General features: G+C 34.0%; 56 protein-coding genes (2 of these 56 only partly in view). 30 read left to right on the forward strand and 26 right to left on the reverse strand.

Translation table 11 applies throughout. The features are described 5' to 3' along the window. The 3 genes in view from H6622_12805 to H6622_12815 are tightly spaced (each overlapping or abutting the next) and all read left to right on the forward strand, a layout consistent with a single transcriptional unit that may run on beyond the window. Positions 1-621: the 3' portion of a glycosyltransferase gene (locus H6622_12805; protein ID MCB9062393.1), read on the forward strand. Its footprint begins 420 nt before the window's first position; only the last 621 of its 1,041 coding nucleotides appear in the window; its start codon lies beyond the left edge, outside the window; it ends in the stop codon at positions 619-621. Then, a complete protein-coding gene (locus tag H6622_12810; GenBank protein ID MCB9062394.1) occupies positions 569-1,765 on the forward strand; it encodes a glycosyltransferase family 4 protein in 1,197 nt (398 codons plus the stop codon). Before H6622_12805 ends, H6622_12810 begins: the two co-directional genes overlap by 53 nt. Beyond that, positions 1,762-2,322 carry a sugar transferase gene (locus H6622_12815; protein ID MCB9062395.1) on the forward strand — a complete coding sequence of 187 codons (561 nt, stop codon included), beginning with the start codon at positions 1,762-1,764 and terminating at the stop codon, positions 2,320-2,322. The genes H6622_12810 and H6622_12815 overlap by 4 nt, the downstream gene beginning before the upstream one ends. Here H6622_12815 and H6622_12820 read toward each other — a convergent pair. Beyond that, on the reverse strand, positions 2,314-4,224 hold the full coding sequence (locus tag H6622_12820; protein MCB9062396.1) for a polysaccharide biosynthesis protein: 1,911 nt from the start codon (positions 4,222-4,224) through the stop codon (positions 2,314-2,316). The two genes, H6622_12815 and H6622_12820, sit on opposite strands and share 9 nt — an antisense overlap. A 125-nt stretch (positions 4,225-4,349) precedes the next feature. Between H6622_12820 and H6622_12825 the strand changes: the two genes are divergently transcribed. Next, the gene (locus tag H6622_12825; GenBank protein MCB9062397.1) at positions 4,350-5,312 is read left to right on the forward strand and encodes a GDP-mannose 4,6-dehydratase; all 963 of its coding nucleotides are present in this window, start codon (positions 4,350-4,352) and stop codon (positions 5,310-5,312) included. On the opposite strand, the gene H6622_12830 is transcribed toward H6622_12825, so the two are convergent. Further along, complete coding sequence (locus H6622_12830) at positions 5,294-6,067, reverse strand: glycosyltransferase (protein MCB9062398.1); 774 nt, start codon at positions 6,065-6,067, stop codon at positions 5,294-5,296. The two genes, H6622_12825 and H6622_12830, sit on opposite strands and share 19 nt — an antisense overlap. Positions 6,068-6,174: 107 nt before the next feature. On the opposite strand from H6622_12830, the gene H6622_12835 reads away from it, so the two are divergent. Next, the gene (locus H6622_12835; protein ID MCB9062399.1) at positions 6,175-7,362 is read left to right on the forward strand and encodes an O-antigen ligase family protein; all 1,188 of its coding nucleotides are present in this window, start codon (positions 6,175-6,177) and stop codon (positions 7,360-7,362) included. 3 nt (positions 7,363-7,365) lie between these two features. Continuing rightward, a complete protein-coding gene (locus H6622_12840) occupies positions 7,366-8,469 on the forward strand; it encodes a glycosyltransferase family 4 protein (GenBank protein ID MCB9062400.1) in 1,104 nt (367 codons plus the stop codon). Here the strand turns inward: H6622_12840 and H6622_12845 are convergent. After that, positions 8,438-9,523, reverse strand: coding sequence for an FAD-dependent oxidoreductase (locus H6622_12845; GenBank protein ID MCB9062401.1), 1,086 nt, complete (start codon positions 9,521-9,523; stop codon positions 8,438-8,440). The genes H6622_12840 and H6622_12845 overlap by 32 nt on opposite strands. Before the next feature lie 128 nt (positions 9,524-9,651). On the opposite strand from H6622_12845, the gene H6622_12850 reads away from it, so the two are divergent. From H6622_12850 to H6622_12875, 6 genes are all read left to right on the forward strand, one after another. Then, complete coding sequence (locus tag H6622_12850) at positions 9,652-10,188, forward strand: GNAT family N-acetyltransferase (GenBank protein MCB9062402.1); 537 nt, start codon at positions 9,652-9,654, stop codon at positions 10,186-10,188. After that, a complete protein-coding gene (gene pseI / locus H6622_12855) occupies positions 10,185-11,237 on the forward strand; it encodes a pseudaminic acid synthase (GenBank protein MCB9062403.1) in 1,053 nt (350 codons plus the stop codon). The genes H6622_12850 and pseI overlap by 4 nt, the downstream gene beginning before the upstream one ends. Before the next feature lie 4 nt (positions 11,238-11,241). Further along, positions 11,242-12,231, forward strand: a complete 990-nt coding sequence (locus H6622_12860) for a hypothetical protein (GenBank protein ID MCB9062404.1) — start codon at positions 11,242-11,244, stop codon at positions 12,229-12,231. Then, a complete protein-coding gene (locus H6622_12865; GenBank protein ID MCB9062405.1) occupies positions 12,228-13,277 on the forward strand; it encodes a DegT/DnrJ/EryC1/StrS family aminotransferase in 1,050 nt (349 codons plus the stop codon). The genes H6622_12860 and H6622_12865 overlap by 4 nt, the downstream gene beginning before the upstream one ends. 257 nt (positions 13,278-13,534) lie before the next feature. Next, on the forward strand, positions 13,535-14,164 hold the full coding sequence (locus H6622_12870) for a hypothetical protein (GenBank protein ID MCB9062406.1): 630 nt from the start codon (positions 13,535-13,537) through the stop codon (positions 14,162-14,164). Between the two features lie 201 nt (positions 14,165-14,365). Beyond that, the gene (locus tag H6622_12875) at positions 14,366-15,211 is read left to right on the forward strand and encodes a hypothetical protein (GenBank protein MCB9062407.1); all 846 of its coding nucleotides are present in this window, start codon (positions 14,366-14,368) and stop codon (positions 15,209-15,211) included. Here H6622_12875 and H6622_12880 read toward each other — a convergent pair. Continuing rightward, positions 15,192-16,067, reverse strand: a complete 876-nt coding sequence (locus tag H6622_12880; protein MCB9062408.1) for a hypothetical protein — start codon at positions 16,065-16,067, stop codon at positions 15,192-15,194. The two genes, H6622_12875 and H6622_12880, sit on opposite strands and share 20 nt — an antisense overlap. A 71-nt stretch (positions 16,068-16,138) precedes the next feature. Between H6622_12880 and H6622_12885 the strand changes: the two genes are divergently transcribed. Then, a complete protein-coding gene (locus H6622_12885) occupies positions 16,139-16,957 on the forward strand; it encodes a phytanoyl-CoA dioxygenase family protein (GenBank protein ID MCB9062409.1) in 819 nt (272 codons plus the stop codon). On the opposite strand, the gene H6622_12890 is transcribed toward H6622_12885, so the two are convergent. Genes H6622_12890 through pseF form a run of 3 tightly spaced genes read right to left on the reverse strand, consistent with a single transcriptional unit; the run spans position 16,954 to position 19,552 of the window. Continuing rightward, positions 16,954-17,658 (reverse strand): RraA family protein, encoded by a 705-nt coding sequence (locus H6622_12890; protein ID MCB9062410.1) that lies wholly within the window; start codon positions 17,656-17,658, stop codon positions 16,954-16,956. The genes H6622_12885 and H6622_12890 overlap by 4 nt on opposite strands. A gap of 14 nt (positions 17,659-17,672) precedes the next feature. Then, complete coding sequence (locus tag H6622_12895) at positions 17,673-18,863, reverse strand: ATP-grasp domain-containing protein (protein ID MCB9062411.1); 1,191 nt, start codon at positions 18,861-18,863, stop codon at positions 17,673-17,675. After that, complete coding sequence (gene pseF, locus H6622_12900) at positions 18,860-19,552, reverse strand: pseudaminic acid cytidylyltransferase (GenBank protein MCB9062412.1); 693 nt, start codon at positions 19,550-19,552, stop codon at positions 18,860-18,862. Before pseF ends, H6622_12895 begins: the two co-directional genes overlap by 4 nt. Before the next feature lie 111 nt (positions 19,553-19,663). On the opposite strand from pseF, the gene H6622_12905 reads away from it, so the two are divergent. From H6622_12905 to H6622_12915, 3 genes are all read left to right on the forward strand, one after another. Beyond that, the gene (locus tag H6622_12905) at positions 19,664-20,620 is read left to right on the forward strand and encodes a Gfo/Idh/MocA family oxidoreductase (GenBank protein ID MCB9062413.1); all 957 of its coding nucleotides are present in this window, start codon (positions 19,664-19,666) and stop codon (positions 20,618-20,620) included. Further along, entirely contained in the window at positions 20,613-21,920 is a 1,308-nt protein-coding gene (locus H6622_12910) for a DegT/DnrJ/EryC1/StrS family aminotransferase (protein ID MCB9062414.1), read from the forward strand. Before H6622_12905 ends, H6622_12910 begins: the two co-directional genes overlap by 8 nt. 72 nt (positions 21,921-21,992) lie before the next feature. Continuing rightward, positions 21,993-22,859 (forward strand): methyltransferase domain-containing protein, encoded by an 867-nt coding sequence (locus H6622_12915; GenBank protein ID MCB9062415.1) that lies wholly within the window; start codon positions 21,993-21,995, stop codon positions 22,857-22,859. Here the strand turns inward: H6622_12915 and H6622_12920 are convergent. The 3 genes from H6622_12920 to H6622_12930 all read right to left on the reverse strand — a co-directional run bounded on the left by H6622_12920 (position 22,856) and on the right by H6622_12930 (position 26,401). Then, positions 22,856-23,851 carry an SDR family NAD(P)-dependent oxidoreductase gene (locus H6622_12920; protein MCB9062416.1) on the reverse strand — a complete coding sequence of 332 codons (996 nt, stop codon included), beginning with the start codon at positions 23,849-23,851 and terminating at the stop codon, positions 22,856-22,858. The two genes, H6622_12915 and H6622_12920, sit on opposite strands and share 4 nt — an antisense overlap. After that, positions 23,848-25,161, reverse strand: coding sequence for a nucleotide sugar dehydrogenase (locus tag H6622_12925; protein ID MCB9062417.1), 1,314 nt, complete (start codon positions 25,159-25,161; stop codon positions 23,848-23,850). Before H6622_12925 ends, H6622_12920 begins: the two co-directional genes overlap by 4 nt. Positions 25,162-25,261: 100 nt before the next feature. Continuing rightward, a complete protein-coding gene (locus H6622_12930; GenBank protein ID MCB9062418.1) occupies positions 25,262-26,401 on the reverse strand; it encodes a radical SAM protein in 1,140 nt (379 codons plus the stop codon). 190 nt (positions 26,402-26,591) lie between these two features. On the opposite strand from H6622_12930, the gene H6622_12935 reads away from it, so the two are divergent. From H6622_12935 to rfbD, 8 genes are read left to right on the forward strand one after another with little or no spacing between them, the layout of a single operon-like run. After that, on the forward strand, positions 26,592-27,854 hold the full coding sequence (locus H6622_12935; GenBank protein MCB9062419.1) for an IS21 family transposase: 1,263 nt from the start codon (positions 26,592-26,594) through the stop codon (positions 27,852-27,854). After that, complete coding sequence (locus H6622_12940) at positions 27,851-28,606, forward strand: ATP-binding protein (protein MCB9062420.1); 756 nt, start codon at positions 27,851-27,853, stop codon at positions 28,604-28,606. The genes H6622_12935 and H6622_12940 overlap by 4 nt, the downstream gene beginning before the upstream one ends. Before the next feature lie 42 nt (positions 28,607-28,648). Next, positions 28,649-28,885: a hypothetical protein gene (locus tag H6622_12945; GenBank protein MCB9062421.1), complete on the forward strand. Its 237-nt coding sequence runs from the start codon at positions 28,649-28,651 to the stop codon at positions 28,883-28,885. Between the two features lie 51 nt (positions 28,886-28,936). Beyond that, complete coding sequence (locus tag H6622_12950; protein ID MCB9062422.1) at positions 28,937-29,584, forward strand: SIS domain-containing protein; 648 nt, start codon at positions 28,937-28,939, stop codon at positions 29,582-29,584. A gap of 15 nt (positions 29,585-29,599) precedes the next feature. Further along, positions 29,600-30,769 (forward strand): FAD-dependent oxidoreductase, encoded by a 1,170-nt coding sequence (locus tag H6622_12955; GenBank protein ID MCB9062423.1) that lies wholly within the window; start codon positions 29,600-29,602, stop codon positions 30,767-30,769. A 29-nt stretch (positions 30,770-30,798) separates the two neighbouring features. After that, positions 30,799-32,472, forward strand: a complete 1,674-nt coding sequence (locus tag H6622_12960; GenBank protein MCB9062424.1) for an ABC transporter ATP-binding protein — start codon at positions 30,799-30,801, stop codon at positions 32,470-32,472. Positions 32,473-32,474: 2 nt separating this feature from the next. After that, the gene (locus H6622_12965) at positions 32,475-34,022 is read left to right on the forward strand and encodes a hypothetical protein (GenBank protein MCB9062425.1); all 1,548 of its coding nucleotides are present in this window, start codon (positions 32,475-32,477) and stop codon (positions 34,020-34,022) included. Positions 34,023-34,032: 10 nt separating this feature from the next. Next, positions 34,033-34,875, forward strand: coding sequence for a dTDP-4-dehydrorhamnose reductase (gene rfbD / locus H6622_12970; GenBank protein MCB9062426.1), 843 nt, complete (start codon positions 34,033-34,035; stop codon positions 34,873-34,875). Here rfbD and H6622_12975 read toward each other — a convergent pair. Continuing rightward, positions 34,840-36,096, reverse strand: coding sequence for a methyltransferase domain-containing protein (locus tag H6622_12975; GenBank protein MCB9062427.1), 1,257 nt, complete (start codon positions 36,094-36,096; stop codon positions 34,840-34,842). The genes rfbD and H6622_12975 overlap by 36 nt on opposite strands. 62 nt (positions 36,097-36,158) lie before the next feature. On the opposite strand from H6622_12975, the gene H6622_12980 reads away from it, so the two are divergent. Then, on the forward strand, positions 36,159-37,091 hold the full coding sequence (locus H6622_12980) for a hypothetical protein (protein ID MCB9062428.1): 933 nt from the start codon (positions 36,159-36,161) through the stop codon (positions 37,089-37,091). On the opposite strand, the gene H6622_12985 is transcribed toward H6622_12980, so the two are convergent. Continuing rightward, the gene (locus tag H6622_12985; protein MCB9062429.1) at positions 37,088-37,840 is read right to left on the reverse strand and encodes a class I SAM-dependent methyltransferase; all 753 of its coding nucleotides are present in this window, start codon (positions 37,838-37,840) and stop codon (positions 37,088-37,090) included. The genes H6622_12980 and H6622_12985 overlap by 4 nt on opposite strands. Before the next feature lie 85 nt (positions 37,841-37,925). Between H6622_12985 and H6622_12990 the strand changes: the two genes are divergently transcribed. Further along, positions 37,926-38,918, forward strand: coding sequence for a glycosyltransferase family 2 protein (locus H6622_12990; protein ID MCB9062430.1), 993 nt, complete (start codon positions 37,926-37,928; stop codon positions 38,916-38,918). A 1-nt stretch (position 38,919) separates the two neighbouring features. Here the strand turns inward: H6622_12990 and H6622_12995 are convergent, their stop codons facing one another. From H6622_12995 to rfbB, 8 genes are all read right to left on the reverse strand, one after another. Beyond that, a complete protein-coding gene (locus H6622_12995) occupies positions 38,920-39,855 on the reverse strand; it encodes an SDR family oxidoreductase (GenBank protein MCB9062431.1) in 936 nt (311 codons plus the stop codon). Continuing rightward, positions 39,852-40,829: an NAD-dependent epimerase/dehydratase family protein gene (locus H6622_13000; protein MCB9062432.1), complete on the reverse strand. Its 978-nt coding sequence runs from the start codon at positions 40,827-40,829 to the stop codon at positions 39,852-39,854. Before H6622_13000 ends, H6622_12995 begins: the two co-directional genes overlap by 4 nt. A gap of 8 nt (positions 40,830-40,837) precedes the next feature. After that, positions 40,838-41,299: a dTDP-4-dehydrorhamnose 3,5-epimerase family protein gene (locus H6622_13005; GenBank protein ID MCB9062433.1), complete on the reverse strand. Its 462-nt coding sequence runs from the start codon at positions 41,297-41,299 to the stop codon at positions 40,838-40,840. A 14-nt stretch (positions 41,300-41,313) separates the two neighbouring features. Then, entirely contained in the window at positions 41,314-42,534 is a 1,221-nt protein-coding gene (locus tag H6622_13010; protein ID MCB9062434.1) for a methyltransferase domain-containing protein, read from the reverse strand. An 86-nt stretch (positions 42,535-42,620) separates the two neighbouring features. Beyond that, positions 42,621-43,709 (reverse strand): DegT/DnrJ/EryC1/StrS family aminotransferase, encoded by a 1,089-nt coding sequence (locus tag H6622_13015; GenBank protein MCB9062435.1) that lies wholly within the window; start codon positions 43,707-43,709, stop codon positions 42,621-42,623. Continuing rightward, positions 43,706-44,074 (reverse strand): FdtA/QdtA family cupin domain-containing protein, encoded by a 369-nt coding sequence (locus H6622_13020; protein MCB9062436.1) that lies wholly within the window; start codon positions 44,072-44,074, stop codon positions 43,706-43,708. Before H6622_13020 ends, H6622_13015 begins: the two co-directional genes overlap by 4 nt. Before the next feature lie 11 nt (positions 44,075-44,085). After that, positions 44,086-44,961 (reverse strand): glucose-1-phosphate thymidylyltransferase RfbA, encoded by an 876-nt coding sequence (rfbA, locus tag H6622_13025; GenBank protein ID MCB9062437.1) that lies wholly within the window; start codon positions 44,959-44,961, stop codon positions 44,086-44,088. A 14-nt stretch (positions 44,962-44,975) separates the two neighbouring features. Further along, positions 44,976-45,995, reverse strand: a complete 1,020-nt coding sequence (gene rfbB / locus H6622_13030) for a dTDP-glucose 4,6-dehydratase (GenBank protein MCB9062438.1) — start codon at positions 45,993-45,995, stop codon at positions 44,976-44,978. Between the two features lie 153 nt (positions 45,996-46,148). Between rfbB and H6622_13035 the strand changes: the two genes are divergently transcribed. The 3 genes from H6622_13035 to H6622_13045 all read left to right on the forward strand — a co-directional run bounded on the left by H6622_13035 (position 46,149) and on the right by H6622_13045 (position 48,633). Beyond that, entirely contained in the window at positions 46,149-46,868 is a 720-nt protein-coding gene (locus H6622_13035; protein MCB9062439.1) for an NTP transferase domain-containing protein, read from the forward strand. Positions 46,869-46,996: 128 nt separating this feature from the next. Then, positions 46,997-47,440: an IS200/IS605 family transposase gene (tnpA, locus tag H6622_13040; GenBank protein MCB9062440.1), complete on the forward strand. Its 444-nt coding sequence runs from the start codon at positions 46,997-46,999 to the stop codon at positions 47,438-47,440. A gap of 23 nt (positions 47,441-47,463) precedes the next feature. Then, positions 47,464-48,633: a transposase gene (locus tag H6622_13045; protein MCB9062441.1), complete on the forward strand. Its 1,170-nt coding sequence runs from the start codon at positions 47,464-47,466 to the stop codon at positions 48,631-48,633. Between the two features lie 3 nt (positions 48,634-48,636). Here the strand turns inward: H6622_13045 and H6622_13050 are convergent, their stop codons facing one another. From H6622_13050 to H6622_13065, 4 genes are read right to left on the reverse strand one after another with little or no spacing between them, the layout of a single operon-like run. After that, entirely contained in the window at positions 48,637-50,595 is a 1,959-nt protein-coding gene (locus H6622_13050) for a hypothetical protein (protein ID MCB9062442.1), read from the reverse strand. A gap of 5 nt (positions 50,596-50,600) precedes the next feature. Continuing rightward, positions 50,601-51,581 carry a galactokinase gene (locus H6622_13055; GenBank protein ID MCB9062443.1) on the reverse strand — a complete coding sequence of 327 codons (981 nt, stop codon included), beginning with the start codon at positions 51,579-51,581 and terminating at the stop codon, positions 50,601-50,603. Then, positions 51,565-52,560 (reverse strand): Gfo/Idh/MocA family oxidoreductase, encoded by a 996-nt coding sequence (locus H6622_13060; protein ID MCB9062444.1) that lies wholly within the window; start codon positions 52,558-52,560, stop codon positions 51,565-51,567. The genes H6622_13055 and H6622_13060 overlap by 17 nt, the downstream gene beginning before the upstream one ends. 1 nt (position 52,561) lies before the next feature. Next, the gene (locus H6622_13065) at positions 52,562-53,515 is read right to left on the reverse strand and encodes an NAD-dependent epimerase/dehydratase family protein (protein ID MCB9062445.1); all 954 of its coding nucleotides are present in this window, start codon (positions 53,513-53,515) and stop codon (positions 52,562-52,564) included. Between the two features lie 93 nt (positions 53,516-53,608). Here H6622_13065 and H6622_13070 point away from each other — a divergent pair, with 93 nt between their 5' ends. Then, the gene (locus H6622_13070) at positions 53,609-54,490 is read left to right on the forward strand and encodes an SDR family oxidoreductase (protein MCB9062446.1); all 882 of its coding nucleotides are present in this window, start codon (positions 53,609-53,611) and stop codon (positions 54,488-54,490) included. Positions 54,491-54,498: 8 nt separating this feature from the next. On the opposite strand, the gene H6622_13075 is transcribed toward H6622_13070, so the two are convergent. Together H6622_13075 and H6622_13080 are read right to left on the reverse strand one after the other, a co-directional pair. Further along, positions 54,499-56,727, reverse strand: a complete 2,229-nt coding sequence (locus tag H6622_13075; GenBank protein MCB9062447.1) for a hypothetical protein — start codon at positions 56,725-56,727, stop codon at positions 54,499-54,501. Between the two features lie 171 nt (positions 56,728-56,898). After that, positions 56,899-57,671 carry the 3' portion of a glycosyltransferase family 2 protein gene (locus H6622_13080; GenBank protein ID MCB9062448.1) on the reverse strand. It continues 169 nt past the right edge of the window, so the window shows 773 of its 942 coding nt (coding positions 170-942); its start codon lies beyond the right edge, outside the window — the gene reads right to left on this strand; the stop codon is at positions 56,899-56,901.

A 57,671-nucleotide genomic window follows, 5' to 3' on the forward strand; every position in this document is an offset into this window, starting at 1 on the left:
ATTGTATGGGAATTTCTAAAAAGATGTGCACTCTATCATCCCACAGTAATGATTAATAAAGAATTAATAGGCAGTGAATTGTCATATGATTCAAATTATCCTCATGCTGAAGACTATGAACTCTGGATGAGACTGTCGCGAAAATTTAAGCTTGCCAATATGTCACAAGATCTTCTTCGTTACCGAATTCATAAAGAAAGTATAACTGCAAAATATTCGGATGAATCATTGTCTTCAATGATGAGAGCAATTACAAAAAATGCTCCCATTTCATTAAGTGAAAGAGAATTATTTCTTTACCGAATGCCCTGGAAAGTAAATCATCAGGATGATGTAAGTATATTAATCAATAATATTGGAAAAGAATTAGATCAATACTGCAACTCGGAAAATGTACAAGAACGTGAAATAAGAATCTTAAGGAAAAGTGTTTTTTCACGCTTGTTTTTCTTGATCATCTATTTAGTCAGTATCACTAAGACACCACAGATATATAAATTTATTCAACTAAAAAAAGTCATAAAGGTATATCAGTTTGAAATATTTCAATGTTTTATGAAAATGTGTCGTGATTTTTATCATCGATTTTTTAAAAGGTTTGTATTTGAAAGGGGAAAATAAGATCCAACTATGTAGAGTGGCCACTGTTCCATTTGCTTTTAATAGCTCTTTGAAGTTAATTGAAAAAATTCATGGGCCTCAAATTCATGTAACGCTTGTATCATCGGATGAATCTGGAGGAGAAATTCTGAAGAGCGCTCATATTGGAAAGTTTGCACCAATCAACATTTCAAGAGAAATTTCTCCTTTTCAAGATTTACTCTCTTTATTTAAATTGATTGTTTTTTTCAGAAAACATAAGTTTGATATAGTTCACTCAAATACACCAAAAGCAGGACTACTTGTATCTTTGGCCAGTATTTTTTGTCCCAAGACTAAATTTCTCCACACATTTACAGGTCAAAGGTGGGAAACCTTAACAGGGTTTAAACGCAAGCTTTTACGTTTTTTTGATAAATTAATAATAAAACTCGATGATAAAGTTTATACTGATTCCATTAGTCAGGCCAAATATTTGGAAGAACAAGAAATTGCTGGATCAAATCAATTGTCTTGCATAGGTGAGGGGAGTTTTGGAGGAATTGATCTTGAAAAATTTGATATCGAAAAAAAACAAAAATACCGAGAAGAAATCCGAAAAGCACTTTCGATTTCAAATTCTGAATCTGTCATCGTTTTTATCGGAAGAATAGTAAGGGATAAAGGTATTGTCGAACTCGTTCAAACCTTTGAAAATTTAAATCAATTCGTACCAAATATAAAACTACTTCTTGTTGGGCCATTTGAAGATTCTGGCGATCCTGTTCCTGAAAAAACAAAAATATCCATCGAGCAAAATCCTAATATTTTAACCGTAGGACATCGCAGTGATGTTGAAAAATATATTTGTGCTTCGGATCTCCTCTGTCTCCCTTCTTATAGGGAAGGATTTCCTACTGTTGTACTTGAGGCCGCTGCTTTAGAAGTCCCTTCAGTAGTTGCTGACGTGATTGGATCTATTGACACCATCATTCACAATGAAACAGGTCTTCTCTACACACTTAAAGATGATGGAGAACTTTCTCAAAGTCTGTCACAACTGATAACAGATATTGATAAAAGAATTGAATTAGGAATAAATGCAAGAAAACGAGTTATTGAAAAATTTTCAGTTGAAAGCGTAAAAACTGCTTATATCGCAGAATACAAGAGGATACTAAGTTGAAAAGAATCATAGACATTTTACTTGGAATATTTGCTTTTTTGCTTCTTCTTATTCCCTTTCTTATAGTTTGGGTAATGGTTAAAATAACCAGCAAAGGTCCCGCTCTCTATTGGTCAAAAAGAATTGGGAAAAATAATGAAATATTTCTCATGCCTAAGTTTAGATCTATGAAAATTGATACTCCCCAATTGGCCACCCACCTTCTTTCAAACTCTCAAGATTATCTTACACCAGTAGGTAAGTTTATTAGAAAAACAAGCCTTGATGAAATCCCTCAACTCTACTCAATTTTAAAAGGCGACATGAGTTTTGTTGGCCCCAGGCCTGCCCTTTATAATCAAGATGATTTAATTGCACTTAGAACAGAGAAAGGAATTCATAAACTAACACCAGGCCTAACAGGTTGGGCCCAAATCAACGGACGTGATGAAATACCTATCCCTCAAAAAGTAGATCTTGACTATGAATATTTCACAAAGGCCAGTGTACTTTTTGATCTGAAAATACTTTTTCTTACAGCGTATAAAGTTGCTTTTGGAAAAGATATTTCACATTAATTTTTCATTGAAATTATTTTCAATATTTCCAACTGGTTCACTCGGACTGTATTCCTCAACAACTTCTTTAAGGGATTTCTTAACATCTTCAACGGATGTATTCGGTGGCAAGTTGAGGAGATAGTCAAGCTTCGCTTTGAAATTGTCGGATAGAACACTCGTTTTTGAAATGAGTATTTTGGGATGTTCAGTACTTTTTGTATTTTCTGAATCGTAAAACAATTCTTCAAATAACTTTTCGCCAGGTCGTATCCCCGTGATTTCAATATCAATGTCTTCACCTAATTTTAGGCCAGAAAGCAAGATCATTTGCTTGGCCAAATCATAGATTTTAACAGGATCTCCCATTTTCAAAACAAATATCTCTCCCCCCTCTCCAAGCGCTCCGGCCTGAATGACGAGTTGAGTTGCCTCGGGAATAGACATAAAATATCTTTTGATCTCTTTATGAGTAACTGTTATTGGCCCACCTTTTTCAATCTGTTTTTTAAACAAAGGAATAACACTACCACTACTGCCTAGCACATTGCCAAATCTGACAATCATAAACTTCGTTTTGAAAGAGTCATTTTGCAAATCTAAACAAACCATCTCGGCAATTCTTTTGGTTGTTCCCATTACATTTGTTGGATTGATGGCCTTATCGGTTGAAACTAAAACAAATTTCTCAATGTCATATTTTCGAGAAAGACTTGCAACTATTTTTGTTCCATAAATATTAGTTTGTATGGATTCAAGAGGATTAAATTCCATGATCGGTACGTGTTTGTAAGCTGCAGCATGAAACACAACATTTGGTGTGTAGTTTAGAAAAATGGATTCCATTTTCTCCAGATTTCTCACATCAGCTATTTTATAGATAATGTTTTGTGAAGGAAAAGCTTCTATTAACTCTTGTTCGAGTTCATAGATAAAAAGTTCAGTTTGATCTAAGGCAATTAAAAACTTAGGCGAAAGTTGGCAAACTTGACGACATAACTCTCTTCCAATTGAACCTCCCGCACCTGTTATGAGGACAATCTTTTCTGAAATCATTGATTTCAATGATTGAATGTCCAAATCAACACTTTCTCGGCCTAAAAGATCTTCTGGCCCAACTCGTCTTAATTGTGAAAATTCTACTCTCCCATGAATAATATCTTTCATTCTAGGGAGAGTTTTTATTTCAATATTAAAACCTTTAAACCTTTCAACTATATTTCGAATTTGTGAACTAGAAGCAGAAGGAATCGCTATAAAGGCCTGCTTCACTCCTTGCTTTTCTACTAAATCAGGTATGATTTCACTCGTTCCCAAAACTTTAATACCCCTAATCGTCCTGCCTTTTTTAGATAGATCGTCATCTATAAAACCAACGGGCTCAAGTAGGATATTAGGATTTTGAATCATCTCTCTAACCAGTTGTTCTCCACCACTTCCAGCTCCAATGATAATCACCTTTTCAAATTCTACACCACTGGTATGGTATTTGTTTTTCATAGTTTTTGAGTCGTGCCAAAGTCTATAAATAAATCTTCCACCACCAAGCCCCATAACAAGTAGTAAAAAATTTATAATAGAAAAAGATCTAGGTATTTGTTCTAATCGAAAAAATAAGAAGAGCAAAACCATTGACATCACTGTTCCAGATAATGCTCCTTTAATGACACGAATGAGATCTGGAGTACTAGAAAATCTCCAAATTCCCCGATATAGACCATTAAAATACAAACAGGATAGACAAGTTATGAAATGAACAATTGTATAATAAGGAAAAAATTTAAAAGTAAAAATATCTGGAACAAGTTCACCAAAACGGATTGAAAAAGATAAAAAATATGAAATGAGTACGATACCTGCATCATAGATAGAGATAACAATCTTTTTTTGCCACAATTTAAGTGTTGAGAGGTTTTTAATCATAAATAACTCCAGAGCGAAAACATATCAGATTATTTAATTGTTTCATAGTTTTTGCTCATAAATAATGCAAGGCAATTTAATCGACATCTCTTCCGAGATGATTTATCTTTAAACTAGGGGGAAAAGTGAAAACAGCTGTCATATCCGGAGTTTCTGGCCAAGATGGTAGTTATTTAGCGAAATATCTACTTGAGAAAAATTATAAAGTCGTAGGTTTAGTCAGAAATGATCATTTTGAAATTGCAGGGCATAAGTATTTAAAAATTAATAATTTAATTCAACTTGTTGAAATTGATCTACTGGATGAAATTAAACTAAACTCAGTGCTCTCTCAAATTAAACCCTCGGAAATATATCATCTTGCTGCACAAAGTTCAGTCGGTGAGTCATTTAAAAGACCAAAAGAGACTTTTAATTTTAACATTAATTCAACGCTTAATTTCTTAAATTGGATAAAAGATTATTCGCCTCAAACCAAATATTATCAGGCCTCCAGCAGTGAAATCTATGGCAAAGTAGAACAACTTCCTATTTGTGAATCTACTCCCTTACATCCACTTAGTCCTTACGCAGTTTCTAAGGCCTCTGCTCATTGGGCCACTATAAATTACCGTGAATCATTTGGATTATTTGCTTGCTGCGGAATTCTTTTTAATCATGAATCAGTTTTGCGAAGAGACAATTTTTTTGTCAAAAAAGTGATAAAAGAAGCTCTTGAAATCAAAAATGGCCAAAGATCAAAAATGGCCGTTGGAAATATCGAAGTCAAAAGAGACTTTGGTTATGGGCCCAAGTATGTAGAGGCCATGTATTTAATGCTTCAGCAACCTAGACCAGAAGATTTCATGATTTGCTCTGGACATTCAGTTTCTCTAAAAGAAATCCTTGAGTATGTCTTTGAAAAAGTTGGGATTGAAAAATCCTCATATGAGATTTCAAAAGATCTCTACCGCCCTGTGGATATTAAAGATATCTATGGAAATAATCAGAAGGCAAAAGATCAACTTGGCTGGAATTACGACCTAAATTTTTTTGAGATTCTTGATATTTTAATCCAAGAGGAAAAAGATTATTCTGCCTTCGTATGATAGATCTTTCTTTTAAGGGAATCATAAAATGGCAAAAGACCAAGTTTACCAATTAAAGCTCTGAGAGAGTTTTTGAATTTCATTTTTTTTAAATATCGATATGATTTTTTAGAGAGCAGTTCATTCTCCTTGAGGGCCCTGAAACGCTCCTCAATTCCTTTCAAACCGCTAGTGCTCGAAATTCCATTTCCAAACATTTTAACCACTCCCTGACTTGGAATATAGTGGCCCTTAAATTGATTTTTAATCATGCGACACGCAAAGTCGAAATCCATGGCAACTTTGTAATCAAGTTTAAAATTACCAATTTTTTCAAAAACACTTGATCTCACAACAAGGGAAGGATGAGGGAAAGGCATTTTCCCATCATCAAGATCATTCGGAGAAACCTTAATTTCTTCATTGTTAATCGTTACAAAGATAATGTCCGAGTACACAAAATCTACTTCTGGATGTTCTAATAAATAGTTGTTGGCCTGATTATAATAATTTTGATCAAGACAATGATCTCCACTATTTAAAAAAGCAATCGAATCTCCTTTAGAATTTTCTATACCCTTGTTAAAAGCATCTGATATGCCTTGGTCTTTTTCAGAGATTGAAAAAAAATTTTGATGACTAAGCAAGTCAATGGTCTTCTGACAAGTTCCACCATTTATAACAACTCTTTCAATATAATCACAGTCTTTGACTGACTCTAGAGTATCAACTAATTCTTCAAAATTGTTAAATGTAATAGTAACCAATGAAATCATAATATTTTATAGCACAGGTTGAAACTTTCAACAATCTTTTGAGACTCGCCAAACGGCCAAAAACATGAGAGTCTTTTTCACTGTTGTAAACTACTTGATGAGTTAAAATGCATTTTATTAGAGCTAAAGAAAATTATTCAAGATTAATTGATAGACATATAAAACCGATAATAACCAACGGAAATTTTATAGAATTTTTGCTGGCACTTTCTATTCTTAAAAGGCCAATGCAACATAATCTTTTTTTTAACGCGATCCCATTACTGTTTGGACTAGGTCATCTGTTGTTCCTTAAAAAAGTAAATAAACTTTTTTGGCCATACTTAATTATGCTTGGAATTGGAATTGCTAATGCCTTTGTTCTTGGAGAGTGTGTAAGCTTGATAAGAATTGGTCAAGTCATTTGTCTTATTTCATTTGCTCATTTTAGTTGTGAATACATTAGCAAAGATAATTTAAAAAAAATATGTGAATATATAGTCTATATCGGTGGAATTCAACTTCTCTTAGAAATAATTATTCATGGGCCAGTGGGACTACCGAAAATGTATTTTGGATTTTCGCTTCCTCGATTTGAAGGGCCAATTGGAGAATCCAACTATTCAGGACTTATTTTTGGTGTGGCCTGTATGGTACATCTTTCTTTTAAAAAGTACTATTTTGCTCTTTTTTCATTTTTGGGTGTTATCGCAAGTGTAAGTCGAACTACAACTGTTATGATTATTTTCTTTTTGGCCTTCTACTTATTACTCAAATTATCAAATGAAAATATTAGAAAGTATTGGAGTATTATAGTTGTTTGTATCCTTAGTACTACCCCAATTGTTGTTTATTTACTTTATCATCATGCTGATTATGAGGTTTTAGATTTTATAGAAAAGAAAAGCTCTGGACGTTTTTTTCTTCTAGTTCCTTATCTTAATATGGGAATTGAGAATATATTTGGTGTTGGATATTTTCGTGGAATCGAACGTTATCCTGAATATTTAGAACCGATTATTGAGTTCACTTCAAAGTTTAGAAAACCTCAAATAAATGAGCAACATAATATTTTTATGCAGGTATTCTCAGAATTTGGCCCTATTGGGTACGTACCTTTTTTAATTTTTCTTTTGCAACTCTTTTTCAGAGTTTCATATAAAAAAGAGGATCTTTGGAAAGTGGCCATCTTGATGTCTCTTTTTATTGGTTTTTCTTTTCTCAATGGACTGAATTCTTTTTCTCTTTATCTTCTTTTAGGATTTTGCTTAAAAAATAATTCAGAATACATTTTACCCAAATTTAATAATAGGTGACGTTTGAATATATTATTCGATTATCAGATTTTTCAATTTCAAAACTTTGGTGGTATTTCAAGATATATCTATGAAATCATAGCAAGATCAAAAAAAGATCCATCCCAAAACTGGAAACTTCATCTCAATCACTCATATAATGAATATCTTACAAATTACGATATTTCTTCACACTCTTCAATATTTAAAGATTTTCATTTTAGAGGGAAAGAAAGACTTCGAACATTGATAAATCAATGGGGACTTAGAAAAAAAGTAGCACAAGCCGATTTAGTACACCTTACATTTTTTGATGATTATTATCTCAATCTGTATCGAGATTTGAAAACTCCCTATTCAATAACAATTTACGATATGATCAATGAAAATTTTCCAAACTATTTTGGCCAAAATGATCCTTTGCCTGCGAAAAAGAAAAAACTTATAGAAAACGCTCATCTTGTACTTGCGATATCAGAATCAACGAAACAAGACATTTTAAAATATTGTCATATTTCAGAAGAAAAAATTCATGTGATCTATCTTGCTTATTCATTAGATAATATGCAAAAAACAAATCATTTGAATTTACCAGATGATTATTTACTCTTTATTGGAAACCGTTGGGCATATAAAAACTTTGAAAAAATGTATGAGGCCGTAAGTCCAATTTTAAAAGATCATTCACTCCATCTTCTCTGTGGGGGAGGGCCAAAATTTTCACAAGCAGAATTAAAAAAATTTGAAACAGATGGCGTACAATCTAAAATTCATCATTTACCTGTGCATGATAATGTCACTCTTGCAGAGATTTATCAAAGGGCCAGATTATTCATTTTTCCTTCACTTTATGAAGGATTTGGTATCCCTACTTTAGAAGCAATGTCACAAGGGTGTGCTGTTGCTCTTGGAGATAATTCCTCTCTTCCTGAGGTTGCCGGAAATGCTGGATTATATTTTGATGCAAATTCAACTGATTCTATCAGAGAAGTGATTAGTCAATTTTTAGAAAATGAACAAAAACAAGCAGAAATAAAACAACTTTCCCTCGAACAAGCTAAAAAGTTCTCATGGGATAAAACATATTTGGAACATGTTAAGGCCTTTGAAAAAATTGTGAAACTATAAACTCAGCAATGGCCGGTGAAGAAGTAAGACCAGGAGATTCTATTCCCAAGCACTCAATATATTTTGCAAGGGGAGATTGAATGATAAAATCTGTATAAAGCTCTCCATTTAACAATATCTTTGGTCTAATTCCACAGTAGTCTAATTCAAGTTTCTCGGTTTCAATTCCAATAAATTGTTTTTGAATAGGCCCTATAAACTCAGAAATTAAATTGCTATTCATTGAGTAATTAATTTCAGCAATTGGTTCAGTGTTTGGGCCAAAACGTAGGGTACCATCAAGATCAAAAGAAGTGTGGATCCCCAGACCTAGGAGGTTATGATGAGGTATCGGATACAGAAGAGATTCATTATAAAATTTCTGATGAGTTTTAATATAGTTTCCTTTCACAAAGAAATTTTCAATATCAAAAAGCCCTAATTTTTTTCTCAGATCAACTGCTCCGTGCCCTGCACAGTTGATGAGATACTCACACTCAAAACGATAGTCCCCACAATCAAGCTCATAAGATTCTGAATGTTGAACAATATCCAAGACAGTAATATTTTTTTGAAATATCACACCTCTATTAAAAAGAGATGTCTCAATTTTCTTGATTGCACTAGGTGCATCGATGACACTGGTAGACTCAATAAAAATACCATCTAGCAAATGAGTATAGATTCTTAACTTCTCTTGTTCAGAGTTAGATATGGAACGGAAAGGGATATTTTTCTCAAGTGCCAGTTGTTTATACTTATTTAAGTCTTCAAGCTCGTTCTGTGTTGTTGCAAAGAGATACTTCCCACAATTTTTTTTATCAATTTGAAATTCTTGACACAAATCGTTCCATAGTTCAAGGCCATGCATACAAAGGCGGTGCTTTTTGGAGTTCATTGGATAATAGATACCGGAGTGGAGTACACTACTATGACGCGCTGATGTTTCATCGCCACAAAAAGGATTTTTCTCTAAAAGAACTATTTCTTCTGGATTTACATATTTACTTAATTCTAATGCTGTTTGCAGGCCAATAATTCCACCACCGATGATGGCAACCTGTATTTTTTCCATATTAAACCTCGTTCATACTTAACACCATTATCAATTTTCAAGCTTATAAGTCCATATATATAAATTGGATTTCCTCTTTGAGTTTGATAAAATCTCTGACAGGTTTTATTGAAATTTTCGGGGGCCAAATGGAGCATATTTTTTTACAGAATGAGTCAATTTATTTACGGGTTCCAACAATGGAAGATGTTGATAAGGGATACTTAGCAGGGATTAATAATCAAGATTATGATCTGTTTACAGACCATGCCGTATTTCCCAAAGACAAAAAATCTCTAGAGAATTATATGGAGCTTCAAAGAAAGACTCAAAACTCTTTATGGCTGGGAATATTTTTAAAAAAAACACATGAGTATATTGGCAATATAGAAATTTATAAAATTAATTGGATTCACAGAAGAGGGGAGTATTCAATTCTCTTATGGTCAAATCATGGAAAAGGTTATGCGTACCAGGCCAGCCAGACCATTTTAGACCACGTCTTTAATCGAATGAACTTAAATCGAGTTGAATTGGGTGTTAGCGAGAAACATACGAATGCTATTCAGTTATATAAAAAATTAGGTTTTGTTGAAGAAGGAAGACAAAGAGAATATTTCATCAAGGATGGAGTGCCTAGCGATACGATTTTCATGAGCTTATTGAGAAGAGAGTTTAAAAAATGAGAGAAATTAAAATTGCAAATTATACAATTGGATCTCAGCATCCTCCATTTATCATCGCTGAAATGTCTGGAAATCATAACGGATCCCTCGAAAGAGCACTTGAACTTGTCGACAAAGCAGCTGAATGTGGAGCAAATGCTCTGAAACTTCAAACTTATACCGCTGATACAATAACGCTTGATTGTAATGCCAAAGATTTTGTAATTACTGAAAAAGGAAATCTTTGGGAAGGAGAGAGACTCTATAACCTCTATCAGAAAGCATATACTCCTTGGGAATGGCATCAACCAATATTTGAGCGTTGTAGAGAAAAAGGTCTTATTTACTTAAGTACTCCATTCGATGAAACGGCCGTAGATTTTTTAGAAGAACTGAATGTACCTGTATACAAAATTGCTTCTTTTGAAAACAATCATTTTCCTATGATCAAAAAGATTGCAAGAACCGGTAAACCTATGATTATTTCTACAGGAATGGCCTCATTGAGTGAACTCGCTGAAATGGTCGAGTTAATTAAAAATGAAGGAAATGATCAGATCATTTTATTAGTTTGTACAAGCTCATATCCTGCTAAAATTGAAGACGCGAATTTAAATACTATACCTCATCTTAAAAATACTTTAGATGTTCAAGTAGGTCTTTCAGATCATACTCTTGGGCCAATTGTCCCGATTGCAAGTATTGCTCTTGGTGCAACTGTCATAGAAAAACATTTTACCCTTGATAGAAATGATGGGGGAGTTGATTCAAGCTTTTCAATGGAACCAGTGGATCTCAAGAATCTAGTTGATCAGTCCTTATTGACTTGGAAGTCTCTTGGCCATGTATTTTATGGGCCAACAAAGTCTGAAGAATTCTCAGCAAAAAATAGACGTTCAATCTATATCGCCGAAGACATTTCTCAAGGTGAAGTGTTTACTGAAAAAAATATTCGTATTGTGAGACCTGGGTATGGATTACATCCAAAGTACATTCAACATTTTATTGGTAAGAAGGCGGTTAAATCCTTTAAGAAAGGAACTCCTCTAAATTGGGAACATTTGTTCTAATATGATGGCCAGTGAAGATGGTAAAAAACGAATTGCAATCGTTAGCTCTCAGGCCGGAGCGACCAATGCTTTCACAATACTCATTCCACCTCTAAGAAAAATTGGCTACATTGTAGATGTTTTTGCCACAAAACATTCGATTGATATATTTGATAAAAATAATATCAACTTTAAAAAGTTAAATATAGATAATGATCATCTCGAAAAATTTGATCTCATAATAACAAGTACAGGCGATCCTGAAGTAGAATTTCCAATTTGGAAGATGGCCAAAGAATACAATGTCAAAACTATAGGTTTTTTAGATCAATGGGCCAGTCTTTGGGAACGATTTAGTCTTAAAGAAAAATATGACAATATTCCAGATTTTGTTGCAGTTATTGATGATTACGTTCTAAACAAATGCATTGAGTATGGATGTGATTCAAACCGACTTATAAAATTGGGTCATCCAAGCTTTGATGAATGTATAAAACACTCCAAATTAGAAATCACTCCTCAAAAACGTTTCACATATATTTCAGAACCATATCGAAATGGGCATAGTGGAGCAGATTTTGATGAGTTTAATGTTTTTGAATCTCTGATTTGTCTTTTAGAAGATGAGTTTAAAGATTGGAAATGTGTAATTAAACTTCACCCTAGAGAAGAGAAAGATAAGTATGATTCGATTCTCAAAAAATACAGGGATCTAAATCAAAGAGTTTCTTACACTGAAGAGAGTAAATGGGATTCAATTCTAAATTCTTCTTGCATTATTGGCCTTGAATCAATTCTTCTTTATGAAGGGGCACTCATGCGGAGAAAAGTCATCAGTTGTACTCCTTCAAACCGCCCAGTACCTCCTTTTGTGAATACAAATTCTTATATTAAGTCATGCCAGAGTTTAGATGAAATAAAAAAATCTATAGATGAAAATATCAAAGTTGGAACAAGTTTTAATCTTCCAAATTCAGTTAATCTTTATTTAAAATTTATTAAAGAGCTTTTATGAAAGATAAAGTCAAAAATTATTTTATCAATCGTTTTCAAAATGAAAATATTATTCTTTTTTCACGTGTTAATTCATTGTTTTGGGGAATTTTAAAATCATTGCCTAAAAAAAAATATGTTGTTCTACCTTCAACTCTTTGTTTGTCTCCTTTATTTGTCATCCAACACTTAGGTTATGAACCATTATTTATTGATACTAATTTAAAAACAGGTCAAATAGATCTAGCGGATTTTAAAACTAAAATCTCGAAACATTTTTCTGAGATCTCTCTTGTTCTTTGTGCACACCTTTTGGGAATTAAATCCCCAATTGAAGAAGTTGTAAAATTTTGTTCAAACTATAAAATACCTGTAATTGAAGACAGTGCTCAGGCAATGCCCGAAGAGGGTTATAAAAGTTGTGCTGATTATTTTTTACTGAGCTTTGGGCATACAAAAATTATTGATTGTGGGCATGGGGGGATGTTAATTACTAAAGATTTGCCAACCAAACAAGAAGTCTTAAATCAGATCTCAGAAATTCGTACTGAGTTAGATGATAATCTGAGAGAGCTCTCAATTAATTATAGAAAAGAGTATTATGAATATTTCAACAATAAAGAATTTTTTAAATTGGGAGAATTTTATAAAAAATACTTTCCTCTTATTCTTGTTAATGACAGTCATGTTGATTGGAACAGAATTTATAATCAACTCCAAAATTTAGATACTTTGATAAAAAACAGAATTATAAACACTGAAATATATGATGAATCTTTTGAAAAATTACCAATTTCAGTCATTAGAAAATACGAGCAATGGCCCTTGTGGCGTTATTCATTTCTTTGTGATGAATTACATCGAGACGAACTTATCTCAGAGCTTAGATTAAAATCATTAGATGTAAGCTCTTGGTATCCAAGCTTAAATAGTTTTATTCAAAATGGTCATTTTGAAACACCCATGGCAACTGAATTTCAAAACAGAGTTGTTAATTTATGGGTTGATTATGCAGATCAAAATACGACGAGGAAAGTTGCTGATGTCGTTAGAAAATATTTCAGTTAATCTCAATGAATAAAAACAAGCGAAATTGTTTTAATTTATAGATATTTTCTAAATATTTTCATCCTATAGTTTAGTATTAATTTACTGTTCGCGTTGCAAAATTACAATGTACTTCTTCTAATGTCGAATTATCAAAGACTTAAAATCTATTTTAATTTAAAAAGTCTTTAATTTGTACACTTTGTATAGTGTTCAAAGAGATTGTTTAAAAACCTGAAATCAATTAATATGTGCGCAAAAATTGTACGGAGTAATATATGTTAAAAAAAATCTTAATTTGCTTTTTTATTTTAATTTCGAGTCAAAGTGGATACACATCGGTAATTTCTAAGATTAATGATTTCATAAAAGTGATAAACAAAAGAAATAGTTTTAGAAATGTACTTATTCCCTTAAGTGAACAAATTGAATCGGATGGACAATTACGGATTGGAGTTGCTCTATACTTAGTAAAAGATAAGTTTGATTACCCTATTCGAGGGATTAAATCTTACCGTTTGCTTGCAAATAATTCATATTTCAGTGAACCGAGAAATGCTGGAACAAACTTTCTAGCAAATTTAAGACTGTTGGTCGACCATAGTGATATTTTAGCTGAGAAATTAGGGGTTAACAAAGCGACTGCCTTAGATATGATTGAAGAAACACAGCATGAGATGGTGAGATTGTTTGGTGAAAAAGTCGAAGAATTCAAATATATATGGCTAAATGACAACATACTAGCGAGTATATTAATATCAACTAAACTTGGTGTTAAAGAGGCCGACTCGTACTTCCAGCCTAGTGTAGATCTTCTACAGAAGATTTTCACTGATAGACCAGATGTTTTAGATTCCCCAATTGTTGAAGAATGGGTAAAAAGGTTTGGTGAATTACCCATAAACTAATTAATTAGAATCGCTCCTATTCATAAATACTCTTACTCATGAGGGCCCTTTTCAATTGGGCCTTCTCTCTAAATTTAAATAGACTTGCTAAATTGGAGGTCGAACACTCTTTCCGAAAATTATGAAACCTATATCTTCATTGACCCTTATTTGGCATTCTGATAGGATTTTTCAAAACATTGAAGATACCTGGCCATATATATGAAAATAATTTTAACAATTGACCTAGACCACAACTTTTATTCAAGGCCCACTGAGGGGCAGAGCAAAATCGATTGGAGCTGTGTGCTTCCAGGGATAAAAACTTTAAAAAATGTAAGAATGAGAATTGAAGATAAATTTAATATTTCTATACCAGTCACTTGGTTTGTAAGATGTGATAATCAAGTAATAGATTCCTTTGGAGAATTGGATTATTGGTTTCATCAGCTAGAAAATATATTAACAGATAAGTTAGATGAATTCGCACTTCACCCTCATCTCGTCATAAAAGAAAATGAAAATTGGAAACTCCAAACTAATCAAAATGAAGCGAATAAGCAACTTGAACAGATTCTTGAGAAGATTAAAAATAGAAATATTCAAACGATTAGATTTGGTGATTTATACAGGCCCCAAAATTGCGATGAACTTCTGAAAAAATATAAGATAAAATTCGACTCAAGTATACTTCCAGGACGAAAAGACGAAAACAATATATGGGATTATTCAGAATTTGATAATAGGGCCTTTTCGAAAAATGATCTGACCCATTTTCCAATGTCGACTTTTTTATGTCGAACCGATTATGATCAAATTGAACGTCCTTTGAGATATTTAAATATTGCTTTTAAAGAAAAATATTTCTTTCAAATGGTAGACGATATTTTATCTATAAGACCAGACTATCCCATAGTTCTGATCTGTCACCCTCATGAACTCTTAAAATCAGAACATAAACACCAGCTGATCGCTGAAAATGGTGAAGATGCGATAGAGAAAAATTTGATTCATTTGATTGAAAGTATGCCCACAGAATTTTTCACCTTCAAAAATTGCCCAAAATAATATTGCAAATTCTCTCATCTCCCAATCCATCTAACAATGGTGGTGAAATTAACGGAAACTCATGAGATAATTTTGAGTACTGAGTTTCAAAATGATAACAGTAGTCTGAATGAACTAAATAGTTTGAAAAATTACGTTCATGTTCAGTTTGAGGAACTACAAATGGTTTATGCCCTAAATAGAGAGATTCAAGAACAGTTGTTCCCGCATTGCATATTATATGTGAAGCATTGAAAAAATTTTCATCAAGACTTTTTCCAATCATGAATGTTATACCTTTGAAATCATTTTCTAAAGTTAATATTTCACGATTGAGAGAATAAAGGGTTATGGTATCAAAAAGATCAACATTTATTTTTTGCAATGTGCTTTTTAGGAGAGAAACCGTCGAATAACCACCAATAGCAATTGAAAGTTTATGAAAACATTTTTTTTTGATGTATTCCGAGAGTTTTTTTACATTTTTATTAATTATAGCAAATTCAATTCCCTCAAATTTATGGCCTGTAAAAGATTGTCTTAACTTGGGATTATGATCGTAGAGAAATATGAGAGAGTGAAATTCATTTTGATAATTTCCACTATAATCTAATCCAATTTTGTAAGGACAAGAGTTTGAGAAAAAATGACTTAAGTCATGGTTACTGTCATGAACAATAATGTCGAAGTCGCGTTGCATATTTTGAATATAGTGATTTTCTATAGTTGCATCTTCATCCTCGAGAATGATAGAAGGACAATGACCTCTACTTGCTAAAACATTACACAACTGTGTACAGCGTGAGAGATGGCCATTTCCAATGTTCTTACCATGAGATATAAAGAAAGCAATTTTCTTTGAATTTGACGTAGACATATTATCCCTGATACTGTCACAGAGATCTATCAAATGTAAATGGAAAACAAACTTTAAAAAAAGGTTTAAGAATGAGTGCAATTGATGAAATTAAAACTGTAGGATATACAGTTGTTGAAAATGCTTTAACTTCTGATGTGTGCGATATGTATGTTAAAAAATTAGAAGAAACATTTGAAAAATGCTCTAAACACTACATTAAAAGCGTGAATCAAGAACATAAACTTAATACATATTTAGATGATAAACTCATTTATAATGTTCATAATAAGGATCCAGAGTTTTTAAACCTCACCAATATTAAAGAAGTTCTAGAAGTTGTAAGACCAGTTCTTTCTGAAGGTTCCTACTGTGATACCTATCCCATACACTTAAGACAAATCACGGCCAGATCTCCTCTGCCAGGTAGAGGGCATCAACAACTTCACAATGATTCGTATTTCCCGGCCAGTACCTATACCTTAACCGCCATTGCCGTTGTCGCCTTAGAGGATATGACAATTGCAAACGGCACAACGAGACTAATACCAGGAAGTCATCGTTTCACTGGCTACCCTGAAAATGGTAAAAAATACGATGAAGAAATTCAATTGCCTCTAAAAAAAGGATCAGTTTTAATGTATGACGCCTCTGTATGGCATGGTGGCTGTCAAAATAATACTCAAGACAGCAGATGGTCCATTCTTCTAACATATACTCGCTGGTTTGTGAAACAGGCCTTCGATTTTTATGAAAACACTCCGCTAGATATCTATGAAGCTGCCACAGAAGAACAAAGAGAACTTTTGGGATTTAGCTCTGTTCCACCAAAAGATGAATTCACTAGAATCAGTGCTAGAACTTCTTCTCCAATTAAACCTCGTGGGGACTATAGTCTACCTCTACACTAAGGATCGAGGGGCTTACTAAGCTCCTCTAGATTTTCAATCTGAACTGAAGAGAACATTTCAGGGCGTTGAAGGTATTCCTTATCACAAACAATTTGCTTTGTATCCCAACCAAGTGTGTCCAAACAGAAAAACCAAATATCTTCCTGCATTTCAATTCGTTTCAATCTTTCTAGTGTATTTTCTGTAATCAGGCGATTTTCAATAAGTACTACTCCACCTTCATCACATACAGCAATGGCCCCATCATATTTTGTTGCAATTTCTTGTCTTTTATCTTCTGGAAATGAATCGACTTTTTTATTGAAACAACCTAAAGGAGTTGTTCCATTGGACCAAACTTTAAATCCTTCACGTCTGATACCACTCAAATCACGTACTTTTCCATCTACAACGAGTGCTTTTGCTCCCTGATAAAGCAAAATATATTTTGAAACAAGATCTCCAATGATTGCTCTACCTTCACAATTATGAGTAAAGATGATGACAATTTCACCTTCTTCGATATGTCGGATTTGTTCATGCACGGCATAATTGGATTCGTTGGCAGTAAACACGCAGCGCACTTTTCCCACCTCGTGGTGCCCTGAGTTGATCGGGAAGATATCTGGTAAAACCCCATTCTTACCAAGAGCGTCAGCGACTTCAGTTGTTGATACTCGGTTTCTTCGAATGTACTTGATAATATTTTCTCTTGTTTCCATAAAAATCCTCAGATTCAATCGATTTTAAAATATATTAACTCTTGTGCCTGCGCCAGTTTAGAGTAGGCCTTTTGAATGTCAGAGTCAACGCTCAATACATATCCTAGTCTATCGCCATCCCCGTTAACGTCATTTACTTTTTCACCTACATTGACAAATGAAGCACAAAACACACCTGGCAACTCTCTGGCCTTTTCAAATCCTATGACTTCTTTAACTACGCCCTTGTGAGATGGAAAAAAACTAAGAATTCCCTGTTGCCGATTTGAAAGATCTAATATGACTTTTTCACCAATAGACTGAAGAATTGTACTCTCTACAATATCAAAACCTGAAACCTTAGGGACAAATTCTTCGAAAACTTTAAAACCTCCCCCTCGGCCAGAGAGTTCTACTATCCAAATTTCATTATTATTTATTATTATCTCACTGTGTCCTGGACCGTCGGTATATCCAAGAGATTCGAAGGCCTTAGATATAAAAGAAGAAACTTTTTCCATCAAATGATCTTCATATTGAATCGTTGCTAGTTCATAGGCCACCATTTTTCCATTTAAATCTAACTTTTTCTTTTTTGTTAAACATAGAAGTTGAGTCACTCCACCAAGAGTGAAAGTTTCAACCGTATGTTCATCTCCAGGAATAAATTCTTCGACGATAACTTCTTTGGTGTTAGAAAAATCAAAGGCCCTTTGGATGATTTCATCAAGGTCAGTTGTTAAATAGTTTACTTTGGTAACCCCTCGACTTCCACTGGAGTCAACTGGTTTAATAATAAGATCAATTGATTGTTCACAAATATATTTTTTTGCCTCATCAGGATTCTCAAAAGATTTCCACTTCAGTCGATTCAAATTAAATTTTTCAAGAGCTGCACGTTGGAGTTTTTTATTCATTAATTTTAGAGTGACTTCATAACCCGCACAAGGAAGTTGAAAGTGATCCCTTAATTTCCCTGTCAAAATCATACCTGCCTCAGAGCAAATACTCAGGGCCCCTAATACTTGAGTACCAGTCTTTTCAATTTCGGAGATAATTTCATCAGTGTTTTCAAGTGAACAAATAATCTTTTTGTTCGCTATTGAAAAACCCTCAGCAGTTGGGTTTGCATCTATGGCGATAACATACAGACCCATTTCCTTGGCCATCTCAATAGCACATTTTTGCCATTTTCCAGCAGTAATAAAAATGATACTTTTTTTCATTCGATAAAGGCCTTGTATTTAGCTTCCGCAATTTTCCAGTCAACGAGATCGTCAATATCCTGTACTTCATTGCCCTCAAGTATATAGGGAGTTGTTCTCTCTGAAAAAATTTTACCAGTCTTTTGGAAATGCTCATTTTTAAACCAGTAAAACTGGCCAGCATCATGATAAAATTTTTCTAGGTCTTGTGATCTTGTAGACATATATTCAGGCCAGGCCCAATTTAGATAGTTATTCTCTATTTTAAAAGATCTTTGAATAGGAAAAGAAAAAGAAGTTATAGGGATAACGGTATCTGTGTTTTCATTTTGTAAGAGTTCATAGGATTCGATTAGTTTTTTTGGCGTTATAAATGGTGCTGTAGGATATAGACAGCATATATGTTCATAATATTCACCCATGCCTTCAAGACCATCCAGGACCTCTTTAACAACATCTACAGTCGTTGCAAAATCATCGGAGTTTTTACTCGTTCTCATAAAAGGAATTTCAGCTCCAGCTTTTTTTGATATTTCAGCTATTTCATTATCGTCAGTGCTTACAATAACTCGAGAAAAAATTTTACTTTTGAGTGCAGCATCTATTGAGTATTCGATTAATGGACGGCCCAAAAATAAGCGAATATTTTTGCGAGGAATTCTCTTGCTTCCACCTCTGGCCGTAATGATGGCCAATACTTTTTTCTTCATAACGCAACCTTTAAAAAAATGAATTAAATATAACAAATATTAGCTTGAAGTGAAAATATAAAGCGATTAATTAAGTAATTAAACATATAATGACTCGACATTGGAGGAAATTTGAAAGGCCTAATAATTGGTAGCGGCAAAATGGGAGCTCTTAATGGGGAGAGCTTAGGGAATAGTTTTTATTCCCATGCTGCAGTTTATAAACATTTAAACGAAATTTCTGAATTTGCTATTTTTGATACCGATAGCAAGGCGCTCAAAAAGGCATGTGACCTTTGGAAAGTTGTAGGTTTTGATCAATTCCATTTGGCAATTGAAAAATTTTGTCCTGATATTGTGAGTATTTGTACACCCACAGAAAGTCATTTGGAATATATAGAAATTCTTTCAAATAAAAATATAAAAATAATTTTTTGTGAAAAGCCGCTTGTTGCGAGTCTATCTGAGTATGAAAAATTAAGGGATATCTCTACTCCCATTTCCGTAAATTATGCAAGAAACTTTGATCCTGAAATAGAAATACTTAAAAATGAAATGAGAGAAAGTAAATATGGCAAACTTCTCAATGTAAATTTCAAATATTGCAAAGGCATTCTAAATTCTGGCTGTCACAGTATCGCACTACTTTTTGAACTTTTAGGATTGCCAATTGATTATAAAATATTATCTGGAAAATTTGATTATTCTGAAAAAGATCCGACCATTGATTGTTGGCTATCATTTGAAAATTGCAGCAATGTCTATTTAATGGGAATGGATGCGAGAAGTCATTTTGTTTTTGATTATGAATTTTATTTTGAAAAAGCAAAAGTATCCTTCTGTGATCTTGGTTACCAAGTGTCAAAAAGTACTTTAAAACCTAGTGAACGATTTGCAGGATATTCAAACTTAGCGACCGAGAAAACATATTCAGGTCAATTGACTCACTCACTTTTACATTACATTTCAAGTGGATTAGAACATATTAAAAATAAGCAACAAGTAAAATGTAGTTTAGATTTGGCCTACACGGTGGAATCATTTATACATAAATTAATTCAAGAATATTTAGGTGGAAAAAATGACTAAGTTAGCAATTCATGGTGGATCAAAAGTTCGTAACAAACTTTTCCCAGGATATTTTGTTTTAGGAGAGGAAGAAGCACAGGCCGCATATAATGTTGTCAAATCTGGTATTCTTTCTAAGTACCTTGGTTGTTGGCACGAAGATTTCTTTGGAGGGCCTCAAGTTCAGGCCTTTGAAAAAGAATGGGGAGAGTTATTTGAATCTATTCACTGTGTTTCAGTTAATTCGAATACAAGTGGAATTATTTGTGCACTTGGAGCGATAGGTTTGGGCCCAGGAGATGAAGTTATAGTCACAGGTTATTCGATGTCTATATCTGCATCTGCTCCTCTTTTTTATGGGGCCACACCAGTCTTTGCTGATGTAGAAGATGATTGTTTTTGTATAAGTCCTAAAAGTATTGAGAGCAAAATTACACCAAATACGAAAGCTATTATTGCTGTTGATATATTTGGCCAGCCCAGCGATTTTGATGAACTCAATCGCATTAAAAAACAATATAATTTAATGATAATTGAGGATACGGCGCAAGCTCCCTATGCAAAATTTAGAAATAAATTTGCAGGAAATTTAGGAGACATTGGAATTTTTTCTTTGAATTATCATAAGCATATTCACACAGGTGAAGGTGGAATGATCGTTACAGATAATGATGACTTGGCCATGAGGTGTAGACTTATCAGGAATCATGCTGAAGCCGTTGTTGACGGCATGAAATATGATGGTGACCTCACAAATATGATCGGGATGAATTTAAGAATGCCTGAAATTGAGGCCGCTATTGGAAGAAGCCTTCTTAAAAAACTTCCAAGTCTAATCAATATGCGCCTTGAAAATGTTCAATACATGGAAGAAAAATTGAAAAAAATAGATTTTTTAACAATGCCTAAGGTACGAGAACATGCAACACATGTTTATTATGCTCATCCAATGAAATTTGATTCAGCAAAAGCTAATAACAAAACAAGATCTCAATTTGTTCAGGCCGTAAGAGCAGAGCTGATGCCTTGTGAAAAGAGAGAGACCGAAGGAGTTTTAATTGGTGAAGGATACGTTAAACCTCTTTATTTACAGAGTGTGTATCAGAAAAAAATTGCTTTTGGAAAGGCAAACTATCCCTTTGAATCACCTCTTAACAAAAATCCTATGAACTATGAACGTGGAATTTGTCCTATTACTGAAGATTTGCATTTCAATAAACTTATTTCTCATGAACTAATGAGACCAGGTATGTCTAAAGAAGATTTAGACGACGTATGTAATGCTTTTATTAAAGTTGCCGAAAACTTGGAACAATTGTAGTTTAGATTTTAATTAACAAAGGGCCTGATTGTGGCGTTTACACGATGTTGTATTAATTTATTAATTGAAGACATGAAATCGTACAATGGAAAATTTGATTCCATTCTGACACTGGGAAGACAATTTGCATATTTTAATGATCATGAATTAAAAAATATTCTCAATCGTCACGGGATTCAAAACAATGTGAGCATTGAACCAAAACTTTCACATATTTCACAACTATCAAATCAGGGATTTTTAGACGACGAGTATGTTCTTAAAAAGATTGGTTTTAAAAATGTGGAGTCAGTCGATTATTCAGATTTTGAAAAATGCACTTGGACCCATGACCTTAATAATCCTGTTCCTGAACAGTATCATAATAAATATGATTACATTGTTGATGATGGAACTATGGAACATGTGTTTGATCAAATTCAAGTATTAAAAAATATTCATCTTATGTTAAAAGAAGGCGGGAGAATAATCCACATTAACCCTTCTTCAAATAATTTTGACCATAGTTTTTATATGTATTCTCCTACATTTTTTTTAGACTATTATTGCGCAAATAAATATCAGATAAATGACACAAAATTAATTTTCTTCGATGGAACTAAATCACCTCAGAAAGTAGTTAAAAAAGTTTATTCATATAGAGCAGGAGCAATGGGATTAAGAAGGACATTTAAATGTAATAAGACCGTGGCCATTTTTTTTAGTGGAACCAAAAAGACAGAAAGTGTGATGGGACAAATCCCACAACAAAGTGGTTATGTTTCACAATGGGAAGATGAATATTCCCATCAAACTTCTCAAGTTGGTAAGAGATCTAAATCTCTTAAATCCATTTTGAGAAATAATCTCTTCACAAAAAAGATTTACCAACTTTTACAAGCTGTCTATAGGTACTATCTCAATAATTTTGGGACACTCAAATATCTTGGGAAATATTAGTTATTTTTAATATTTGTCCACCATGGATTTTTCTTGGCCCATTGGATGATTTCATCAATCCCTTGATCTAATGTTGTCGTCGCTTCCCAATTCAAAAGTTCTTTTGCTTTTTCCACACTTGGAACTCTTCTTTGAATATCTTCATAAGTTTCACCAAGCCTTTTATCCGTTTGAAAATCTTCCATACTTAATGATTCATTTCCAACTTTTTTCAAAATGAGCTCGATCACTTCTTTCATCGTGTTTTCAACAGGTCGACCTAAATTGAAGTCTTCACCAATGGCCCTCTCACTCTCAACAACTTTAATAAGTCCCTGGATTATATCTTTTACATAAGTAAAACATCTTGTTTGCAACCCTCCATCATAGCAATAGGGGTTTTGGCCATTTATGGCCCTTTGTACAGATTGAGAAACAACAAAAATCGGATTTTGCTTAGGCCCATAAGCATTGAAAAAACGTACAATTGACATAGGAAATTGATTTGCGTGAAATAGGCCATAAAGCATATGTTCACATGTTGCTTTACTCGTACTATAGCACCATCTGTCTTTGGATGTGTGACCTAAAACTCTATCATCTGTTTCTTTCCACGGAATATTAGGATTTTTTCCAAATACTTCACTTGTAGAGCTGAAAATAAAACGCATATTATCTTTAAGGGCAACTTCTAATAAATTTTTAGTCCCTAAAACTGAGATATCAATTAGGTCTAGAGGTTTACTCAAGTAGTGCTTTATACCAACAATAGATGCCAGATGAAATAGAGCATCAGCATCCTTGTCATAAAATTTTTCGATATCTTTTTTATTTCGAATATCGCCTTGAACATACTCAAAATTTTGATGGTTTTTTACTAGGTCTAGATTTCTAGTATTCTCAAGTGGAAGATAATCGAGCACTCTAACAAAGTTACCTTTTTCAAGAAGTTCTTCAACAAGGTGACTTCCAATAAATCCTGCTGCACCTGTAACAAGGTATTTTTTACTCATCTTCCAACTCCCATATAAGTAAGTCCATGTTCTCTAAGAGATTTTATAATTTCTTTTGAATAAAAAATTCGTCCATCAAAAACAAGTCCACCACTTCCAAGTGAATCTGCAAGTTGTCGAGGAGAAATGTCTTTCAATTGATCATGAGCGGCCAAAAAGAGTACTCCTTTCGCATCTTTTAGAGTTTCTTCAATTGAATTACTTATAGGTAGATCAGTGACCATTTTCGCATCATGTTCATGCACTAAGGGATCGCAAATTGATATTTGAAATCCCTGTTTTTGAAGATAATCAATTGTTCCCTTAACTGGAGAAAACCTACAATCACCAGTATTGTTCTTGAATGCAATACCCATGATTGCAAGTTTGGTTTCTTCTGGTTTACTTCCTTGATCTAGAAAGTATTGTTCAATTTTTTTGGCAGAATAGAGTGGCATTTCATCATTTATTAATCTCGACAATTTTGGTGTTTCTAGTTCTAGTCCATGCTGATGGCCAAGCTTGTGGACAAACCAAGGATCCTTTGTAAGACAATATCCACCGACACCAACTGAAGGGAATAAAATATTCACATGATGCATGCCTTTTTGAAGTGAATTAGCGGCAATAATAACATCCATAACATCAATTTTTTCTTTGTCACAAAGTTTCGCTAAATCATGGGCCATTGCAATATTGAGATCTATCCACCAATTATCTGCAAGCTTGACCATCTCAGCTGTACGCGAGTTTTCTACTTCAATAACTTTTACATCAATTGTTTCTTGCCAAAATTTAGTGACGACTTTTGTACTCTCTTCATCCACTCCACCAACTACAATTGGGATTGAAAGAAGTTCATCTACGGCCTTTCCTTCAGCTAAACGTTCTGGAGAGAAAGCAATATGAACTTTTTTGTGTGACAGTAATGGTGCAACAATATCCTCTGTTGTTCTAGGAGGAACTGTGCTTTTTAATGTAATAACTTGCCCATCTTGAATATAAGGGGCAATACTTTCTGTTGCACCTTTAATCTGGGTAAGATCTGGCGTAAAATCTTCCGAAAGTGGAGTTCCCACAGTGATAACAACAATATTAACATCCTTAACTACTGAAGGATCATTTGAAATTCTTAGTCTTTTATTTGCAACATTTTCCTTTATCAGTTTTTCTAGTTTGGGTTCACTAAATGGTGACTCACCCTTTGAAACTTTATCAATAATAAAAGGATTTTGTTCTATACCTACAACATCGCAACCTCTGTCAGCAAGTACTGCGCCAATTACAGAACCAATATATCCAAATCCTAGAATTGCTACTTTTGTAGTCATTTTACGGGACTCCTTAATAGATTTTGAGGACATCTAAACGTGCCTAAATTATCATTAGGCCACTCATTTTACAAGCTAAGGCACATAGCAAAATAATTGCTTATTCCTGATAACATCCCTTACAAACAGAAGGAATTTCTCCTGTAAGATGCGCCCTTCTAAATTCTTGGTAAACTTTACTGTTCCATTGTTGAGTAAAGCTTTCACCTACGTCACCCAAATTATGAGTATCAGGATTCCCAAGCATACAACAGGGAACAATCTTCATGTCAGATGAAATATAGGCCCGCTCAAAGGGCCAAGCACATCTTTTTCCCAGATCTTTTTTTGTAGAATATTTGGAGGTTACGTACCAGAAATAAACATCAATGCCTTTTTCTTTACCTCGTTGCAATAATGATAGGCCTCTTTCTTGGTCAAATTCAGAAATAATTGAACTGCTATTTTTCTCATTCCACTCTTCTTGTCCCCAATCGGTGAGATCAATAGAAAAAACCATACAAGGGAAATTCATCTGCGCGCCAAGATCAACCAGTTGTTCTAATTCGTGGTTATTACCCTTTTGCACACATGTCCACATCTTCGTATAGGGGCGTCCTTGCTTTGCGGCATATTCATTAATGAGTTTACAATTCTCAACAACCTTTTCGAAATTTGAATTGCGTCGTATCGACTCGAAGGTTTGCTTAGTTGCTCCATCAATAGAAATCTGGATTTCATTCGCCCCACTATCGATAAGTTTTTTATAATTATCATGCATATGGAGAGTGGAAGCATTTGTCACAGTTCTTACCCAAATGCGCTCAGCTCGTGCATACTTAATCATTTCGTAATATTCATCTCCGCCAAAAGTCGGCTCGCCCATCCCTTGGATTTTTATTTCAACGATTCCATATTGCTCATCCATAAATTTCTTATAGTCACTAAAACTCATGTCCTTTGCTCGACGGCCATTTTTCCATTCACTAACTTGACACATTGTGCATCTGAAATTGCACCGACTTACATTCTCAATATCCATTTTAATTGGCAAATAATCTAAGACTTCACTACGATTTGAACTTTGGTATTTTTCAAAATTTATCTTACGTTTTTCGTTTGTTTTCAAACACGCTTCACGCTCACTGTTATAGTGTTCCCAGCCACCTGCAGGGATAGGTAAAGGCAAATCAATTTTTTCTTTTAAAAACTGTGCTCTATCTTTGTCTTGCTTGAGTAGTTCGTGCTCTACATTGTTCATTTGTCTTCCTCGACTTGATAATATTCATTATAAGTATCCTTTTTAACTTTCTGAACATAGTATTACAACCAAAAATCAAGAAATGACTTTGTGTAAATTTTAATTGAATAATCCCCAAAAATTACATTTGAAAATTCCCCACGCATAGCAGTGTACAATGTAAACACTAACAATTTTCATGGAGGAATAAATGTTAAGTGTAAAGGTTTGGGGAATGATCAGAAATCTAAAAAATAATGGATTGAATATATCAGAGATATCTAGAAATCTTAATTTTGACAGAAAGACTGTACGAAAATTACTAAATAGTGAAACACCTCCACAAGGATATAGTAGAAAAAAATCAGCCTCAAAATTAGATGACTATAAAACCTATATTGACGGTAGACTTCAAAAATATAATTTAACAGCTAAAAAACTATTCAAAGAAATCAAACAACAAGGATATTCCGGTGAATATGTAATTGTTAGTAAGTATGTAAAAACAATTAAGGACAAACATCGGGCAAAAGCAGTTCTCTTATTTGAAACTTTACCGGGAGAGCAGGCCCAAGTTGATTGGGGATACTTCGGAAAATTATATGATCAGGATTTAAAAAAAGATGTTCGATTATGTTGTTTCGTGATTGTACTAGGTTTTTCGAGAACAAAATTTATTCATTTTTTTGATGGCGACAATACTGAAAATTTTTTAATGGGCCATAATAAATCTTTTGAATATTTTGGTGGACATACAAAAGACATTCTTTACGATAATTTAAAATCAGTTGTGATTAGAAGAGCTTTTAGGGTCACAGATTCAGAGTTTAATAAAAGATTTATGGAGTTTGCTGGTTATTATGGTTTTAATCCAATTTTAGCACGCCCTTATAAACCTAATACCAAAGGAAAAGTTGAAAACACTGTTAAATATGTTCGAACTTCATTTTTTGATGGGGAAACATTTAAATCACTGAAGGACCTCAACAGTAAGGCCTTAGACTGGTTAAATGAAGTTAATAATCAGGTTCATTCAACAATAAAAGAAAAACCATTTGATAGATTAAAGCATGAAAACTTAATAACAGTTGAAAATAAATATTTTGATCTATCAAAAATATATTATCGAAAAGTTTTTATTGATTCTCATTTTAATTTATTTTCAAAAAAATATTCAGTTCCCTATCAATACGTAAACAAAGAAGTCGCAATAAAATTGAGTGAAGAAAATATAATTGTTTATTATCGAGAAAAAATTATTGCTGAACATACCATAAACGAATTAGGAACTATTTATATAACTAACCCGGAACATTTAGATGGACTTGCAGAAAAACGATATGGTTCTGGTTATCGCCCAAAAATTAAAGAAAGCAAAAAAACTAATAATGAGATTCATACTGTTTCTGGCGTCGATTTAAATATCAATGTTGAAGAAAGAGACTTAAATTTTTATCAAGGAGTATTACAATGAACTTTTCCTATGAAAGACTTAATCAAAATTTAGAGGCATTAAAGCTGACAAAAATTTCTGAAATTTTAGATAATTATCTAGAACGAGCAGTAAAAGAGCAAGCATCAATAACAGAAGCATTAGATTATCTAGTGAATGAAGAAAGATGTCACAAGGATGAAAAATCGCTTAAAATGAGAACAAATGTTGCGGGATTCCCTTATCGGAAAACATTTGAACAATTTGATTTTAATTATCAACCTTCTATTGATGTAAAAACCATAAATGAACTGAGGACAATGCGTTTTGTAGAAAATGGAGAGAACGTAATACTACTAGGGCCACCAGGTGTTGGAAAAACTCATTTATCAATAGCTCTCGGAATGGATGCCGTTAGAAACAAATATAGTTGTTACTATATGAATTGCCACGAATTGATCACAGCACTTAATAGATCACAGTTTGAAAATAATTTAGCAACGAAACTAAAAACATTAACCAAGTACAAAGTTCTAATTATCGATGAAGTAGGCTATCTACCATTTGATAAACAAGGGGCAAATCTGTTTTTTCAATTAATATCAAAACGATATGAAAAGCATTCAATAATATTAACCTCTAATAAAAGCTTTTCTGAATGGGGTAGTATTTTTGGAGACAATGTAATTGCATCTGCTGTTTTAGATAGACTTTTACATCACTGTACAGTTGTGAATGTTAAAGGTGAAAGCTATCGATTAAAGGACAGAAAAGATCAATTAAAAAGAAATTAATATATTTTTTACTTAGTAGTGGGGAATTTTCAAATGAAATAAATGGGGAATTTTCAATTAAAATTGACAAAACTCACTGTTGTAGATAATAGTGAAGATGAGGTACTTGAGTTGGCCTATGAATTGTATGAAGTTATGAACAATTCAGTTTGTTACACAAAAAAAGAAGATGATGCGCAGAGTAGATTTAAGTCACTACTAAATGAAGGACATTTTTGTTATCAAAGTCCAACGCGAGCAGGGCGACATTTTCTCGAAAAGTATTCAGACTTGTATTAAGCTTGATCTTTATTTTTAGTTTTCATATGATATCGCCTGCAATGAGACCCAATGAAAGTAAAAGGCCAGTTGATGAAATTTCCCATTGATAAAAATTTTGAGACGTTTAGTTCCAATTTTAACGGGTATATAGAAACATTGCGCCATGTGGCATCGCAAATCAAAGAAGAAGATCTTAACAAACTTTTTGCACTTGTATGTGAAGTTATCGATCAAGGAAAGACAATATTTTCAATCGGAAATGGCGGATCATGCGCCATCTCAAATCATTTAAAATGCGACTTTTACAAAGGTCTGGCCACAGACACCGGGCTTATGCCCAAAGTGAGAAGTCTAAGCACTGATCTTCCACTCATGACCGCACTGGCCAATGACATTTCCTATGATGAAGTTTTTAACTACCAAGTCCAAAGAGATGTCTCTCAAGGAGATATGTTACTTGCAATTTCTTCTTCAGGAAATTCTGAAAATATCCTTAGAGCTTTGGAAACGGCCAAGAAAAAAGAAGCTAAAACAGTCTTATTTTGCGGTTTTAGTGGTGGCAAAGGGAAAGATATTGCCGATCTAAGCATTCATACAAAGGTTGAAAACTACGGCATCACTGAAGATCTTCATCAATCACTTATGCACACACTTGCACAGTTTGCGAGACTTAAAAATTTGCAAACTGATTGTCAGGTAGAAAATATCAAATTTTAGATTTAGGAAAAGAGTATGAAAAAAGTTTTAATTATTGGTGGTGGATTTGCAGGTTGCTCTTCAGCACATCAACTTAATTTGAAAGGTGGTTATGATGTCACTTTGGTTGAAGGAGCTCCCTTTTTAGGAGGAGGCTGCAGAAACCTCATCTATGGTGGACATCCACACACTTTTGGGCCTAGACACTTTCTCACACAAAATGAAAAAGTTTTTAATTTCCTTGATAAATATGTCCCTCTTCGTCGATGTGGAGAACATATCTTTCTCACATATATTCACGAAGATGAAAACTTTTACAATTTTCCAATCCATGTGGACGATATTGATCGGATGCCAGAAAAAGATAAAATTAAAAATGAGCTTTCTCGCAAAACAGTAGAAGGAATTAAGGCCGCAAAAAACTTAGAAGAATACTGGATTGCCTCTGTTGGAGAAACTCTCTATTACAAGATGGTAGACAAATATACTCGCAAAATGTGGCTACAAGAAACCAATACCGTATTTGACGAGTTTAAATGGTCAGAAAAAGGTGTGGCCCTGAAAGAAGGACCAAGGGCCGCATGGGATATTGCAATTTCCGCATATCCTTATGGTTTTGATGGTTATGATCCCTATTTTAAAATAGCAACTGAGGGCACAAAAGTTCTTCTCAACACCCATATCTCTGCGTTTGATATTCCTAATAAAAAAGTTCGATTCAATGGAGAAGATCATCAGTACGATTATATCATTAACACGATTTCTCCTGATATCTTATTTGAAAACTGCTATGGTGAACTACCTTATATTGGACGAGAAGTTCATAAAATAGTTCTTCCCATTGAAGAGGCCTTCCCGAAAGATGTTTATTTCCTATACTATGGTGGCGATGAAAAATTCACAAGAATTGTAGAATACAAAAAATTTACAAAACATAAATCTCCCCACACTCTTTTAGGGATAGAGATGCCTTCAACAAATGGGCGTTACTATCCACTTCCCATTTTGTCTGAACAAGAAAAAGCTCAAAAGTATTTTGATCTCATGCCTGAAGGAGTTTTCTCTATCGGTAGAGCAGGGAGCTACAAGTATCTTGTCGATATTGATGACTGTATTGAACAATCATGGGACGTAATGGAGATGATTGAAACTGGTCAAAGAGTTGAAAAAGCTGTTCATCCAGTTAGAATGAACTCAAAATTATAGGATTCTTGTGCTCGGTGAGAGGATTTTCTGTGATAAATAAGTTCAAAACACTCTACCATGAAACATTAGAGTTAGTCGGAGCAGAAGTCTTTAGACTTGTGATTATTTCAGTATTCACAGGACTGATGGTTTTTGCTTTTGAATATCTTTTTATCATTGCACTTCAAGGTTTTTTTATCTCTCTAGACTTACTAAAAATAGATACAGTCATGTTACCTAATTGGTATCCGCAAAAACAACCCTATGCTTTGGTTGCTTTTGGTGTCATTGGTGCATTAAGAGCTCTTGCAATAGCGGCAAGATCTTTTATTGGCGGTATGGCCAATCAGGCCTTTTTGGGAAGCAAGAGAAAAAGACTGGCCCAGTATGCATTGGAAAAAGCTGGAATCTTATCGTCTCACACCATTTTATCTGTGTATTCTGAAGTTTTATCCAGAGTGGGTTCTGTGATCCTCATCTGTGTAACTCTTATCATCACATCAGTTAATATTTTTCTTTTAGGTATACTTGCTTTGAAACTGGCCCCCAAAGAAATGATTTTAGGAATGATTTCTCTTTTTATTTTTGTTTTTCCCAGTAAAGGTTTTAGCAATATCATTGTTAAATCAGGAAGATTACTCAATGAATACTGGCAACAAACCACAAAAAACTTACTCATAGGAATGAAACATCACTACTTTCTCAAAGCACATGGCCTGGTGGGTAATCAAGTTAATATTCTTAAAAATGATATTGAGTTTTATCAAAATCAATACAAACGGTATTATTTCTTTTCATCTATCAAAAACACTCTGCCAAGCTTTTATGGAGTGATTATTATTACTGTCCTTACTTACCTAAGTATAAATGTTTTTAATACTCCGGTGGGTAATATTATTCCTTTTCTCTATATCTTCCTAAGAATTTCACAAAGTGGAAGTGAACTATCAACAGCTCTAAGTGAACTTAAATTAAATAAAACAAATATTAAACAACTCAGAGAAATAGATAAAGGAATTAAAACTCTCGAAGAACAGGTTGAAAATAATCAAACTAATGATACTGCTTTCAACGATAAAGTTATCGAATTCAAATTGACTAATGTTTCCTTTTCCTATGATGAAGAAGTCCCACTTATAAAAGATCTCAATCTTGAAATCTCTAAAGGTGATAAAGTTGTTATCCAGGGAGAATCTGGTTCTGGAAAAAGCACAATTGTTTCTCTGCTCTTAGGTGTTAATACTCCCATAAAGGGGGAAATTACACTTAATGATAAAGAATACGTTGGAAATAATCTCTCAGTTCTCAAAGGTTTAGCTTATGTTGGGCCTGAGCCCTTTTTGTTTGAAGGTACAATAAAAGAAAATCTTATTTACGGACATCCCAACATCAATTCTTTGACTGATGAGCAACTATGGGACGCCCTTAGAATGGCCAAGGCCTTCGATTTTGTGAATGAACTTGATGAAAAATTGGATCAACCTCTAAATGAAACAGCTGCTCTTTCTACAGGACAAAAACAAAGACTCTCTTTGGCCAGAGCAGTTCTTAGGCATCCAAAGTTCTTAATCTTAGATGAGGCCACTGCTAATTTAGATCAAGAAACTGAAACACAAGTGATGCAAAATATTCTTGATAAATACAATGATATCGGGGTTGTTATTGTTACCCATAAGAAGAACCTGTCTCAATTCGGGACTAAACACTTATTTTTAGATAAATGAAAATGATAAAAAAAATACGAATTCTTTTGAGCTCAGTCTTCTTAGATAAACATGAACGTAAATTTGTAAAAATATTAAAAACAAAAAAGAAATTAGGCCAAAACAGTGATGAGTTGATTCTGATTGAAGCTAATCCTACACCAGATAATTTGATTTCATTTTACTATTTATTGATGGCCTTTGCTAAAAAAAATTCATTTCGTATAGTTTCCTACTTATTAATGAGTGAGAGCTTAAAGACTAAAGTTTTGACTTTTAAATTTAGAAAGATTCTAACTTATATGGGTGTTGATGAGTTTTTGTATGTTTATCCAACTGATTTAAGCAATCCCAAAATTGAGGCCTATGTAAAAAAATATTTTACAAAAATTAAAACTAAAGAAGAACTTGAAACACTTCTTGTCGATGAAATATTACTTGGAGATTTGGTATATGACTCGTATCTTCGAACACATAGCAAACCAACCGTCATTCTAAACTCAGAAAAATTAGAACTAGAATTTAGAAAATGTATTTATTACTATTTATTTTGGAAAGAATATTTAAGTCAAAATAATGTAAAAAAAATTATCGTTAGTCATGCCGTTTACTCTCATTTTGCGACAATTATTCGCATTGCTCTTAAAAAAGAAATTTCAGTATATCAGGCCAATGGAAATAATGTTCACAAATTAAATAATGAAAGACTTGTTTCTAATTTAGAGTTTTTAGATTTTAAAGAACGTCTCAAAAGCATAGGAGAGGAAAAACTAAAAAATGGTCTAGATTGGGCCCAAAAAAGATTAAATCAAAGATTTAATGGAGAAGTCGGTGTTGATATGGCCTATTCCACTAAAAGCGCTTGGGGAGAAGGCAAAGGTAAGAATAAAGTGTTCTTCACTGATAAAATCAAAATATTTATCCCTCTTCATTGTTTTTTTGATAGTCCTCATGCCTATGGATACAATCTGTTCACAGATTTTTATGAATGGTTAAATTTTTTAGGTGAAATTTCAAAAAAAACTGATTACGAATGGGTCATGAAAACCCATCCCGATTTTTTGCCTGGAAATACGGAAATTATCGATGAGTTTATTGCAAAATATCCTAAACTCAAGCTCATTCCTTCAAACACTTCGCATTATGAAATCATTAGTAGCGGAGTAAACTTTGTCCTTTCGGTATATGGAACAGTAGGGTTTGAGTACGCGTATTTTAATATCCCTGTGATTAATGCTTCTTTAAATAATCCACATGTCGCTTTTAATTTCAATATTCACCCAAAGTCCATACAAGAATATGAGAAAATCTTATTAAACCTAGAGAATTGTAAATTAAACATCGAGCGAGAGGAAGTACTTTCATTTTACTATCTCAAACACTACTCGAAAACAAACTCCTGGCTGTGGGGAGATTATGCGCAAATGGTCAAGGTTGCCGGAGGAGTTAGAAAAATGAATTCTTCCAACGTCTACTCCTATTTCTGTGAAATCTACAGACCTCAAGAAGATGAACTTAAACTAGCAGAGCTCACTGCATTTATTGATAAAGAAAACTATTCTCTTCGCTAAAGGAAGCAATATGATACTCATTTCTGGCGGAAATGGACAACTGGCCCAATGTTTGAAAGATGAGCTGGATGATCAAAAGGCAATATTTCTGTCAAAAGAAAAGCTTGATATTACCAATATTGATTCTCTAAAGAATGCCTTTGAAATCTACAAACCAAAATATTTTATCAATACAGCAGCTTTTACAAATGTTGAAGCTGCTCAAGATCAAAAAGCTCAGGCCTTTGAACTAAATGCTTATGCTGTCAAAAAAATTGCTGAAATTTGCAACAAATACAAGACCACACTTATCCAAATTTCAACGGACTATGTCTTTAATGGTGAAAAGAGTGAAGCTTATAGCGAAGAAGACGTTTGTGAACCAATAAACATCTATGGCCAGAGTAAATTAGCTGGTGAAAATAAATTACAGGATAAATCAATAATTCTTAGAACCTCTTGGCTCTATTCTCTTTATGGGAAGAATTTTGTAAGAACAATTTACAACAAATTAAAAGAAACTAATGACTTAACCATCGTGGACGATCAAATAGGATCGCCTACAAATGCGCACGATCTTGCCAAATTTATCAAGTTTATAATTGAGAAGAATTATACACCCAATGGTGTAGAGGTTTTCCATTTTTGTAATCACGGAAAAATTTCGTGGTACGAATTTGCTCAAAAAATAAAAGAGTTTTCTCATTCTGAAACGGTGGTTCGCCCTATAAAAACGAGTGAATTCAAACTAAAGGCACCAAGACCAAAAAATACGGCCATGTCTGTAAACAAATTAGAAACTCATTTTAATTATAAAATTCCCAATTGGGAAACATCTCTAAAGTTGCTCAACATTTGGCAGGGGAACAATTAGTTTGCCTCCTTGACTTGTAAAATCTCCAAGTCCTTTTTGAATTTCACGAGAAAAATTCCAGGCCAGAATGAGCAAATAATCCGGTCTTTTTTCTTTAAGAATATCTCGCGATTTTACCTCAAATTTAAATCCAGGAGTTAGCTTGCCTTGTTTGAGAGGGGTGTCATCAATGATATATTCTAGATAATCACTACCAATATTAAAATGATGAAGCAAAGTCGTTGCCTTGGCCGGGTATCCGAAACCAGCAATTGTTTTTCCTTCTGCTTTTAGCTTCAAGAGTAACTCTTTAAGCTTTTGTCCCTTATCTTCAATGTCTTTTCCAAAATTCAAAAATGTTTTTGGATCATAGAGACCAAGCTCTTCTTCTTGTTTTATATAGTCAGATACACTTTGTTTGATTTTGTGTGTTGAGCTGTCTTTTGCAGCGGTAACCCTGATCGAACCACCATGCGTATCAACGCCCTGAACATCAATGAGCTTCATTTTTAATTGTTTGAAAAAATGAACAAGAGGCCCCACTGAATGATAACTTAAATGCTCATGATAAATAGTATCAAAAAGTGTCTTTGTAAGCACATCGCCTAAATAGGATACCTCAAAACAAAAGACACCCTCATCGTCCAATAAAATATTCACGCCCTGAACGATTTCTTCAAGAGAATCGATATGAGCAAACACATTGTTTGCATAAATGATAGAAGCTTTTCCTTCTTTTTGAACAATCGAATGGGCCAATTCAGTGTCAAAGAAAGCATTAATCGTAGGAACACCTTTTTCCAAGGCACTTTTTGAAACTTCTATTGCCGGATCAACTCCTAAAACTTTATTGCCAAGTTCTTTTACAAATGAAAGTAAAGTGCCGTCATTGCTACCGATATCTACTGCAAATCCATTTATAATTTTATAATCACTCAACGTTATTTCAGCATAATCCTTAAAGTGTTTTTGAAAAACTTTTGATACTCCAGACATATAAACATAATGAGCAAATAATCGATTCGGATTAACAATATCTAGTAGCTGAACATGTTTACAATGATTGCAAAAATAAATATCAAGAGGGAAGTAATCAGGGGAGTCATTTTGTGTCTCAGGCCCTAGTAATTCATTGGCAGGAGGAGTAGGGCGCAATTGCAGCACTTTTTGTAAATCAGTACTCTTACATAGCCGGCAGTTATCTCTTCTGGATAAATCTTTCAAGTTCTTCCCCCTCTTAATGTCTAAGATTGATGTTATACCATCACAGATGCTATAGTTTAAAAAAATAATTGGGTGAGTTTATGAAAAATAAGATGACTAACATGTTTCGTAAAATAGTTGGGTTTAACGCATTGGAACGTAAAATAATGCATTGTCACCAAGAGCAGATGCAGCTAATCGGAGCATTAATCTCTAAACAGAACAAAAATATTTCAAAACTAACAGACTTATCTCAATCGGAATTTAAGGTTTTTTCCCAGTGGGGTGATGACGGAATCATTCAATGGCTCATTGAACAACTCCCCATTGCGAATGAATTTTTTATAGAATTTGGTGTCCAACATTATATTGAGTCAAATACAAGATTTTTACTTAAAAATAATAACTGGAGTGGACTTATCCTAGATGGCAATCAAGATTATATAGATTTTATTAAAAATGATCCAATCTATTGGCAGCATGATATCATAGCGCTGTGCCATTTTTTAACAAAAGAAAATATCGACAATCTTTTAAAAGAAAATTCCCCATGTGAGGACATTGGTCTACTGTCAATTGATATTGATGGAAATGATTACTGGATCTGGGAGTCCATCCATAGTCTTTCTCCCAGGATTGTTGTTTGTGAATATAATGGAACTTGGGGAAGTGAATTGCCTCTGAGTACTCCATACAAAGAAGATTTTTATAGAACACAAGCACATTATTCAAATCTTTATTTTGGGGCATCTATTCAATCACTCATTCATCTTTCTCATGAAAAAGGTTACGTTTTTGTCGGAACAAATTCTAACGGAAATAATGCTTACTTTGTTCGCAAAGACATTTTTCACTTTATAGAAAATAAAATAGAAGAAGTTAAAATCTTTTCTCCAAAATTCAGGGAATCACGCAATCTAAACGGTGAACTGGATTATTTGAAAGACGCTGAAAAACTTCAAGTGATTAAAAACTTAAAGCTCACAAACGTCCACACCTCAGAAACAAAAACAATCGCTGAGTTCTTACTTTAATTTTTAATACATCTTAAATAACCAGTTGGAGTACAGGTAAAAAGAAGTTTATTTTCTAATTCACGGTCATTTTCAAAACGATCTGTCGTTTTCAAAAATTCATCCAACGCAGACTTTGGACTGTTACCAGGCCCCCAGGGTCGTGGCCTGTCTTTGTTTTCTGGCTCGTACTCTAAAATAGTGTCTGCACACACTAAATACTGCCCCTCTTTCATCAAAGGTTCATAAAGTTTTAGTTCTTCTAAAACATGTTCATGTATGTGATTAGAATCAAGCACAATCATAACTTTTTTACTATCACCGATGATTTCTTTAACTTTTTCTAAAGTCTTTTGATCTGTTGAAGAACCCGTCAGAAGTTCAATCCGTTCCGAAAGCTTCCCATGAGAGAGTAAACGTTCCTTCAAATCATCTGGAATAAATATATCTATCCCTATAATTTTTTTTCCACCCAAAACTTCCATCAGAGTTGAATAGAACAATAAAGAGCCACCCCAGCACACACCAATTTCTAAAATATAGTCTGGCCTTGATTTAAAAATGATCTCTTGCAGGGCCATAATGTCCTGGCCAAACTGTATCGTAGGCTCACCAAACCAAGTACTCTGATGAGTCCAATAATACTTTTGACTGGCCTTAAATTGTACTTCTTGAGCTTTTTTGAGGAGATCTTTGTCTGTTTGCATCTGCTGTGCTTTTTCTAGTCGCATTGCTTCAAATTCTTCTCTTGTAAGTATTTTCTTTTCCATCAAATTCTCTCCATTATCTCAATTTTCTAACTTGTTTGTGCTACAATCTCGGTTATTTGTTTGGGATTATACACAAAGGAAAGGGATGAATCAAAAGCTAGTTACAATTGGAGTAGGAGTTTATAATAGTGAAAAACACCTTGCGTCGTCATTAAACTCGCTCTTAGCGCAAACCTACCAAAATTTTGAACTCATCATTGCTGATGATAATTCAACTGACAAGAGCAGACAAATCATTGAAGAATTTGCAAAAAAAGATCAACGCATCAAATACTATTTTAATAAAGAAAATAAAGGACTTTGCGGAAATTTTAATTATCTGGTTTCACTGGCCCAGGGAAAATATTTTATGTGTGGAGATGATGATGATCTTTGGGAACCTGATTTTTTAGAAAAATGTATTCATCTCCTTGAAGAAAAACCTGAACTTGTACTGGCCGCAACAGTCACCGAGTCATTTTCAGAAATTAAGGGAGAAAAAATCGTTCACAGAGTTGATCCTGGCCTCAATACTCTAGGTAATTCTCCAGAAGAGTCGTTCAAAAAATATCGTCGATGCCTGCATTCTGGAGATCATATTGGAGGTTTGTTTAAAGGGGTCTATAAAATTGAGGCCCTAAGAAATATTAGGCCATATCAAACATTCATCGCTGGTGATCATAATTTTATTGCCGAATTATTGTTAAACGGGCCAGTTGAAACAATCAATGAGACTCTTTTTTATAAACGCTGGGGAGGTGCCTCAAAAAGCGTGAAAAAACTTTCAAAAGTAATGGGGATAAATCCAATTATCGCTCAATTTTTTCCTTATTCAGTGAGTGAAATAGACTTTCAAAAAATGATTTGGACATGTCCAAAGCTTAAAATTTTAGAAAAAATAAAACTCTCTATCTGGTCAATCTATTATTATATATGGATATATCATATCTATTACCCATCTATAAACACATTACCAAAAATTAAAAATATGCTTTTGGGAGATATTAAGATAAACAATCTCAAAAAACCAAGGGTCTTCATCCATTCGATTTTACCACATCATATACTTCAAAATGTCTGGAGATACTTTAAAAAATAGTTTAGGAATTTGATTTTTTAATCAGCTTGATTGTTTCCTGTAAGGCCAGTGGAAGATTTCCATTAAATTCAAATCCAAGCTGCTTAAATTTCTCATTTTTAACATTGTATGAAAGTTGGTTCATAATGGCAGTAGAAACAAAGTTAATTTTTAAATGAGGCACGTGCTCCTTAATTGCTTCAGTTATGTTTCTGACTGTCGCATTGCTGGTAAGTACATTATAAATTTCACCATCAAAAATATTATTTTTCAAAATAAAAAGAATCGCATTAATTCCATCTTTTAAATCGAGATAGGGCCTCTTCTGATCAAGGGCGGTTTCCCATACGGTCAATGGCGTTCCCATAACTGCTTGCCAGCAAAATTTATTAATAGCTGTATGAAACCTCATCCCCGGTGAAGTTCCAAAAATAGTTCCAAAACGCAACGTCACATATTCTAAACCTGAAAGAGGAGCTGTTTCCTTGAGATATTCTTCAGCATCAAATTTTGATTGAGCGTATGGACTTTGTGGAGCGAGCTCATCTCTAGAACAATTTTCATCAACCTCATCGGCCTGAGTACCGTAGATACTTGTTGTTGAAAGAAAGATAAACTTGGCCTTATATTTTGCACAAACATCTGCAACTCTTTTTGTTCCAATGAAATTGACCTCTTCTACTTCTTTTTGTTTATCAAAACTGCCAGCAGCATTAGTGATGGCCGCAAGATGAATAACAGCATCTACGCCGTCCATATATTTATCGAACTCGGCCGTGAGAATATTGTCTTCAAAAAATTTATAGTTGCCTTCTGTAGGAAGATTAAAAAGTGAACAATATCTCTGCGTTGATAAGTCATCAATCATAATGATTTCACCACCAGGTATATGCTTGGGAAATTCCCTGATTAATTTCGATCCTATATGTCCTAAAGCACCTGTAACTAATAATTTCACAAAAAATTCCTTATGGTTAATTCTATCCCTTTGTCGTAATCAAACTGTGGGGACCAATTGGTTATTTTCTTAAATCTTGATGAATTTCCAATAAAATTTCTCATCTCGATAGGGGAGAGTCCCTCAGGTGGAGCTACGTGAAGAATCTCTACCTTCTTTTCACTTAATTCTTCTAAGATAAGAGCTATTTTTGAAATTGCTTCTTTTATCGTACGGCCCTCACCACTACTAATGATAAAACACTCACCTTGGAGTTGATCAGCATACTCTGCAGATAGATTAAATGCACTTGCTACGTCTTCAATATATATATAATCTCTTATAAATTCTCCATCACCAAAGATTGTGAGTGTCTCTCCATTCACGGCCCTTTTGGCCATAAAATTGATAACACCCCTGTCATTTGAACTTTCTTTTGTCCCAGGTCCATAGACATTGGCCAAACGAAGAGTGACACCTTTGAGTAAAGATTTTTTTGAGTAATAGCTAATATACTGTTCACCAATAGATTTATTGAGGTCATAAATTGTTGAAGGATCAATAGGAGAATAGTCATCAAGTTGAACTTTATTTTTATACCCAAAAACAGTGGCCGTACTTGCATAGATAAATATAGGTTTATGTTGATTATTTTCACATATTTTTAGAGTCGAAATCAGCGGAATGAGATTATCTGATAGATCCATGCATGGGTTGTCTTCGGCCTTATACAGACTTGTTTGTGCCGCTAAGAAATAGATGATATCTGCCTGTTTAATGTCAGATTCAAAATGACTCAAATTTTTATAATCAACTAATTGATTTTTTACTTTGGCCTTGTGTCCATTCATTGGTGCAAGTTCACGACGAGAAAATCTTGTGATTTCACAATCAAAATTCAGTAATTGGGATAAAACTGCATTTGCTATATAGCCAGAAGCACCAATGATGAGAACTTTTTTATTATCAAAAAAACATTCGTCCAAATGATTCATTTTTACCTTTAAGTAATTTCATAGTCGTCATGCCAATTAAATTCAATATCTTTTGAATTATAAGGAATTCTGATTTCATCATCGGGGTTATAAATATGAGACATCATATACAATAAATTACAGGGCCCTTGGATACACTTTACTCCATGAGCAATACCTGGAGGAATTTTGACACAACTTGCTTTTTGAAAATCACCCATCTGAAAATCCATAACCTGTTTAAAAGTTGGTGAATCTTCTCTTAGATCACAAAGACCAACTCTAAGAACACCAGAGACAACATAGAAATAATCTGTCTGAATCTTGTGGTAGTGCCAGGCCTTAATAACTCCGTCATAGATAAAAGAATGACTCCACTGTCCAAAAGGGACGTTAAAAAAAGGGTCATCTGTTTGGCGTATGATTTCCCTAAAAAAGCCTCGCTTATCAGTGTGAGTGACAAGCTCTTTAAACTGTACACCTTCAATTATGTTCATAATTAAACCTATTCAAAAATGTGGACTTCCGGAATATAAGTAATCCATTTTCCTTTTTGAGTTTTGAAGTCATCTTCCTTGGCCATAATTTCATCCTTGTGATTCCAAGCAAAAAGGAGTGCATATTCTGGCATATCATTTGAAAATTCTTCATAAGGTCTTACTGGTATATGAGTCCCTGGAGTCACTTTTCCCTGCTTGATTGGAGTAGTGTCACTGATAAAATCGATAAACTCAGGGCCAATACCACAATAGTTAAGTACAGTTGTACTTTTAGAGGTTGCACCATATCCAACAACTCTTTTGCCTTCTTTTTTAAGACTCGTTAAAAGTTCCAATAATTGATTTTTAGAATTTTCAACATTCTTTGCAAACTGCTGGTAGGTTTCAAGTTTGTCTATTCCCATTTTCTTTTCATATTCAAGCTGTTTTTTTACATTTTCAGAGATTTGATGTTGCCCTTTATGGCCAAGAGTGTATCTCATTGATCCACCATGAGTGATTTGGTATTCACAATCTATAACTTCAAGTCCATGGCGTTCAAAAGCAGCTGATACGGACATGACAGAAAATAGAAAAACATGCTCATCGTAAATTTGATCATAAGAAGTTTTATCGATAACTTCACAGATATAAGGATCTTCAAAGCACAAGACACCTTTTGGTTTTAAGAGCATTGCAATTCCTGCTCCAATTGAATGGATATAAGGTATATGACACATTACGTTTGCAGATAAAAAGGCATCCGCCTGGCCATATTCGGCAATTATTTTTTGGGCCAGTTCTTCACTAAAAAATTCATTAATAGTGTTAATGCCTTTTGAACGGGCCACTTCTGCAACGTTTTTTGAAGGTTCAACTCCAAGGTGTCTCATATTCCAGTTTTTAAAATTTTGCATCATGATGCCATCGTTACTGCCCATTTCAACCACAAATGGATTTTCAGTTGTGCAGTATTTGTTTTTGATACTCTCAGCAAATTTTTGAAAATGTTTTTTCATGTATTCAGATGTAGAGGAATAAAAAGCATAGGTTTCATTGAACATTTCTTCTCTTTCAGGCTGGTTTTCTAGTTGAACCATTTTACAATGTTCACAAAATCCTACTTTCATCTCGAAAAAATATTCTGACTCATATTCCCCTGGTGGAATGAATCTATTAGCTACAGGTTGTTTTCCGAAATTTATAAAAGATTCATACTCGCTACCGCAAACTAAACACTTGGCCATCATTCCTCCCGTAAAATTGAAACTGGGCGTTTAATATATTTCTTTTTGTTACTTTTATCAAATTCTAATAAAAATATCATGCTGCATTAAAATGTGTTAAGTACTTCCACTACTCGCTCAATTTCTTCTTTCGTGTTGGCAAAAGAAATGGGTAAGCTAAGTGTTGTTGCGTGGATTTCTTCTGAGATTGGAAATGCATTGTCCATTTCAAATACTCCCCTCATGGCCACTTGGTGGTGAGGTGCAACTGGGTAGTGGATTTCAGTTTTGATTTCATTCTTAAGAAGAAATTCTTTGAGATCATCCCTTCTTTCATGTCTGATATTATATATATGGAAAACATCATCGTAGTTGTCTTCACGAATAGGTTTGATAAATCTGTCGGATAATCCTTTATGGTAAATATCGGCCAGCATTTTTTTATGTTCGGTAATTCTATCCATTGCTTTTAGTTTTATTCTTAGAAATGCAGCTTGAAGCTCATCTAAGCGAGAGTTCATTCCTAAATATTCGTTATAATATTTTTTATGTGAACCATAATTTCTAAGCGCTGTGAGTTTAGAGATGTAATCTTCGTTATTTATTGTAATTGCTCCGGCGTCACCTAAGGCGCCTAAATTTTTTGTTGGATAGAAACTAAAGGCACCCATGTCACCGAAAGAACCAACTGATTTACCCTTATACTTTGCTCCATGAGATTGAGCGCAATCTTCGATGAGCTTTAAATTATATTTTTTAGATATTTCTAAGATTGGATCCATATTACAGACTTTACCATATAGGTGAACAACCATAATCGCACAAGTTTTGTCAGTAATAGCTTGTTCAATTTTGGAAGGATCAATATTATAGGTACGAATGTCTGGCTCTACGAGTACTGGCCTGAGTCCACAATTTAGAATTGATAGAATGGTCGCAATGTAAGTATTTGATGGAACAATAACTTCCAGGCCAGTTGGAAACTCGAAATACTTCAGTGCTAAGGTTAAAGCGTCAAGTCCAGAAGCAACTCCAATAGAATGCTTACATTGACAATAAGAAGCAAATTCTTTTTCAAACTCGCTGACATTCTGTCCAAGAATGAACCAACCACTTTCTAAAAAATGTGAAAACTCTTTTTTGAATTCTTCATGAAAGATCTCATTAACTTTAAAAAGATTTTCGTAGTCTATCATTTTGGTTCCTCATAAAAATAATCCTCTTTATCGTAAGGAGAAGATGCTAGGACAAGAATGACAGCTGATTTGCTAAAGTCACTTAGAATATGCCAATCTTCAGGATTTAGATGCAAACACTTTGTGGGTGAATCTAATCGATAATTATTTTTTTCAATTCCGTTGTTAACTCTTATATGACAATGTCCACTTAGTGCAATGAGTGAAACCTTTGTTTTGAAATGGCCATGTCCACCGCGCTCGGCACCAGGAGCAACATCATATATATAAAATATTCTTTTAATAGGGTAAGGGATTTCTTTTTCAAGAACAGTTAGTGAACCACGGTCGTCTTTATATAAGGGAAGTTCTACGAGGTTAGGCATATTTGATCTCTTTAATTTTCTTTATATTTGATGAGTTCAAGTAAGTATTGTCCGTATCCATTTTTAGCAATAGGTGCAGCTAGTGTGGCCACTTGTTCTTTTGAAATAAGTCCTTGTCTATAGGCAATCTCTTCAAGGCAAGCAATCTTTAAACCTTGCCTTTGCTCAATGATCGATATGAAGTTAGATGCTTCTAATAAAGATTCATGTGTCCCTGTATCAAGCCACGCAATTCCTCTACCAAGTAACTCAATTTTTAAATTGTCATTGTTGAGATAGACTTTATTTAAATCCGTTATTTCTAGCTCACCTCTAGCTGAGGGTTTTAAGCTCTTAGCATATTCAACAACTTTGTTATCATAAATATATAGGCCAGTGACGGCATATTTTGATTTAGGTTGTTTGGGTTTTTCTTCTAGAGAAATAACTTTTCCTTCGGAATCAAATTCAGCTACTCCATATCTTTCTGGATCATTTACATAATGTCCAAAGATGGTTGCTCCTTGGTTTTCTTTACTTGATGAAATAAGTAATTCAGGAAGACCATGTCCATAAAAAATATTATCTCCTAAGATTAATGTTACCTGATCTTTTCCAATAAACTCTTCTCCAAGGAGGAAAGCTTGGGCTATTCCTTCTGGTTTTTCTTGAGCTGTGTAACTAAACTTGAGCCCAATTTGTTGACCAGTCCCAAAAAGTTTTTCAAATAGGGGTAAATCTTCAGGTGTGGAAATAATTAATATCTCAGTAATACCCATGGTCATCAGAATAGAGACAGGATAATAAATCATTGGTTTGTCATAAACAGGGATTAATTGCTTAGATATTGAGAATGTAGCGGGATAAAGTCTCGTTCCACTGCCACCTGCTAATATAATACCTTTCATCGGTGATTCCTTATTTATATGTATTTTGCCAAATACCACTGAATTGTTTTTTCTATGGCATCATCAAATTTAGATATTTCTTTAAAACCTAAGACATTTTCTATTTTTGAAGCATCTATAGCATATCTAAGATCATGTCCTGGTCTATCAGGAACAAATGTAATTAAATCTTCGTATTTTGTATGATTTTTTCTTGGAACTAACTCATCAAGTTTGCGACAAATGGAGTAGACAAGATCAATGTTTCTTAATTCATTGTTTCCTCCAATATTATAAGTCTGGCCACTTTCTGATCTATGAAATACCAAATCAATGGCCTTGCAGTGATCTTCAACAAATAACCAATCCCTAATATTTTCACCTTTACCATAAACTGGAATAGAGTTGTTATTTATGGCATTTCTAATAATTGTGGGGATAAGCTTCTCATCATGTTGATGAGGGCCGAAGTTGTTTGAACAGTTTGTAAGAGTTGTATTTAGTCCATATGTTTTATTATAGGCCCTGACCAAATGATCTGACGCTGCTTTTGAAGCAGAGTAGGGAGAGTTGGGCATATAGGGAGTAAATTCACTAAAGAGTCCTTCTTGTCCAAGAGAGCCAAAGACTTCATCTGTTGATATATGATGAAATCTTGATGTTTCAAAACCAGCTTTGACTTTATAGTTTTCATCTAGCCATACGTTTTTGACTTTATCTAATAAGACAAAAGTTCCAAGTATATTTGACTGGATAAAAACTTCTGGAGTCTGGATTGAGTTATCCACATGAGATTCTGCTGCAAAATGAATTACATCGTGGATATTGTATTCAGCAAAGATTTTATCAATGAGTTGTTTGTTGCAAATATTACCTTGAATAAACTTGTATTGTGGATGATCTTTAAAGTGTTCTAAAAATTGGGGGTTAGCAGCATAAGTGAGAACATCCAAATTTATGATAGAGTATTGTGGATATTTATTGATTATGTACTTAATGAAGTTTGAGCCAATAAAGCCAGAACCACCCGTCACAAGAATAGTTTGTTGCCCCATAATTTCTCCGGATACGTTTTTATCACTTTCTTTATAGCATTATGACTAGAGTATTTATAGGGCAAAAAACACCTGTGAATAACTATGCGTGTTAATAGTAAAGTTATATAAATATTGATACTCTTTCGATTGTTTTTGAATGATGGAGTTTATATGGAGCGTAGTACTGGTGATATAAGTGTTTTAGTATTGGCCGGAGGATTGGCCACAAGAATGCGTCCACTTACAGAAAAATTTCCCAAAATTTTGCTTGAAGTGGCCGGAAGACCATTTCTATTCCATCAGTTGGAGCTTTTGCGAAAAAATGGATTTAGAAATATTATCTTTTCTACAGGTTATCTTGGCGAATTGGTTGAAGAGGCCTTTGAAGGCAACAAAGAATTTAAGGATTTTAATATTGCTTTTTGTCATGATGGAAAAAATCGTTTAGGAACAGGTGGAGCGACCAAAAACAGTCTAGATTTATTAACAGATATATTTGTCGTATTATACGGTGATTCCTATTTGCTCTATGATTATTCAAAGATCCTTAAATCATTTGACGAAACAAAATATAATGCACTCATGACAGTATATCACAATGAAGATCTGCATGATTCTTCAAATGTTTATTTTGAAAATGGTGACATTGTAAAATATGATAAAATAGATAAAACTTCGGACATGAAACACATTGATTGGGGTTTTAATATTTTTCAAAAGTCAGCTTTTGAAAATTTCAAGGATCTGGAAATCTTTGATCTAAGCGAAGTTTTTCAAAAGTCACTCAAAGATAATAAGCTTCAAGGTTTTGAAGTTGGTCAGCGTTTTTATGAAATTGGATCTATTGATGGTTTAGAAGAATTAAATACTTTTTTGAGAAAAAACCTTTAATTCATAATTTTTACCAAAAATGGTCGTAAAGCCCCTGACTTTAGACATGGGGATATCAGACCGGGGTATTTTTTAAATACCCCTAAATAATACTTGATTTATAATGCACTGTATGATATCCTGATGTCATGAATATCACATACAAGAATAATAACAATATTTCGTATTCATGCAAATATCATATCGTTTGGTGTCCAAAATATCGTCGAAAAATACTTGTTGGAGCCGTTGAAAAAAGGCTTAAAAAAATAATTAAAGATATATGTAATGAATTAAAATGTGAACTATTTGATGTTGAATGCGATAAAGACCATATTCATCTTCTTGTTGAATGTGACCCTCAATTTGGAGTTCATAAATTAGTAAAAATACTAAAAGGGAGAAGCTCAAGGATTTTAAGAGAAGAATTTCCTGAATTGAAAAAGAAACTCCCAACATTATGGACAAATAGTTATTTTGTAAGCACGGTTGGCGGAGCACCACTCGAAATCGTAAAACAATATGTAGCAAATCAAAAAACGAGATACCAAGATATTAAAGAAAAAGGATGGAATAATAACGGAAGGGGGTAATTAAATCCTCTATTATACAATATATGAGAAAAAGTTTTAAATACAAATTATTCAACAACAAAAGAAAAGCAAGAAAACTTGAACAAGAGTTATTTGTATTTAATCAAATTTATAATCATTCATTAGCATTGATTAAAAAGCACTATAAATTATTCGGTAAAAACCCAAGCAAAAACAATCTGCAAAAACACCTTAAAAAATTAATGGATAGAGGTCAAAAACCTGAATGGAGGGCACCTGGGTATTCCCAAGGGATTCAGGACGTAACAGATAGGCTATATAAATCATACGACGCATTTTTTAAGTGGTGTAAACGGAGAAATGGACCTAGATTTGCTCCGCCAAAATTTAAGCCCTTTAGAAAAGCAAAATCATTCACTTTAAAGCAAGCAGGGTGGAAGCTTGATGAAGAAAAAGGTCGAGTTAAAATTGGAAAAACTTGGTATCGATATAATAATTCTAGAAAAATAATTGGAACACCAAAAACAATAACAGTTTCAAGAGACTCAGTCGGAGATTGGTACATCTCAATTAGCTGTGTGCTTGAAAAAGAATTTATTCCTTCCAACAGCAAGCCGGCGACGGGTAAAAGCGCGGGGTTTGACTTCGGATTAAAATCTTTTTTGACTGCAAGTGACGGAAGTGTGTACGAATCATCTGAGTTTTTAAATGTTCACCTCGATGAACTAAAAAACAAATCGAGAAAGCATTCAAAAAAGTTAAAAGGTTCAAAAAACCGAAAGAAGAGTCGTAAAGTACTTGCAAGAGTTCATAGGAAAATTGCAAACAAAAGACGAGATGCTCATTTTAAAATGGCACTCGAACTTGTTCAAAAATACGACTACATCTTTTTTGAAGACTTAAATCTTGAAGGCATGAAGCGCCTTTGGGGAAGAAAAATCTCAGACTATTCTTTTGCAATGTTTTTGCAAATTTTGGAATTCAAAGCAGTTGAACACAGAAAAACCCTTCATAAAGTGGATAGATTTTTTCCAAGTTCTAAACTTTGTTCAAAATGCGGAAACATTAAATTAAAAGATGAACTTCATTTAAAAGACCGTGTATACAGATGTGAATGTGGTCATGAAATGGACAGAGATTTAAACGCAGCAATTAATATTTTAAAGGAAGGGGCATCTTCCTTGGGGTTAGATGTGGTAATTCCTGAGTTCGCTCAGGTTCGCGTTGCTTGAACCCTAAGAATCCCCTGGATTTATCCATGGGGAGTATGTCAAAATAAAATCGTCATTTAATACACAATCAGTAGCAATTTTTTTCATGTGACCTAAATCATTTTCAGTATCGACATAACTCCAAATAGATAAGTCAGAAGTGAATGGAATATCATGTTCATATAAGTAAAAAAAGACATGTTCTCTGGCCCATAAATTTTTAACATCTACGCTTATGCCTTTGCATGATTTAATCTTTTTTCGAAGATCTCTCAAAGAAAGATCATAATTGAGTTTTACTTCTCTTGAACCATCATGGATAGATGGATAAGGGGGGTAACTATAATGAATTCCATTCTCATTCATTGCGGCCAATGGGCGATATAGGCCAAAGATAATATTTAAAAATATATAGATTAATGAAATATTTTTAAATAATTTTACTTCTTTTAAATATGAGTAAGAGATGAGAATAAAAAGAAAAGGCGAAATATAGGTGAGTGCTTTTCCTAAGGACCAAAGTTGTTTTTTGAGAATAAATATAGAGCAAATGCTTAGAAGGATAGTTAAATAGAGGAGTAATAATTGAAAATCTAAATTTTTGATATAGTTTTTAATATTTTTGAAGATAGAATATTTTAATGAAATTAGAAATAATGCGAGAGTTAAAGACCACAAAATGAGTTGTATTGTACCAAGATTGTGTATTGGGGTGATGAAGTAAAGTCCAAAAAAACCAGCGAGAAGATTAATAGCTAAGACAAAGAGTTGAATTAGGCCATTTCCACTGAAGAAAAAATCTTTGACAAATGTGGGCCAGTGAATATTTTTGATGGCCTCTTCTTTATTATCGAAGCCTAATTTGATAAAAGTATTTTCAGCTGCTGTTTTGAGATCAATGAGTAAATCACCCTGTCCAAAAAAGTATTTTTGGAAATAGGTCCAGAAAGTATTTTGGGATGAATTTGATTCAGTAAATTGACGAATGATAAAACCGATTGAACCTTCATAGAAGAAAAGTCCTAGAATGAGAACACAGCCAAATGTACCTAAAATTTTAGTGGAATCAATCAGGTTCAATTTTTTTGTATAGATTCCATACCCAAGGAGGGCAACAAAAAACGGCCCATGAAAGAGTAAGATTTCAGGGTAGATATAGAGCACTCCTCCCCCAAGAATAACGAGTGAAAGATAAAAATAGAAATTGAGATTATTTTTATTTCTAACAAAACAAAATGCTAGAAAATTCAATGAGAGGATGAGTGAGAAGGCCCCCATATGACTCCAGGCATTTATATCGAATATATATTGGCCAAAAAAACCAAGCACGAAGGCCATGGCCACAAGGGTTGATTTTGAAAACTTAAATTTAAAAAAAGTGATGAGTCCAAATAACAATGCGTTAAATGTTAAGAACCAAAGAGAGCACAGAAAAATATAATGATTATCTATCATTGAGCTCATTGAAAAAAAAGAAGTGAGTGCATGCGTAATATTGATTGAAGGTCGAACTGAGAGATTTCTTTTTCCAGTAAGTGCTATGGGTTTGTTCACGAGCTCATTTTCGGGAGTTGATTTTAAAAACTCAAAACTGTCTTTACTGTAACTGATGGATGAGCCTAGATATGAGAAATTATCCCAATGATTCCCTTGGAAGGAATAAAATTGAGGGCCACCAGTATAATAGGGTAAGAGTAAAAAAAAGCTAACAGCAAGCCCCACTGAATAGATAGTGAGATTTGTTTTTAAAATTTTTAAAATTGATTTTCTCTCAATCAATATGTTTAGAAATGAAACTATCCCTAAGAATATACATTGATAACTTAACGCAATCCCTAGTTTATAAAATATACTAGAAAAAATCGTTGCAATTGAAAATCCAATTGGTGCACTTAAAAGGAATGATTGGGGTAGGGGAATTCTTTTAGAAATTTGTTGCCCTAATCCACAGTAAAAAAGTATCAATAGTATAAAATATATCATGATTATTAAACAATCACTTTCGTTCCATCAAAGTCAAAGCGACATCTGACTTCTTTTAAACCTTGATTTCCCATGGCCCGTCTAAGTTTTTCATTGTCTTGAGCATAAAACATCAGAAATCCTCCTCCTCCTGCTCCAATGAGTTTACCTCCGACTGCTCCATTTTTAAGGGCCAGTTGATACCAATCATTAATCTGGGAATTACTCATACCGCTTGAACGTTTGACTTTATTTTCCCAATGAGTGTTCATGAGTTCACCAAATTTGAAAAGATCCCCTGCTTCGAGTGCGGCCTTCGATTGAAGTCCCAATTCTTTAACAAAGTGGAGATTATTGATCATTTCTTCATCATTTTTTTCGCTTTTTACTTTTTGGTCTTTCAAAATATTTGAAGCACTCCTAGAGTAACCGGTGAAGAAGAGTAGGAGATTATCTTCTAAATCATAAAGTGTCTCATTGGTAATATTCAAAGGAGAAGCAATGACTTTTCCATCTTTTTGAAATTCAAAACAAGTAAGACCTCCAAAGGCCGCGGCGTACTGATCCTGTTTTCCTATAGGTTCCCCAAGTTTATTAATTTCAATATCGCAGGCCATCTCTGCAAGTTCTTCCTGAGTTAAGATATGACGATTATAATAATGAAGGGCCTTAAGTAAACCTGTTGTAAATGATCCAGAAGATCCGAGTCCAGTTCCGGCCGGAATATCGGCCATAGAAGCTATTTCTAAATATTCGTTTCCTAGATGTATATCTTTTAATGCTTCTTTGATAATCGGATGTTTGATTTCATCAATAGTTCTTACTTTTTCAAACTCAGAATATTTTAAGATGTGATTTTTCTCATGAAATATTTTATGAATAGTAATATAAATATACTTGTTAATAGCACCAGCAATTAAAAAACCGCCGTATTTTTCATAATACGAAGGTAGGTCAGTCCCTCCTCCTCCAAGTGAAATTCTTAGTGGGCTACGAGTAATAAGCACAACTGCTCTCCTTGTAAATATGATCAACTATTTTAAGAGATTCATAGGCATCTGTTAAACTTCCCAACATCGGAGTATCTTGTTCTATGCAATCAATAAAATGTTCAAATTGTTTGTTCCAAGAGAGATCTTCACCAGAGTATTCAAATAACTCTGTTTCGGGAGGGCCCATCTCAGGGAGCATTTTATAATAAGTTAGTTTTTCAGTCCCGTAACTTCTTCCAAGTCCCTCAATTTGAATCTTACCTCTTCTTCCATATATTTCTAGAGAAAACATATTCTTCCATTCGGAGCAACTTACATGCAACCAAGCAATTTGTTGCTTTTGAGTCGTAAGCTTCATAAAGGCATTGTCATCTACTTTCATATCCCAAAAAAGAGTATGTGCTTCACCTTGAACAATTGGAAAATCGCCTAAATACCATCTCGATAAGTCGATAAGATGGACTCCCTGATCAATGAGCTCTCCCCCTCCTGAAAGTTCTGGATTGGCCCTCCATTCTTTTTCGTAGCCAACTCTTCCACCATGCCCATATCGACCTCTTAGAAACATAAGTTCTCCTAGATCTCCAGAATCGATTATCTCTTTAGCTTTTAACATCGCAGGATGGAAGCGATGATTGAATCCTGCCATTACTTTTAAATTAAATTCTTGAGCAGTTTTTAAAATCGGCCCAATTTCTTTGAAGTTTCGTCCACAAGGTTTTTCAACGATGACATGCTTTTTATTATCAACAGAAAACTTTGTAATTTCACTTAATTTCGATACAATTGTCGCAATGATGACAATATCGCATTCGCTTTGTGAAATGGCCTTTTGATAGTCATCAGTCAAAAGTGTATTTTGCGAGGCATATGTTTTAAGAGTTCTGGCCCTTTCAAGATCAGTGTCACAAAGAGCACAAACAATGTGGTCCTTCCCAATCGCTTTAAGCCTTTTTTCACCAATTAAACCACAGCCAATAATTGCCACTCGCATTTTAAACTCTTTCTAATAAGTGTTTATTATTTTTTAAGTAATCCAGAGTTTTTAAAATTGACTCTTCTATACTAAGTTTAGGTTTCCATCCAAGAGAACGAATTTTTTTGGTATCGAGAAATATAAAGGGATTATCTCCAACCCAACCTCTGTCTCCTCCTGTGTACATGAGCTTTGGAGTGAGACCTAAAGATTTTGTAATCCAATTAATCGAGTCATTAACCTGGCAATATTCGTCTGTTCCAAGATTATAAATATTTACATTTTCAGTGGCCCTATCAATTGTAGTTAAAATTGCATCAATGCAGTCTTGAATATAGAGATAAGATTTTCTTTGCTTTCCGTTTCCAAGTACTTCCATTTGAGAAGGGTCTTTGAGAAGTTTTTTATAAAAATCAAAAACATGGCCATGAGTATATCTTTCTCCTAGAATTGAAACGAATCTGAAAATATATCCAGTGAATCCAAAGCCCTCTGCATAGCTTGAAATTAAACCCTCTCCCGCAACCTTACTTGTTGCATAAAGTGATGTTTGGATTGGAAAAGCACCATCTTCAGGAGTTGGAATTGTTGGATGTTCACCATAAACTGAACCAGTAGAAGAAAATGCTATTTTTTTAATATTGTTTTTTCTCATTGCTTCTAAGACGTTAAATGTTGCAATGGTATTTTGTTCTAAGTCTTTTCTTGGATGTTTTAATCCATCTTTTACATCAGCATTTGCTGCAAAGTGAAAAACGAAATCATGCCCTGCGATACTAGAGTCGAGTGTGGATTCGTCCAAGAGATCAGCTTCGATCAAAGTACATTTATCATTTTTAAGGGCATTTTCAACAAAGTGTCGATGGCCAGTAGAAAAGTTATCGTAGATAGTGACACTATTTCCCATTTCGAGCAGCCTATCAACCATGTTACTTCCTATAAAACCAGCTCCACCAGTGACAAAATACCTCATATTAATCCTATTCGATGTGTTGAAATTACGGATAATATAGCAAACCATTGTAGAAATGAAAAAGGCTAAATTCTTGCTACCAGAGGAGAATTCATGAGTTTGGAAAATAGGAAGATGATTATAACGGGCGCGAGCACTGGACTTGGACTTGCGATGGCCAAGAGATTTGTGCAAGAAGGAGCACATGTGGCCATCTGTGCGCGATCCAGTGAAAAAATCCAATTGGCAAAAGATGAATTATCCAAATATAAAAAAAATGTGAATCAGATTATCTATGCAGCCGCATGCGACGTTGCTAATCAGCAAGATGTGAATTCATTTTTAGAAAATGCTGCAAAATCTATGAATGGTGTAGATGTTCTTATTTGTAATGCCGGAGTTTTAGGACCTAAGGGCGAGCTTGATGAGTATACTCTTAGTGATTGGATTAATACGATTAATATAAACTTAATTGGGACCGTTTCTTGTTGTCAGGAAGCTCTCAAGTTTTTAAAAAAATCAATTGATGCTAAAATTATAATTCTCTCAGGGGGAGGTGCAACTAAAGGAATGCCTTACGTATCGGCCTATGCGGCCAGTAAAGCAGGAGTTGTACGTTTTGCAGAGACTCTGGCCATGGAATTAGAGAAGTATAGAATTGATGTAAATTGTATTGCCCCAGGGGCAATGAATACAAAATTTTTGGATGAAGTCATAGCAGCTGGGCCGAGTAAAGTTCGTGAGGAATATTATAAGAGTTCGTTAAAACAAAAAGAAAGCGGTGGCGCAGGTTTTGAGAAGGCCACGAATTTAGCGGTTTATTTATCAAGTCAGTCTAGTAATGGTATTACAGGAAAGCTTATCAGTGCAATTTGGGATCCTTGGGAAATATTCAATGATCATCGAAAAGATATTCAAGAGACAGATGTTTACACTATTCGTAGGATTGCTCCAATCGATAGGGCGATGTCCTGGGATCCCTATGCAAATAATTAGAAATCTCTTTACCTGCCGTTGATTGGATAAGCATAGAGTGTGACGCCAGAGACTGTACCATCTTGGAAGATACAAGTTCCGTTGCTCTCGTAGTCACCATGTCCTTGATAAGCTCCAAGGTTTGGAGCGTAAACACATGCTTCGTTACTTTCGCATAGACCGTCATCATCTCCTATGTCATCAAAAGAAATTTCCTGAGCATTGACTAGAAATATATTAGTTTCGCAGCTTTCTCCTGTTTCGCATTTTCCATCCAAATCACCTGATCCATCGGGGATTTCATAGGAGAAGCTACTGAGGACTTTGTCACCATGAGCAGCACTTGGGCATGGTGAACCTGCTTGAAAAGTTTCATTTTCACTTTGAGTATCACCGACGCGGTTTCGTAAAAGAGTATCTGTCTGTTTTAAGCTGAAGTCCCAAATTGCACAGTCTCCGCTCGTACAGGCCCCACGTTGAGCCGAATCCGGAAAGGTACCTCCATCTAGACTATAACCTCTAAATTCGTTTTCAAAATTTAAAAAATCTGAAATATCTGTATAAGTGCTTAGTCCAGTCGATGCATCAGGTGATGTATTTATTGAATCTCCTGTTTTTCCTACAAATGAATTTGATACATCTAAATTAAAGAAAAACTTAGCATTTGAGTTTGGACTAGTATAATCGGACGAACCGTCTGTTCCACTTATAGTACAAGTTATATCTTCTACTCCATATTCAGTCGCACCACCTGAAGATTCACAATCTGCAGTTGTGTGCCCACCTGTTAAAACTTTATTTAAATAATAACCTCTTTTTCCGATGTCATAGATACCATTATCACCTGAATCGAATAGTGCTAGATTGTAAAACTTACTTCCTCCATAGTACGTATTAGTGTTACCAGTATTATTATATAAAGAATCATCAGTTGTATTTACAACGACAATATTATTAAAATAGTTAAGATCACTATCTTCAACTCCTCTATATGAAGAATTCACTATTGTAAAATGGCTTGCGATACTATAAGCACTGTCGGCATGAGAAATCCCAGAGTTTCCAGTCCCTACAATTAGAGCTGAAACCCAGCGATTTGTACCTTTGCTATCACCGAATGATCGAATTCCGTAACTTCCAACGTTGAAAATTCTTAAATTTTTCATTATGTTTAAAAATGAAGTTCCACCATATTCAATCCAAAAACCCTTACCGACTGCGTTTGCAACAGTAATATTTTCAAAATAATTATGAGACGTATAACCTGTGAGAAAAACACCATCACTTCCAACGTTTTCGACTTTAATATTATAAACGATATTGTTATGAGAGTTATTGATAATATTAACGCCATCTTGACTACAATTACTTATATTAACGTTTCTAATGTGAGAATGCTTTACACCATTGAGCATTAAACCATAATTCTCTTTGGTCGCATTTGGTGCTGAGCAGTTTAAGTTTGTTTCAATCCAGATATGTTTTTGAGAACCACTAACAATTAGACAACTCACATTATAGTTTACCAATTCTCCATCACTAGAATTACAATTCTTAACTGTATTACTTTGATTTTGCATTATCGAATTTCCCAGAGAGACAATTGAAACGCCATCTCCGTTAACATTATAACCATTAGAAAGAATATCAGTGTCATGATAGTAAATTGTATTTGGACTATCTCCAGAGACAGGAAGTTCAGTTACACTCGTTGTGGAATTATCAGGTAGTTCTTTTATCTCGTTTGACCACCAAACATTTGGATTACTTTGGGCAATAAGTGTTGAACCTTGATAAATACTAACTGAATTTTCTCTCCATCCCTGTGAGTCAATTAAATCTTTTAAACCTTTATTACTCTTTAAATAACTACTATAAAAGATAGCAGTTCCACTACTGTCATCACATTTCCATTTAAAAACTGCGAGATTTTCATTCAAAGTAAGAGCGTTACAACTACTATATCCAATAATTTCAACTTTTCTTCGCTCACCCGCATGGAGACAGTTGGTCCTATAATTTGATCCTACTGAACATGTTGTATCACTTTGATGATTCTTATCATTTATAAAATCATTTTCAATATAATCGTTCCAATTTGCGTGATTTGGGTAAGTTGGAGAAACTATGATAGTTTTAATTGGAAGACTTGATCCAGAAGATACTGAATCCTCAGATGTCAGATTACCCACTGATATAGCACTTTTGCCACAGCCTGATATAAATATAATAGTACAAAAGAGAAAAACTATTATCATAAAGTTATTCTAGACTATTTTTTTGATATTTTGTAAATGTTTGGAATTTAACTAGGAAAATTCATATTCTAATTTGAGTTTCTTCCTGAAAGTGTCAATAAAAGTGGGTCTTTGTCACTCTAGACTAAATGAAATAAAAACCGAGTTGTTTTATATCAGTACGTTACGTGTCTATTCTTCAGTCCCGTAAAAATCACTGACAATATAAGCAGGTCTGGCCTTAATTGCGTCATACATTCTGGCCATGTATTGTCCGATGATTCCAAGACATAAAAGTTGTACACCACTAAAGAATGAAATTAGCATAACAAGTGTAGGGTTTCCCCAGATGGGCTCATAACCTAAAATTTTCATAGTAAAATAAGTAAGTCCAAGGACAAAACTACCAAATGAAATAATGAGTCCAAGAACAGATATAAAATGCAATGGGTATTTAGAAAAACCAATGATTCCATTAAGTCCAATTGTGAGAGAACCAAGCCAACGATTATAGTTTCCTGTACCGGTTAAACGTGCATCTCTGTCATACAAGACAGCAATTTGTTTGAAACCTACATAGGCAACTAAACCTCTTAAAAAACCTTCATTGTCATGAATTTTCTTTAAATGATCCATCACTTTTCGATTCATAAGTCTAAAGTCGCCAGTGTTTTTGGGTATTTTAATGTCTGTGATACGGTTTATTACCCAATATCCAATATAGGCCACCATTTTTTTTATAAAGGTTTCTCCCTCTCGTGATCTTCGTTGAGCAAAGACAACATCATTTCCCTCTTTCCATTTCTCGACGAGAGACTCAATTAGCTCGGGTGGATCTTGCAAATCAGCATCAATCACCACACTAATGTCGCCTGAGCAATAGGCGAGTCCGGCCATCGTTGCAGCAGGTTGTCCAAAGCGCCTTGAAAATTTTAGAAGTTTAATATTTTTGTCATTGATTCGAT

The organism is Halobacteriovoraceae bacterium, from assembly GCA_020635115.1.
Taxonomy (GTDB): domain Bacteria; phylum Bdellovibrionota; class Bacteriovoracia; order Bacteriovoracales; family Bacteriovoracaceae; genus JACKAK01.

What these genes read in the sequence shown, in the direction of transcription:
- H6622_12980 (MCB9062428.1), top strand. Translation starts at nt 36,159, where the DNA reads ATGAAAAATAAGATGACTAACATGTTTCGTAAAATAGTTGGGTTTAAC.
- H6622_12860 (MCB9062404.1), top strand. Translation starts at nt 11,242, where the DNA reads ATGGCCAGTGAAGATGGTAAAAAACGAATTGCAATCGTTAGCTCTCAG.
- H6622_12830 (MCB9062398.1), bottom strand. Translation starts at nt 6,067, where the DNA reads ATGATTTCATTGGTTACTATTACATTTAACAATTTTGAAGAATTAGTT.
- H6622_12935 (MCB9062419.1), top strand. Translation starts at nt 26,592, where the DNA reads ATGTTAAGTGTAAAGGTTTGGGGAATGATCAGAAATCTAAAAAATAAT.
- H6622_13070 (MCB9062446.1), top strand. Translation starts at nt 53,609, where the DNA reads ATGAGTTTGGAAAATAGGAAGATGATTATAACGGGCGCGAGCACTGGA.
- H6622_12895 (MCB9062411.1), bottom strand. Translation starts at nt 18,863, where the DNA reads ATGAAAAAAAGTATCATTTTTATTACTGCTGGAAAATGGCAAAAATGT.
- H6622_12990 (MCB9062430.1), top strand. Translation starts at nt 37,926, where the DNA reads ATGAATCAAAAGCTAGTTACAATTGGAGTAGGAGTTTATAATAGTGAA.
- H6622_12850 (MCB9062402.1), top strand. Translation starts at nt 9,652, where the DNA reads ATGGAGCATATTTTTTTACAGAATGAGTCAATTTATTTACGGGTTCCA.
- H6622_13020 (MCB9062436.1), bottom strand. Translation starts at nt 44,074, where the DNA reads ATGCCTAACCTCGTAGAACTTCCCTTATATAAAGACGACCGTGGTTCA.
- H6622_12950 (MCB9062422.1), top strand. Translation starts at nt 28,937, where the DNA reads ATGAAAGTAAAAGGCCAGTTGATGAAATTTCCCATTGATAAAAATTTT.
- H6622_13035 (MCB9062439.1), top strand. Translation starts at nt 46,149, where the DNA reads ATGGAGCGTAGTACTGGTGATATAAGTGTTTTAGTATTGGCCGGAGGA.
- H6622_12820 (MCB9062396.1), bottom strand. Translation starts at nt 4,224, where the DNA reads ATGATTAAAAACCTCTCAACACTTAAATTGTGGCAAAAAAAGATTGTT.
- H6622_12925 (MCB9062417.1), bottom strand. Translation starts at nt 25,161, where the DNA reads ATGACTACAAAAGTAGCAATTCTAGGATTTGGATATATTGGTTCTGTA.
- H6622_12835 (MCB9062399.1), top strand. Translation starts at nt 6,175, where the DNA reads ATGCATTTTATTAGAGCTAAAGAAAATTATTCAAGATTAATTGATAGA.
- rfbB (MCB9062438.1), bottom strand. Translation starts at nt 45,995, where the DNA reads ATGGGGCAACAAACTATTCTTGTGACGGGTGGTTCTGGCTTTATTGGC.
- rfbD (MCB9062426.1), top strand. Translation starts at nt 34,033, where the DNA reads ATGATACTCATTTCTGGCGGAAATGGACAACTGGCCCAATGTTTGAAA.
- H6622_12845 (MCB9062401.1), bottom strand. Translation starts at nt 9,523, where the DNA reads ATGGAAAAAATACAGGTTGCCATCATCGGTGGTGGAATTATTGGCCTG.
- H6622_12940 (MCB9062420.1), top strand. Translation starts at nt 27,851, where the DNA reads ATGAACTTTTCCTATGAAAGACTTAATCAAAATTTAGAGGCATTAAAG.
- pseF (MCB9062412.1), bottom strand. Translation starts at nt 19,552, where the DNA reads ATGAAGAAAAAAGTATTGGCCATCATTACGGCCAGAGGTGGAAGCAAG.
- H6622_13010 (MCB9062434.1), bottom strand. Translation starts at nt 42,534, where the DNA reads ATGGCCAAGTGTTTAGTTTGCGGTAGCGAGTATGAATCTTTTATAAAT.
- H6622_13065 (MCB9062445.1), bottom strand. Translation starts at nt 53,515, where the DNA reads ATGAGGTATTTTGTCACTGGTGGAGCTGGTTTTATAGGAAGTAACATG.
- H6622_12865 (MCB9062405.1), top strand. Translation starts at nt 12,228, where the DNA reads ATGAAAGATAAAGTCAAAAATTATTTTATCAATCGTTTTCAAAATGAA.
- H6622_12930 (MCB9062418.1), bottom strand. Translation starts at nt 26,401, where the DNA reads ATGAACAATGTAGAGCACGAACTACTCAAGCAAGACAAAGATAGAGCA.
- H6622_12985 (MCB9062429.1), bottom strand. Translation starts at nt 37,840, where the DNA reads ATGGAAAAGAAAATACTTACAAGAGAAGAATTTGAAGCAATGCGACTA.
- H6622_12875 (MCB9062407.1), top strand. Translation starts at nt 14,366, where the DNA reads ATGAAAATAATTTTAACAATTGACCTAGACCACAACTTTTATTCAAGG.
- H6622_12945 (MCB9062421.1), top strand. Translation starts at nt 28,649, where the DNA reads ATGGGGAATTTTCAATTAAAATTGACAAAACTCACTGTTGTAGATAAT.
- H6622_13060 (MCB9062444.1), bottom strand. Translation starts at nt 52,560, where the DNA reads ATGCGAGTGGCAATTATTGGCTGTGGTTTAATTGGTGAAAAAAGGCTT.
- pseI (MCB9062403.1), top strand. Translation starts at nt 10,185, where the DNA reads ATGAGAGAAATTAAAATTGCAAATTATACAATTGGATCTCAGCATCCT.
- H6622_12910 (MCB9062414.1), top strand. Translation starts at nt 20,613, where the DNA reads ATGACTAAGTTAGCAATTCATGGTGGATCAAAAGTTCGTAACAAACTT.
- H6622_13050 (MCB9062442.1), bottom strand. Translation starts at nt 50,595, where the DNA reads ATGATATATTTTATACTATTGATACTTTTTTACTGTGGATTAGGGCAA.
- H6622_12885 (MCB9062409.1), top strand. Translation starts at nt 16,139, where the DNA reads ATGAGTGCAATTGATGAAATTAAAACTGTAGGATATACAGTTGTTGAA.
- H6622_12920 (MCB9062416.1), bottom strand. Translation starts at nt 23,851, where the DNA reads ATGAGTAAAAAATACCTTGTTACAGGTGCAGCAGGATTTATTGGAAGT.
- H6622_12965 (MCB9062425.1), top strand. Translation starts at nt 32,475, where the DNA reads ATGATAAAAAAAATACGAATTCTTTTGAGCTCAGTCTTCTTAGATAAA.
- tnpA (MCB9062440.1), top strand. Translation starts at nt 46,997, where the DNA reads ATGAATATCACATACAAGAATAATAACAATATTTCGTATTCATGCAAA.
- H6622_12915 (MCB9062415.1), top strand. Translation starts at nt 21,993, where the DNA reads ATGAAATCGTACAATGGAAAATTTGATTCCATTCTGACACTGGGAAGA.
- H6622_13000 (MCB9062432.1), bottom strand. Translation starts at nt 40,829, where the DNA reads ATGAATCATTTGGACGAATGTTTTTTTGATAATAAAAAAGTTCTCATC.
- H6622_13015 (MCB9062435.1), bottom strand. Translation starts at nt 43,709, where the DNA reads ATGATAGACTACGAAAATCTTTTTAAAGTTAATGAGATCTTTCATGAA.
- H6622_12890 (MCB9062410.1), bottom strand. Translation starts at nt 17,658, where the DNA reads ATGGAAACAAGAGAAAATATTATCAAGTACATTCGAAGAAACCGAGTA.
- H6622_12955 (MCB9062423.1), top strand. Translation starts at nt 29,600, where the DNA reads ATGAAAAAAGTTTTAATTATTGGTGGTGGATTTGCAGGTTGCTCTTCA.
- H6622_13075 (MCB9062447.1), bottom strand. Translation starts at nt 56,727, where the DNA reads ATGATAATAGTTTTTCTCTTTTGTACTATTATATTTATATCAGGCTGT.
- H6622_12880 (MCB9062408.1), bottom strand. Translation starts at nt 16,067, where the DNA reads ATGTCTACGTCAAATTCAAAGAAAATTGCTTTCTTTATATCTCATGGT.
- rfbA (MCB9062437.1), bottom strand. Translation starts at nt 44,961, where the DNA reads ATGAAAGGTATTATATTAGCAGGTGGCAGTGGAACGAGACTTTATCCC.
- H6622_12870 (MCB9062406.1), top strand. Translation starts at nt 13,535, where the DNA reads ATGTTAAAAAAAATCTTAATTTGCTTTTTTATTTTAATTTCGAGTCAA.
- H6622_13045 (MCB9062441.1), top strand. Translation starts at nt 47,464, where the DNA reads ATGAGAAAAAGTTTTAAATACAAATTATTCAACAACAAAAGAAAAGCA.